This window comes from Paracoccus cavernae (genome assembly GCF_042430175.1).
Taxonomy (GTDB): Bacteria; Pseudomonadota; Alphaproteobacteria; order Rhodobacterales; family Rhodobacteraceae; genus Paracoccus; species Paracoccus cavernae.
Map to the genome: position 1 here is coordinate 1 of NZ_JBHMDZ010000006.1, position 52,188 is coordinate 52,188.

Genomic DNA, 52,188 nt, shown 5'->3' on the forward strand with positions numbered 1-52,188 from the left:
ATCGCCCGCATCACGATCGAGGATCATCCCTACCGGGCCGACGCCCTCTCAAACCTCAGGCTCACGCTGCAATCCGCAACTGCAGAAGCGTTCCCGGCCAAAGCTTAGCGCCATCGCCTGCGCGGCGGATCACCCCTACCGATCGAAAGCTTCGACGAAATTGACGGTGACCTGCGCGCCCCATTTGAGGTTCTCGCGGACACGCCGCCCTTCGTCATCCGTCGCAAAGCGTCCGAAGAACTTGGGCGGGTTGGTCGTGAGCGCGTCATCGACCGCGATCGCACGGCGCAAAGGCGGCTCGAACTGCACCACACTGCCCGCGACCCCGACCGTGCGGTAAAGAAAGCCGCTGCGCGAAAACATGTCGCCGATCCGCAGGTTCGGGCGCACCGGATTGGTCAACCCGACCGAAACCGAGGTCGCGCCGACTGCGGCGGGTGCACTCGCGAGAAGCGGCTGCATCGCACCGGTCGAGCCGTCTGCATAGCCTGTCCCGTCCGAGAACCATGTCCCGTCATTATGAGGCCACTGAAGAGGCGCGACACGCGGGCCATAGCGATAGGGATCGCAGACGCAGAGGGCCGCGACATTCTGGCGCCCGCGCATGCGTGCGACCAGCGCCTCGAACAGACGCAAGCGATCCCCGTTGAAGGTCCGCGCGAAGGTGAGCGAGACCTCCCAGACCGCCGCGTTGACGCCGACGATCTGTTCGTGGCCCGCGAGTGATCTTCCGGCGCTTCGCGTGGTCCACTTCAGGAAGAAGTCGGTATCGCGGACGCCGAGATCACACGGCCAATCAATAATTTCCGGCATGTGGTCTCTCTATGTTGATGGCCTGTATTCAGCCCATCCGCTGACCGTGTTCCTTGTTGAACTGGAGCCACTGGGAGAAGGCTTGCTGATCGCGCTTATTGAGGCGGTCCTCGAGTTCCGCGATACGGTCCCGACTAAGATCGCCCTGCACAACGATACTGGTTTGCGGCGCAAAGGTCGTGCCGCCGCCACCGCGCGCGCCCCGCAGAGCGGCTTGCGCCTGCGGCACGTTGAGGATCGCCCCGCTCATCGACGGCACGAAGACCTCGCTGTTCGCAGTGTTCTCGTTGACCAGATAAGCCTGACCAGCGCGCACGCTGCCGCCGCCAGCGCGCGCGGGAAGGCCTGCGCCGCGCAGTGCGCCGGAAAGCGCGTCACCGCCGCCAAGCAGGCCGCCGAGAAGACCACCCAGTAGCCCTCCGCCTCCGCCGCCGCTCGCCCAAGGCCCCTCGTTGAAGAGGGCCGCCTGCAACGCGGCTTTGGCAAACATCTGGGCAACATTCGCCAGCACGTCGGCAAAGCTTTCGCCAGCGACGATGGAATCGATCAGGCCGGATTTGACCTGAGCCTGTGCATCCGCCATCAGCTTTTGCGCCTCGGCGGCCTTGCCCTCTGCAATCGCACGATCATTGGTTGCGATGATGTCGGCCCGCTTGACCTCTCCCAGCGCCTCGATCGCCTGGCGATAAGTCATGGTGCTGCCGGTCATCAGCGTATCGAGATCGACGTTTCGCCGCTTGGCATCCGCCATCAGCGTCATGACCGTCTTTTGCTTTTCAATCTCGGCCGTGACGTGGGCAATCGCCCGCGCCTCCGCCTCTGGCGAAAGACCCTGCGCCTTGATCTCACTGATCTGATTGGCTTGCTTGGCGGCGAGGCGAGAGGATTCCTGTTCCGTCAGTAAGTTCTGCGCCAGAGTTTCCCCGTATTTCTTGACCTGTTCGGCGAGACGCTCGCGGTCCTTAATCTGCTTGTCCAGTTCCTTCTGGATCTCTGGGTCGACCTGCTCAATCGACTGCTGACCCCATGCGCTCTGGATCACGGGCGCAGGAACATTTTTCAATCCGGCCCACACGCCGCGAATGCCTGCAACATCCCCCGGTTTGATCTGGCGGAGCAACTGCATGGCCAAGCGGTCCTGCATCTCTGGCGAAAACAGCTCGTCACCAGAGAGACCGAGGTCTTTGATCAGACCCTCCAAAGTGCTGCCGACAATCTGGTAGCGACCGAGGGCTGACGACCCTTTTCCGTCGCCGTAAAGGGCGCGGTTCTCTGGCGTGCGCATTGTGGATTGAAGCGCCAGAATCTCTTTCAAGGTCATGTTGACGAGATTGCGCGCGCCGCCAGTCCAGCGACCATTATCGAGCGTCGCATTATAGTCGCCACCACTCTCGCGCTGCGCGATGAGGTCGAGGATCCCCTTCTGCGCAGCCGCGCCGTCCTTGCCCCATTGCGTCAGGCTGCTGCCGGTCACGCTTTCGACCAGGCCGTCGAGGAAGCCGCCCGCACCGGATTTGATGCGCTTTTGCAGGGCGATGAACGCCTCATCGTTGGCGAGGGCAAGCGCTTTGGTCTTGGTGATTTCGTCATCAATCAGGTCGAGGCGCTCGCGCGCGAGGCGTGCAGTCTCGACCGCTTTCGCATTCACCGCCGTCGCGCCGGCGATAATTGCCTCTTTCAGCAAGCCCTCTGCTACCTTGCGGTCGTTGGACAGCTTGGCCATTTTCTCGGTGTCGGTCTGGTATTGGGAAACAACCCGATCCTGTTCGGTGCGCATTGCCTGCACCTGCGCCGTTGCCTGCTTGAAATAGGCGTCGACCTTGCCCCACAAGCCATCTTCGCCCCCGAACTTCGCGCCGACCTTGTCAACGCCTCCGGCGATCTCGATCATCGCAGCGTTCAATTCTTCTGCAGCCGCTACCGCCAAGGTCGCGTCAGTACCAGCGTCCATCGCCTTTTGCATTGCGACAGCCAGCCGCTCGGCATGCGACCTGCCGAGGCGATATGTGTCCATCAGCTCCTGGACTTTGCGGTTGGTGTCGCTGAGCGTTTTAACTTCGACGCCAGAGAATCCGCCAATCAGTGAGGGAAGCCAGCCCGCCTTGCGACTGTTGTCTCCAAGTTGTCCGCCGACACCGCCAATCGATTTCCCGAGATCGGCCAGAGCAGCCGAGGCAACGGCCTGCGAGATTGCTGCCTGCTGCTGATAGAACGCCTGCGCAGCCCCCGCTGCCTCGCCATAGCGCGCGCTGAGCACCGAGATCGGCGTTGCCGCGGCTTCCACGGCCGCCGTCATCAGATCTGTGGCCTCTGTCACCAGCTTGAGCTTGTCGTCGAACTGCGCTGAGACATCGCTGGCTTTCAGCAGCGCCGCACCGAGTGGAATGAGAATCGCGGTGGCAGCGCCAGCCACAGCACCCACCGCGCCAAATGCCCCGAGAAGCTGCGGCAGCTGCTGGCCGGCGGCTTGGGCAATCGACGTGCCCGCGCCAACCTGAACCGCGAAATCACCGATCTGCCAACCGAACTGCTGCATGGAGTTCCCGCCGCCCGCCAGCTTTCGGCCAGCAGTCTCACCGACCTCCCCCGCCTGCTTCAGCTGACGCGCAGCCCGCTCGACAGCAACAACATACTGCTGCTGGGTGATCGCGCCGCCCTTCATTGCACGGCTGAGCTCTTCCACCTGCTTTTCATAGCCTTTGGCGGCGCGATAGGCTGGGTCATATGCCCGAGCGAGCTTGTCCATTTCACGCTTATGCGCGTTCGCGGCTTGAGTGTTCGTGACCTTCCCTTGCGCATCAAGAAACGCCTTCTGAGCCTCTTCGCCGCGCTTCTTGTAGAAGGCGACGACTTTATTCGCTTCCTTGACGAGTTGCGCGTCAGAGAAGCCCGCCGATACGACAAGATCCGGATCTTCAGCCATCAGAAGCCCTCAATACCCATTTCCGCCAGTTCCGACTCGGACAGATCGCCGCCCGCGCCGCGCGTTTTCCAACCATTCGCCCTGCCGTATCCATCGACCCGAGCCGTGAACTCCCAGAGGCTGAGCTGCGCCATGTCGTTATGCGGCATGCCGATAGCCGCCGCTAAGCCGTGGAGGGCGCTGAACTTCCACTGTCCGTTTTTTCGCTGTTCACCGCCGGTGTCGGGGTCACCGGCCCAAGCTCCCCCACCGGATCATCCGGCGGGCCGTAGAGGGCGTGGCCAAGAATAGCCTGCGCGGGAACCTTGAACTCGATCAGGGGGTGGCGGTCGAACGCGCGGCTGACGACATCCTTTGCCCCTGCCGCATCCATGCCACCGCCCATCAGCCCGGCGCGGATGATCTCGAACGGTTCGGTCGCGGCCCATTGGCCGAGGTTGAGCTTATTGAGCAGAAACTCGGGCCCGCATCCGGTTGCACCCTGCAGCAATTCGAGCTGCGCGAGCGGCAGGCGGAAAGCATGCTCCCCGCCCGGCCATGCCAGAACCAGCGCCTCCATCAGGCTTTCGCCACGCGGGTCGGCGTGCCGTCGAACTGGATCTCGATCGCGGCGGTGACCTTCTGGCCCTTGGTACGCTGGTTAGTGAGCGTCGAAAGAAGGGCCGGACCCTGCTCATATTCGGTATCGCCCGCCGCGGCATTCAGGTGACCGACGCGGATCTGCTTCGGCGCGCCGGAATAGAACCAGTCAAGCATTTCGCCATGCGATTGCTGTGCCCAAACACCATCGGCCGAGACATTGACCTCGATTGTACGGATCGAGCGCTCGACATCGAGCGGCAGGCTTTCATCGTCGCAATCGCCCGGCACTTCGGTGCTGTCGAACTGCGCGGTACGGGTGATCGTCACGCCGACAAGGCCGCAAATCCGCGTCCAGGTCGTACCGTTTTCGCTGGTCTCGAGGACCATCTGCTCGAACTTTTCGGTAATCGGTTTTGCCATCTGTGGCGCTCCATGAAAAAGCCGCCCTCAAGGGGCGGCTGACTGGTGGGAAGGGCCTGAAACTCAGTCGCCCGATTTTCGGCCCTTGCCGGCCGTCTTTGCCGCGTTCGGCAAAACTTCTGTCGCGCGACCGGCCGCAACGGCGGCGTCGATCAGCTCGCGCGGGAAATACTGAGGTTCCGGCGAAGGCCGTACCGACCAGCCCGCATTGCGCTTGCGGCTGGTATAATGAAATTCACCGTGAAAAATCGCCTTAGCCATTGCGCCAAGCCTCCCTGATTGCCGCGCGAACGCGGTTGCGGATCTTCTTGCGGAAATCGGCGCGCTTCGCCTTCCATGCGGGGAAGAAGAACGGCCGAGCCGGAAGGCCGGTTTTCGTGCCGAATTCGTGAAAGCGGGCATAGAATGCATCGCGGTTACCGGCGTAGATCTTGATGCGCAGGGTGGCGTACTGGTCGCCCTTGGTTTTTCCGCTGCGGATTTCGTCGATCATGAATGAGCCTGCCGGCACCTCGCCCCATGTCCAGCCGACGGACCTGAGCAGGTCACCATCGCCCGGCTTAAAGTTGGACCGGATCAGGTTGCGCATGTATTCGCAGATCTCTTCGGCGCCTTCTTCCATTGCCAAACGAGCGGCATCAACAGCAACGGCAGGAATTTGCTTGAGTTTTGCGACGATGCGGGGGTTGAGTTCTGCCATTTTAGACTCCCAGAATCGACCGCGCCCCGCCTAGCATCAGGCAAAGAGGGGGATTCCATGTTTTCGTTCATTAAAACGCTGCTTGGGAAACGTGAGCGAGAGCCTTCCGCTCAAGAGATCATTGATGAAGCAAATGCCATTGTCGCCCGTTACCGCGAGAGGGATTTGGCCCTGATGCGGCAAGCAGGCTTCGACCTCACCGGCGAGGAGTTTGACAAGCTAAAAGGCAGCGACGACGAAGACGATGAAGGCCTGTCCGAAGAATTGGCCGAAGCATTCGTGTCGGCGATATTTGATCGGCGCAACGACCCTCTTTCCGCCGTGCCCGTTGGGACATTCGAGTTCATCGCGATCGACGTTGAAACCGCGACCAGAGATTCAGCAACCATCTGTCAGATTGGCATCGCCTGCGTCCAAGGCGACAACATACAAACCTTTGTCACATTGATTGACCCGCAAACCCCGGTCGAAAGTCGCAATTACGCCGTTCATCAGCTCGATGACGACGACCTGGCAGGCATGCCGACCTTCTCTGAGGCCATCACTGCGCTTCGCCCCCTCCTGGATCAACACTTGCTGGTCCAGCACAGCAATTTCGATCGGGTTGCCATTGCAGGCGCCTGCGATCGCAGCAACCTACCCCGACTAACCGCCATTTGGGGCGATAGCATCAATGCAGCCAAGCAGGCTTGGCCAGAGCTCAAATCCTCCGGTGGCTTCGGCCTACGCAACATTGCAGACACATTAGGGATCGAGTTCTCACACCACGACGCCGGAGAGGACGCGAGGGCCTGCGCGCAGACCGTAATTCTGGCGCGTCAAGCAACCGGCCTCACAGTCAAGGCTCTGGTAACCTCACCCCTGCCGAGGAGCCGGGCATCGGTTCCACCAGCGGTGTCCCGCGAGGCAAACCCTCTGGGCCCGCTCGCAGGTAGCTGTGCGGTTTTCACCGGCGCGCTAACGATCAGCCGGACACAAGCGGCCGACCTCGCCGCTGCTGCCGGGATACGCGTTACAACATCAGTCAGTAAGAAGGTCACCCTGCTTGTCGTCGGCGACCAAGATCTTTCCTTGCTGGCAGGGCACGAGAAAAGCTCGAAGCATCGAAAAGCCGAAGAGCTGGCTGCCGAAGGTCACGCCATCAGGATTATCGGCGAAGCAGAGTTTATCGCACTGGTATCTACCGACTAACCCTCAGGGCAGCACTGTTTCCGTGAATCGCGGCGAAGGCCCGGTCCGCAATACCATCTACCCCTCGACCTCGATCTCGACCTGCACCACTCCGTGAACACATCCCGACGGATCATCCATGACGCGAACCAGCGTGACGCGCGCGGGATGCGCCGTCACCGCGTCCTGATCCATCCAGCCGTTGAGCGCGGTCGAGACATCGTCCACGACATCCTCGGCTTCCCCCTTCCCGTCGGTGCACCAAACATCGATCTGAAGCGTGTAGCTGCGGGCCTCGATGCACTCGACGCTTTCATCGTTCCAGAAGCTCGGCCCGAGCGAGACATAGGGATAGACCTCGCTTTCGGTGGCCCTGTCATAGACACCGGTCAGCGCCGGAACCTCGGCCTCGAGGCGCGCGATAACCGCCTGACGGATCGCTCTACCTGCCCGCATTGCCACCACCCTCGACCAGCATCTCGAACAGGGCCCGATCCTGCGTCTCGCGCGGGTCCTCCTTGGCCTCATAAATCCGCCCGTCGATCACCACCCGCCATTCGGAGTTGACTGCGCGCGCCTGCGTCGAGGTGCGGAAGGTCACGATCGCGGGCGCCCGTGATTGCATCCGCGACGCCATGACACTTTCGCCACCTCGGAGCGGCTTGAGATTGACCCAAGCCGTAAATTCTTCGGGGTAGGTATGGATAACCTTACCGTCGGCATCTTTGGCTTTGTGCGGCCGCTGGAAGATGGCGCGCTTCGAGAGCATTCCGGCGGTCATAGTGCATACCATCGGATCGGGGCGATCAGGGCATCGACCGCCATCGGAAGGCTGGCCATAGACCGCTCCGAGACCGCCTCGCGGTTTTCGAACCAATGCCCGATCAGCAGCAGGGCTGCGACGCGCAGGCTCGGCAGCAATTCCTCCGGAAGCGCCGCCTTGAAGCTGACGATGGCCGGACCTGCAATCGTGACGCTGCTGCCGCGCGCATCGTGATGCAGCTCGACCGCGACCGGATCACCCGCGGCATCGCGCGCGCTGGCGGAGATTGCATCGGGCAGCGGCAAGCGATGACGACCCGCGCAAGCCAGGTCGATTTCCCAATCCTGCGCCATGATGCACCGGCCAAGCACGCCGCGATAGCCGTCGAGATAAGCCGTCGCGGCGTCGATATAGCCCTGCATCAGCGCGTTGCTGTCGTCACCATCAACCCGACAATGCGCCTTGGCATCCTCGAGCATGACCAGCTGATCGACCGGCGGGACGATGCGGCGCGGGATCATGCGTCGCTCTTGTTGTCACTGACAGGCGCGGCTTTGTTGTCCGGCTTTGCCGCCGTTTTCTCCTTGGATTTCGCGCCCGGCTTGGCCTGCGAATCATCCGCCGGCGACAAAATACCGGCGCGCACCAAATGCGCTACATCCGACGCCTCGGCCTCGCGCTTGTCACCCTTCCGAAAGAACCGGTCGCCATAATGCTCGCGATGAACATGGTATTTCATAACTTCCCCCTGAATAGAAAAGGGGCGGCCATAGCCACCCCCGGTTCGCTTGCGCAGTCAGCCCTTACGGGGTGACCGGCGGGGCGAGATCGCCGTAGACGAAGGCCTCCGGACGGTAGACCGCAAGCGCGATACGCTCTTCGGCCAGGATCGTCACAAGGTTCTTGGTGAAGTCGTCATTCTCGAAGCCGACCTCGACACGCGAATCCCACAGATCGAAGACCTCGGCACCCATCTGGAACGCACCGGTCAGGAACTTGCCCTGTGCAATCGCCACGGTTTCCACCACCGGCAAGCGCCAAAGGCTGGCAGAAGCATTGCCTTGCGGCTGGCCGATGATGTGGCGACCAACATCGTCCTTGACCAGCTCGATCGCAGCCCAATCGATCGGGTTGAGCACATGGCCCGTTGCGGGAAGCTCGGCGAGCACCGCCTGAAGCGCCGCGATGCGCAACGTGTCGATCACGGTCAGACCGGCCGTATCGATACCAGCGGGGACCGCATAGGCCGTGGCCTGCGGCACGATACCGTGCAGGTTCTGGCCGGTGCCGTCACCATGGAGAAGCTGGCCATCTTCCTTCAGCGCAAGGCCGAAGAGCAAGCGGTTGTCGATATGCGAGCGCAGCTGCGAGACGTCGCTGAGCGCCTGTTTCGACACCTTCATCCAATGCGCCATGACTTTGGCCGAGGTCGAGATCAACTCCAGCTGGATATCCGATTCCGGCTTCTTTGCCCCCTCGGCGACCGGAGCCGCATTGTTGGTGAAGCCCTTCTCGCGGATATATTCCAGCGCAGCCTGATCGATGCGGCCCTGCGTAATCAGATCGCGCACGACGAGACGGCGTTGGGGCAGCCCCTGAATGCCCGGAAGACGGGTGCGTTCGGTCGCGGCCCCCACCGAACCGGCTGCATCGGTCGTCGCGGTTGTGATCGTCGCCTTGATCGCGAGATCGGATTTGCCCTGCCGCGGGCGCCCATCGGCCCATCCCTTGAAGCCTTCGCTGTCGATGAACTGCTGGCCGAGCGAAGTCTCCGCTGCGTTCTCGCCCAGAGGCGCACGGGCCATTTTCTGCGCGATCTCGACGACTTGACCGCTCAGCTCGTTCATCTTGATCATAGCCGCATCGGCGTCAGCCTTGAGCTGTTCGCTCAGCTTCTCGCCGGATTTGGCCTTGCCGAGGGCATCCTCGGCAATGGCCTTGACGGCATCGATGGCGCGATCGTTCGCAGCCTTGAACTCGGCCGCCAATTGGTCGGCCGTTTTATCTCCCGACATGGGGAACCTCCGTAATGATGGAAATCGGGCGTTAGCCCACAAGCGCGCGCAGGAAAGCCTGCCCGCTCGCCGCTTTGTCAGGTTCCCCCTGACCTTTCAGGTGGAGGCGTGCGGCGCGCTCCGCCTGCGAGTTCGAGAAGTCGAAGGCCCCCTTCAACAGATGCTCGAACTCCCGCTCCGTCAGCCGGTCCCCGGCCCGCAGCTTTTCCAATATCTCTTGCGATCGACGCTCCGCTTTGACCCCGTCGACGGTTGCGTGCTCGTTGGCCCCGATGCTCACGATCGAGACCTCGTGCAGATCCAGCTTGGTCAAGGTCCAGATCCCGCGTTCTTCATCGACCTCATAGCCGCGGATCCGGTAGCCGATCGAAAGCCCGTCGATGTCGCCGGCCTTGAGAAGCTCGTAGGCCTCGCGCGCCCGCTGGACGCCCATGTTCAGCTGACCTTTGACCAGAAGGCCCTTTCCGTCCTCGCTGGCGGAGAGCCATTTCCCGATGGGCTCGCGCGCATCATGCTGCCAGAACATCTTGGGCATGGTTCCTTTGCCGGCATGGCCGGAAAGGCTGTCGGCGAAAGCACCTGGCGCGATGATGTCGCCGTAGCTGTCGGGCTCGCCACCAAAGGTGCTGGCATAGCCTTCGAACTGTCCTTTTTCCTCCAGCGCCTTGATGTCGAGCAGCGCCGCACCCTGTTTGACCTTCATGTCATTCCCCATTGATCAGCGCCTCCAGATCGGTGATCGGCACGTTTTGCTTCTGGATGCGGGGGACATCGCCACCAGCAACCGGCGGCAGATTTTCCTTGCCGCGCACCTCGTTGATCGTAAGCCATCCGTCCTTCAGCCCCGAGCCGTAGAACGATGCGCGGCCCGCACTGTCACCGCGCAACAGACCCTCGAGGTTGAACTCGACCTGAAGCCCTGCCTGACGTTCGGCCTCGCTCAGCAACTGTTTCGCCACCGCCTGCTCGATCCGCTTCAGCCGGCGGCGCAGGGTGAACTTCTGGAACAGCAGCACCTGCTGCTCGACCCCGGTCGGCCAGCTGGTCGTTGCCGAGCTGTGCTGGATCATCACGGGCGGCACCCCGAAGAAGCGGCAGATCTCCTCGATCGAGAAGCCCCGCGACTCGAGCATCTGGGCATCCTCGGGCGTGATCGTGATCGGCGCCCACTCGACCCCGCCTTCAGCAATGAACGGACGACCGGCATTGGCCGAACCCGCGAAGCGCTCGACCATTTCCGTTCGCGCAAGTTCGCGATTCTCTTTGGATAGCCAGTCCTTGAACTTGAGCACACCCGAGGGCTTCAGCCCGTTGCGAAACATTCCTGCCGCTGCCTCGTTCGCCGCGAGGGCGAGCGAGAAGGTCTGCCGCGCGAAAGCCAAGGTCGACATGCCGCCGAGCGGATCCCCACCAGGGCCACGAACATGAAACACATCGCCTTCGCCGCGATCAAAGCTTTGCCCCTTCTCGGACCAGCGATAGCCGAGGCTGCCATCGGCACGACGACGCACGGAAACCGCATCCGGCCGGATCGGAACAAGAGCGACAACAGCGCCGCCCAAACGCTCGATCCGCGCATAGGCATTGCCCCAGAGCTCGATGGAGGTCGTGATGAAGTCCCAAAAGTCGAGCGCAGTTTGATCCGCGTTCGGACTGTCATGCAGGACGCGATAGAGTGAATGATCGCGGCGCTTGCTGCGATCACCGCTCTTGGCGACGGCATAGACTTCGAACGGCAGGGACGAAATCGTCCCAGCCAACAAGCCGACGCACCCCCAAACGGCGGAAAGGCTGAGGCTCGAACTGGCGTTGACCGCCACACCTGCGCCGTCGGCGCGATCCATGGTCTGGTTGCGCAGATCCATCGGGCGCGCGCTGTCGCCGAATCTGCCGAACATCTTTCTCAGCACATTCATGCGTTCACCATACTCCGGAAATAATCGTCCTGTCGCTTCTGCTGTTCTTCCTTCGGCGAGCGGCAAAGCGCGACGCCGGTCGCCATGGCCAGCGAGACCATGCCGTCGATGCGGCCATAGGCGTTCGGCTTGTCGAACATCCGGTGTCCTGTCCGGTTCTCGGCGTAGACGACGCTGGCCGCCATGCTGTCGAGGAGCGGGTTGCGGTCGATCAGGAAGCGCTGCTCGTAGAGCCCCGCCTCCAGCTTGTTGATGCTGTCGGGCATCCACAGATAGATCTCCTGCTGGCCCTCCGGCAGCGACGTGTCCTTTTCGAGGATCCGCTTCTGGAAACCCTGAGGATGGATCTCGGCCGGGATCACCGCACCGATGTCGTTCAGGTTCTCCTGCAAGCGTTCGAGGCCGTATTGGTCGCAACCAATGCTGATCGGCGCGAACCTGGCATTGAGCGCGGCAATCGCATCCGCCAGCCAGGCATATTTAAGCCGGTCTCCCGGCACCGCCTCGAGGAAACCCTGCTGCTCCCATTCATCATAGGGCGTCTGGTCCCGTGCCGCGCGGTCGGCAAGCGTATCCTTGGGCGACCAGAACCATGTCTTTGCCACGAAACGCTCTGCATCGCGGGTGCCGTCGATCAGCCAGACCAGCGTCAACGCGGTGAAGTCGCGGGTCTGGCTGAGGTCGAGGCCACCAAAACAGGGATAGCCCCGCGCGATCATCTCGTCTTCATCGACATCCCCGACGCAGGCCACCCATGCCTCACGCCGGATCGCCGCCGTCTGGGCTTGCGTCCATTCGCAAAAGTGCAGCCGTGCGATCCCGTTGCGCTTGCCTGGCATCATCTTGGCCTGATTGACCTGCTCGGCCAGCCATTCCGCCGTGATCGTTGCCCCCAAAAGCGGGTTGGCCTTGATCCAGCAGCCGGGATCATTCTCCCAATCATCGCCCTCGTCGAGAGCGCAGACAAACGCGAAGGTCCGGTCATCGTTCTTGATGCCCGCCGCGACCTGTACCGCGTGCTGATGCTCCTCCCAGCAGATCGACTTGCGGTCTGATCCGCTATTGGTCGCCATGCAGAGCATCGGCTGCTCGCGGAACTTGAAGCCGCGCTCCAACATATCGATGGTGTCGCGGCTCGGGTGCTCGTGGACCTCGTCGCAGAGCGCCGCGTGCGGGCGCGGCCCCGACTGCCCGCCCGATTTGGCCTCGTTGGCGATCGGCTTGAAGAAGCGCTTGCCGCCGTCCTTGCCGCGATAGCTCAGCTGCCAGACCGGATCGATCCCGTGCCGGTCGATCTTGGAAGAGAGCCGCGGCGACTGGTCCACCATCGCGACCGCATCATTGAAGAGGATCCGTGCCTGATCCTTCTTGGCCGCTGCCGAATAGATCTCCGCGCGCGCCTCGCCGTCCCCTACCAGTAGAAAGAGCCCGATCCCTCCGAGCATCGGGCTCTTGCCGTTGCCCTTGCCCTCTTCATCGTAGAAGCGCCGGAAGCGGCGCAGGCCGGTCGCCTTGATCTTCCAACCGAAGAGCGAACCGACACGGAATGCCTGGCTCGGATGCAGCACGAAGGGCTTGCCCTCGAACTGGCCGCCATTCAGCCGCAAGTTGCGGGCGAACCATGCGATCACATGCTTGGCGGCTGCCAGATCCCACAACAACCCGCGCGCCGGCCCTTCGCGCAGATCGCGCAGGTGGCGCGCCGCCGCATTGCGGACATGCGGACCGGCCACGATCTCGCCCGCGACCACATCCTCCGCCCATGCCGTGATCGGATCGCGCTGATAGCGGACCGTGTCGCGGTCAGGTGAAGTCGTCGTCATGGTCCGGGAACCTGAAGCCGAGCTGTCCCGCCCCGCCGAGTGAACGCTCGGCTGCGGGCGTCATGCCGAAGTCGCTGGCCAGGGTGCGGATCTGGCGCCAGGTCTCGTTGAGCTGCGCGACTTCGGGACGCGTTTTGATCTGATCGCCGTTGCGGGTTTTGGCGGTATAAGTCTCTCCCAGTTCCGCGAGCAGCAGCTGATAATCCTCATAGCGCACCACCGACCGGCAGAGCTGGACAAACATGAAGATGCTGACCTCGTTGAGGCGATCCTTCGTCGGATGGCACAGTGGCGGCGCGAGCCGGTCATAGACCCAGCGCTCTTTGTCGAGCAGCCCTTCGGGGCGCAGTTGCGCGGCGCGGGCAATGGCGCGGGCCTGCTGATTGTGGCCGCCGTCCCCGTCTTCCTTCATCGGAACGACAACAGACTCGGCAGGCTTGCGTCCCCTTGCCATAACCTCTTCCTAACCTTGGGCTTTTTGTATCCAATTTCGACTTTGCGCAGAGAAAGGGTGGACGCCGGTCCCCAGCCCGAAAGCCCGGAACTTTGCCCTCCCCCCCCTCTCTATCGGCCAAAATGCGGTGTTTTCGCCTCAAATCGGGCGAAACCACCTATCGGTTCGCCGGATGCTGCGGATCGAGCGGCCAGCCGTCCAACCCGCGCGCATTGGAGAAGCCGCGAACCTCTTCGCGCTGCTTGACGATATCATGATGGTCCGGGCAGAGAGTCTGCCAGTTCGACTGGTCCCAGAAGAGGACCAGATCACCGCGATGCGGAATGACGTGATCAACGGCGAGGAACCGCCGCTTCTTCCGCGGCTGCCATGCACCTGCAACGGTCAGGGATCCGTCATTGAGGATGCCGCGCAGCTGGCACATCCGGCAGAGCGGCTCTTGCCGCAGATGCGCAAGGCGCGCTGCCTTCCACCGCGCGGTCTTGTAAAGACTGTGACGCGACATGGCTGATCCTGAAACGCACGGCGCCCGCGAGGGAGGTTCCCTGCGGGCGCACGTGTAGATGATAGAAAGATTGATAGGGCGGTGTGGGTTAAGCAGTCAAGATCTTTTGTGCGAGGGCTGACAGTCATAGCCTTGCATCCGTGACAGGATGCCCGCCAGTGTGACGACCAACTCCTGTACCCGCCTGCCGTCGCAAGCCCAGCCATGCCGCTCCAGCACGTCACGGAACGAGCGCCCGTGCAGGCAAATATCATCGACCAGCACACGGTCATGAATGATACGCGCGCCCGCGCCGCCTCGCGCGGATGGCCGCACCCGCCGCACCGCCATTGCAACACCACTTCCGATCCGGCGGCGCAGAAGCTCGATTACCCTGCCCTCTTCGATGAAGGCGTCGATGAATTCTCCACCCGCGCTCGGCCCGCAGCCGCGACCGGCCTCGAGGCCGGCGCAACGCATCCCGCCGGCATCATGGCGCTCGACCAGGTCGCGATAGAGCCTGCCGACCTGAACCTGTCCAACCGTGAACGGCGGTGCGGCCTTCCGCTTTGCGGCCCGACGCGCCAGATCGTCGAAGATGTCCGCCGCGCGTACCGCGTTGAACCCGCGCCAGCCCATCTCTTCGACCTTCCAGCCGGTGGCATCCTTGGCATCCGGCACCATGCGCCGCGGCGTCACCACGACCTGCGGCCCGCGCGCCGGCGCGATCGGGATCAACGGGCCGCAACCCTCGATCGGCGTGGCCCGTGCGATCACCGCATCAAGGCGGGCCCGTTCGTCATGCGCCCGCGCCGCAGCCTTGTCCCGATAGGCCCCGTTATCCATGTTGCTGCCTCTTTTCTGCCTGCATTTCCAAAACGGCCGCCAAGTCGCGCTCGCGCGCTGCAAGCCACCGAATATCGCGGTCGCTAGCCTGACCCGCTGCAACCCGCTCGCGCACGCGGATCGCCGTTTCCTCATTCTCAGCTGCTTCTTTGCGCAACAGCTTTTCCTTCCATCCACCGTCCTGAAACGGCGGCGGGCCGTGGTGCAGCACCTCGTGATACATCTCGACCGCCCAACCCTCGGCGACGGCGCGCCGCCCGAGGGCAGACACCATCATGCTGCGCGGATAGGGCGAGACCTCCGGCGGCGGCGGTGCCATGCGCATCGCCACCTGCCGGATATGGAATTCGGTCGGCCATTCGCCCGAGACCGACATCACCACGATCTGGTTGAGCAATCCCGACAGCTGATCGTCATCGAGATAGCCGAGCCAGCTCCGCAGCCGCGCGACCATTTTCTCATGCGCCTCGGCCCCGAGCCGACGCCCGTCTTTGTCCTTGCCCCGCTTCAACCCCGCCAGAGGTTCCAGCAGCAAGGCGTCAACGCGCCCTTCCCGTTCTGATCTGGTCCCCTCCATCACCATCCCCGTTTTCTCAGCCCTTCCGACTTATCCACAGGCGTTCCCGCTGCCGTGTCGCGGGATTGGCCTTTGTCTTTCTCTTTTCATTTTCTTTGTCTCTGTCCCTGTCGTGCCGGACAGTCCGAGAGTGTCCGAGACTGTCTTGAACTGTCCTTCGGACAAAGTTGGACAGTGTCAGACAGAGCGTCCGGCACTCCGGGACAAAGAAAAGCTATGGTTCATCCACGCGCCCATGCCGCGCTCGACCCAAGTCGCCGAACGGTATTCGCAGCCCTCATGGACCATCCATTCGTCGATCCAGCGCACCGCCGCATCATTGGCGCCGATGTCTTTGTTGTAGGCGGTCAGGGTGATGCGCAGGCGCTGGATCCGCTTGGCGACATTGGCGGCGTCGTTCTTGGCACGGTTATCCTCGCGGCGCGCGATAGCCTCTTGCAGCGTGCGCAGCACCATCGGATGCGCGAGGCGGATTTCCTCGCCGCAACGCACCAGATGCCATTTGTGCAGCGGCCCGAACTCGAGGCGGCATAACTGCGAGAAATGACCGGCATCGACCATCAAGAGCTTGGCAAGCAGCTCGTGATCATTTGGCAAGGTGCCCACCGGTGCCTGATCATAGGAGATGTTGATCAGATCGAAGAACAGCGCGCGGCATTCCGGCGTGCCTCGCAGGCGCATATCGGAGTTGAGCCAGCGCCGCCGCTCCCAAGGTACGAAATAATGGCTATCGAGCCGATCCTCGACCGTAAGCGGATAGTCCGGCAGATCGTCGATCGGCACCGGCTGGAGAGTGCGTGTCTGAGCGCTCATGCCGCACCTGCCTTGGCCTTGCGGCCATCGGCCTGAATAACGCGCGCCATGATCCGTTCGACCTCACCGTTTTTGAGCCATGCCCAAGCCGTGCTGCGATGGACCTGCATCACGGCAGCAAATGCTGCTAGGCTGTCCCAACTGCGTGCCCCGAAAGTGATGCGCCGCATGGTGGCCCGTGGGTCCCAATTGCTGATACGTCCGCAGCCGAGTCGGTCGAGGTTACCGTGCCGGTCGAGATGGGCCATTACCGTCGATGCACTCACGCCGGCCGCCCGTGCTACAGCGCGCATGCCGCGATACTCCTTGTCGCGCCAAACATAGACACCAGCTCGCGGGCCGGGAGCAGCGCGCGGCCCTGATGTAGGTCCGGATGTCTGGCATTGAGCCGAGGAAACGGGCGTATTCATCGCCATCACCTGTCCCTTGCGCATTCGCGCTGTTTCTAAAAATGCGGGGCGATCGAGCAGCGACCGCCCCGCAGAGTCACCGCGCCGCCTAGCAGGAGGAGGATGCGGCGGGTGAATGGTTGCCCCGACGGCTTTCAGCCGCCTCTCGGATGGGCAAGCCGCAGGTTCCGGGGACCGCGATGATTTGATCGCCACCAGGGCGGCGCGTCCCCGGCAAGGTTTCAGCCAGGCGTTGCCGCCCCGCATTCTCCCCGCCCGGTGGACCCTGAAAACCGGACATTCATTTGCCCCACATCACTGCGGCATAATTCGGCAAGGACTGCGCCGCGAAATCGACCACATCGCCTGTCGGGGTGCACAGACCATCGAACCAGTTGCATGACGTCTGGAACGTGACGCCGAAGTGAACTGCGCAAAGCTCACGCGACCCGAAGTTCGAGATCAGCAACATGGACCAGCGACGGCGGAAATCTTCGGGCTCGAGTCGGCCAACAGCACCATGATTGCGGCGCCGATCAGTAACCGACCGCCCCCTGCCGTCAAAGGGATTGAGGCGAGACGTTTGAGCCCGAGGGATGCGAAGATGCACAAACTCGCTTTTAAGAAGAGATTGTTTCATGGGGATGCTCTTGGGTTGGGGCCGCAGGTGCGGCGGGGGAAGATAGTGAGGTGACCCAAACCTCGAAGCCGACAGCTCCATCAGTTTCGCGTTTAATTGCAGCCGCGAGCTCGACACTTGGCTTTGCTGCGCCCGTCACCAGTCGCGACACAGTTGCCTGTGTCACACCCAGTCGAGCAGCCAAATCTTTCTGGCGTACATGGTTAGTTTGAATGTAATCGCGGAGGGTCAACATGTCCCATAAATACGTGTCAGGTATATACGGGTCAAGCATAAATATTCACCACCCGTATTCGACTGCGCGGCGGACATGTTGAATGATATGCGGATGAACAATATCGCGCGCATCAGAAAGGCCAGGGGCCTCCGCCAAGGCGATCTGGCTGAGATGGTTGGCATCAGCCAGCCGCATATTTCACGGATAGAAGGGGGTGACGAAGGCCCCCCTCTGTCGCTTTTCCGTACGATTGCAGACGCCCTTAACGTGCCGCTCGCAGCTCTTTTCTCTGACGCAAGGTCGCATATCGAGCAGGCTGTACTAGACGCCTTTCGCAGCCTTCCAGAGAATCGTCAGGCGGGCTGGGTTGAGATGGCGCGCCTTGTACAAGCTGAAGCTCAAGCAGCAAATCAAGCAAGCGATCCAGATCGTCACGCGAAAGAGAAGTAAGAATTTCACTAAACTCACGGTCTGCTTCACTCGACATTACCTTCTCCACCACACTACGCGCCCGCCCATAATGGAAACATTGCATGAACATGCAACCCGCCCGATACGGGCGGGAGGCGGCAGTCAACCCAAGGTCGCGCTGCGCACACAGGGGCAAGACCTCCACAACCGACCCTTTCCACAAAATTCCCTTGATCGCTTAGACCCGATTTGAGGGCGAGAATCGGTGCCGCCCTCTGATTACTTCTACTCCGAACTGGCTCCACCTAGCGCCAAGAATACCCCATCCGCATATTTATGCTTGACCCGTATATACGTGAAGCGCATAAATGCTCCATCCCGACCTTTCCGGATGGAGCCCGCCCATGCACATTCCCACAGTCCTTTCCGTCAAAGACGCGGACGATCGGCGTCCCGCACCGCGCTTTTATGCGCGTGCTGACATCCGCGACCTTTCCCGCGCCGAGACTCTGCGCAGCCCGCAGTCCGGCAGCGATCTGTTCCGCACAAGCGACCGCGCGATGGCCGCAGACTATGCAGAGCTCAACAGCCCGTGGGCCGATCTAGAGGCGCGGGAAGGTCGTGCTCGCTGCCTGCGCCTCATAGTGAGGATTTCCTTGATCGTCGGGACAATTGCGGCCTGCATGATCATCGGTGCGATCATCGCCCTGACGATAGGCGCTATGCAGACAGCAGGCCTTGCCGACAACATTCTCAGTTTTGCCGCACCGACCACGCTGGAAAGCCAGTCACGCTCTATCGAACAGCTGGTCGGGGGCGCGCGGTGAAGTCGGTCCGCTTCCACCTCGTTATTCCGCACGGGTCGAACCGCGCGCTGATGTTGAGCGAAGCGGAGTTCGCGCGGTTTTTTGACAATCGCAATCCGCAGGACTGGTCCAAGCCCGTCACGCTGTTCGCAGCGGATCGCCCAGAGCCTCTGACCGCCGAGGTTCAGGCCATGCTTGACCACCCGCAACGTATCTGCCGCGCTCCCGCGTCAAACTGAGCGCGGCAGAGCCGCCGGAGTGGCAGCCTCCGGCGGCGCAAAGACCCCGCTGCGCGCTCCTCCATCAGTGCAGCGGGCAGCCCCCGAGGATGGGTGGCCTCGGGGGCACCCTCACCCAGATCCGCGTCCGGCGGCACCGGACATTCGCTAGGACAGAACCATGAAGCGCCTGCTTTTGATACCCGCCCTCTGCCTGCCCCTCATGGCTGGCTCCTGTGAAGACGACGCCACTATCGCGGCTCGCAACGTGAGCAAGGCCGCCGACAACTTTGAGATCAGTCGCCGCGTCGTGTTCTTCAACGGCATCACCGACAAATACATCCTGACGGTAGAGGGGTTCTGCTCGATGGACCTGAATGCAGCCGGAAACGCTTTCAACGTGATCTGCAAAACGGGACCGAGCGAATACAAGCGCCACAGTCTGGTCCTGTCCGACAATACCAGCGCATTCGTCGAGCAGCTCGATGCTGCCAAGGTCAGCGCCTACCACTACCGCGTCACCTTCAAGCCGCAAGCAATCATCCCGGACATCGATTTTCGCGGTGATCTTGGCGACCTCACGACCAATAGCAACCAACTGATGCAGTGACGCTCCGGTGACCGGCCCCGCGCGGGCCGGCATCCCTCCACCTTTCACAACCTGAACAGAGGCAACCGCCATGGCGCGCAACGAACTCAACTTCCTCGAATTCATTCAGAGCTTTCGCCGTGGCGAACTTCTGGAGACCGGAGACCACAAGCTCTCCGAGCTGATCGAGGCAATCCGCGAAACCGGTAATGGCGGCAGCCTGACCATGAAGGTCGGCATCAAGGTCAACAAAGCCGGCCAGCTCGAGGTCGTACCCGACATCTCGATCAAGAAGCCGACCCGCAGCATGGGCACCGGCATTTACTTCGCCACCGATGACGGCCGCCTCACCCGTCGCGATCCCAACCAAATGGACTTCGAAGACGAGCTCGAGCGCCGCCGCGCGATCGACGCCTAACCCTTCCTCAACCCGAAAGGACCAACCATGCCTCAAAGCACCGAACAATTCGGCCAAGTCGCCGCCCTTGCCGCGGATCCGCGCAGCACGTTCGAAACCGTTCTCGAGGCCGCGCGCGTCGCATCGCCTACGATCGTCGGCCAGGACGGCCGAGAGTACGCTGCTCTGCCGAACAGCTTCACGCTGCGCGACATTTCCGACCCGAACCGGCTCCCCTCGCGCGTCCAGCAAGCGGTGACGGTCGATGATCGCGCGTCGCTCTCCGCCTATGCCAACCGCTTCAAATCCGACCGTTCGGTCATCATCGCGGATTTCGACGCGCTCACTGTCTCGGCCCGCCTCGACTGGCACGAGCACAACCTCGGCGCGGCCTTTCCCGCCTCTGGCCACAACACCCACGCCGCCACGTTGAAACTGCGCCCCTCGGAAGAGTTCGCCCGGTGGGATGCGATGGAAGGCAAGATCCACCCGCAAGACGAGTTCGCCCGCTTCCTCGAAGAGAACAGCGTCGACATCGGCCATCCCGAAGCGGCAACCATGATCGAGATCAGCCGCGACTTTGAGGCCACGGTCGGACAAACCTACAAATCCGCCCTGCGCCTGGACAACGGTGACCGCAAGCTGGTCTTCGAGACCGATACTAAGGTCCAGAACGGCGTCGTGATCCCCGAGAAGTTCACGCTCTCCATCCCGATCTACAACGGCGAACAGCCGGAAGAGCTGAGCTGCTTGTTCCGCTGGCGCGCCATGGGCGGCGGCGCGGTCGGCCTCGGCTTCCAGTGGCACCGCGTCGAATACCAGCGCCGCGCACACTTCCTTCAGATCGCCGCCACGGCAGCCGAGGAAACCGGCCTTCCGTTCTACATGGGGCGCTTCGCCTGATTCCCAAACGACCCTCTGGTGTCCGGCCCCGCGCGGGCCGGCATCCCGAGCGCCAAGAAAGGACACCTCATGAAAAAGCTTGCCCCGCCTGCGCACATCTTTGGGCCGATGCCAAACGATGCACCTGACGACCTCAAGCTGGAGCGCGCGAAGTGGATCGCAGCGCAAGCTTCCGCTGGCTATTCCACGCGCCAGATCGCGACCGCGCTGAACATCAGCCCCACTACCGTTCGCGGTGCCGGCGCGGTCGGCCGCGAGCTCGCGCCCGCCAAGCAAGCGATCGGCCTGCCTAGAGCAAGCTGGGAGGACCTGCACCCTGCCCCGCGCCACGAAACCGAGCCGCGATTCTCCTTGGTGCGCACACCGCCGACCGAGCACCCGAACCGGACCGATCAGGTGATCGGCTTTATCCGCCAGATCCACGCTGAATTCATGGCTGCAGAGGCCAAGGCATGACCATCAGCACCCATCGCGGCATCACCATCGTGGAAAGCGACCATCCGAGCGGCGCGCGCACCTGGGCACATGAGGAGAGCGGATCGGGCGGCATCGCCCACACCCACGAAGAGGTGATCCGGCAGATCAGCCGCTTCTTGGGGCCGGATCCGGCATGCGCGCTGTGTCGCGGGCATGAAACGGAAGACTGGGCCTGCCTGGGGATCGTACCTTGCTCGGTCTGCTTTCCGGAGGATCCGGTGGACGAGGACAAGAGGAGGGTTGGGTGATGGGAATGCAAAAGGCAGCCACCGTTAGCCCTGAAGATCGCGAGATTATCGATCAGAGCTTTCGCGAGCTGATCATCAAGCTTGCCCGCCGCCGCGCATGGGAGGACCATGTCTCTGCACTCGAGACGCGAAGGAACTAACCCAGTGATCCGCAAAGCCGTCGGCTATAGCCGCTATTCGACCGACCTTCAGAACGAAAGGTCGATCGAGGACCAAGAGGCGCTTATCCGCAAATACGCCTCCATCAATGACTTGGCGCTCGATCGGCTCTACTCTGATGCTGCACAATCAGGGGCATCTATCCTTGGCCGTGACAGCCTGCTTCAGCTCTTGGCCGATGCGAAGACCGGCGCGTTCGACGTGGTGATTGTCGAGGAGCTCGACCGCCTTTCGCGCGACATGGAGGACCTTGCGGGCATCCACAAGCGCCTGTCATTTGCTGGCGTCGAGATCATGGCCGTGCATGAAGGCGTTGCTTCGACCGTCACGGTCGGCCTGCGCGGATTGGTCGGCCAGCTTTTTCGGGAAGACAACGCACGCAAGATCCGCCGCGGCTTAAGCGGTCGCGTGAGCCAAGGCCTTTCGGCCGGTGGCCGCGCGTTCGGTTACCGCCCCCACCCAAGTGAAAAGGGGCGCCTGATCATTCAGGACGACGAGGCCGAGATCATTCGCAGGATCTTCCGAGAGTTTTCCGAGGGCCGATCGCCGATCGACATCGCCATCAACCTGACGCGGGACGGCTGTCCAATGCCCAGATCAGCCAAAGCATGGCAATCGAGCACGATCTACGGCTGGGCCGAGCGCAGGTCGGGCATCCTGCGCAATGACCTCTATGCAGGCAAAATCGTCTGGAACAAGTCCAAGATGGTCAAAGACCCCGAAACCGGCAGAAGGGTTTCGCGACCGAATCCGCCGAGCGACTGGCAAACCAAGGAAGCCCCCGACCTGCGCATCATCGATCAGGATCTATGGGAGCGGGTTCAGGTCATGGTTGAACCACGGCAAGGCGCGACCCAGTCTGATCGCGCGAAGATGCGCCGCCCAGTCAGGCCGCTGTCGGGCCTTCTGCGGTGTGGTTCGTGCGGCGGCGGCATGTCGGCAAAGGGAAAAGACAAAAGCGGGCGCACCCGTATTGAGTGCACCCGCCATTCCCTAAGCCGGAGCTGCCCTGCCCCGCGCACATGGTATCTGGATCTTGTAGAGGAAGCCGTCATCGGCCTGCTGCGCAAGGAGCTGGACAAGCCCGACCTGCTGAAGCTTTACGTCACCGAATACAATCGCGCGCGTGCGGAGTTCGCAGCGGCAAATGGCCAGCGCAGAAGCAAGCTCGAGCGCCGTGTCCAGCAGCTTGATTCCGAAATTTCTCGCCTTGTCCAATTTGTGACCCGCGGGATCGGCGATACCGACAGGATTGCGAAAGAATACGAAGCGCGATGCGCCGAACTAGCTGACGCAAAGCTTGAGCTGTCGCTTGAGCCTTCGCCGCTCAATGCCGTGTCACTGCATCCCATGGCCGTGGACGGCTATCGCAAGGACCTCATGGCACTCGCGCCAATCATGGGCGCAGACCATAGCGGCGGATCAGCAAACTTTGCAGAAACTCTGCGAAAGCTTATCGAATCCGTAACGGTGACCGAAAGAGAGACAGGACAAATGGAAGTCGTTGTAACCGGCCGACTAAGGGCCCTGATCGACGCCCCACGGATGTCCAGAAAGACATCGGGGGGGACGATGGTAGCGGAGGAGGGATTTGAACCCCCGACACAAGGATTATGATTCCTCTGCTCTAACCAACTGAGCTACTCCGCCACAGAGTGAGCGCGGTTTAAAACGAGGAGCGGGGGGCGTCAAGCGGATAATCGAAGAATTTTCGCGATTGCAGAAAACAAACGCCCACATCCTTGTTTTATCAAAGAAAAAGGGGTGCTTCCGCACCCCTTCCGCAACTTATGCCTTGGCTTTGATGACTTGCAGCAGCGGCATGACATCGGACATGTCCGGCCCGTGGGCCTGTCCGGTCAGCGCCTTGCGCAAAGGCATGAACAGCCCCTTGCCCTTGCGGCCCGTCGCCTCCTTGACGGCGCTGGTAAAGCTCGACCAGCTCGTCTCGTCATAGGGCGGCGGCGGCAGGAGCGTCATGGCCTGCGCGATGAATTCGGCATCCTCGGGGTCGATCTCGGGCTCGGCGCCCTCGTGGAAGATCGTCCACCAGCCGCCGAGATCCTCGAGCTTGGTGATGTTTTGCGAGGCGACGCGCCAGAAGCGCTCGGCCAGATCCGCCGGCACACCAAGTGCCGCGATGCGGTCCTGCACCTCGGTGAAGGGACGCGCCTGGTTGGCTTCGCGGGTCAGCGGCAGAAGCTCCTCGGGGTCGAATTTCGTGGGCGAGGCCCCGAATTGCGCCAGATCGAAGCCCTCCGCGATCTCCTCGAGCGACATGCGCAGTTCCATCGGCTTCGACGAGCCCAGACGCGCCATCATCGACAGCAGGGCCTCGGGGGCGATGCCGTTCTCGCGCATTTCGCGGATCGACAGCGCGCCAAGGCGTTTCGACAGTTCTTCGCCATGCGCACCGGTCAGCAGGCTGTGGTGGGCAAAACTGGGAGGCGTGCCGCCGATCGCGCGGATGATCTGGATCTGGGTCGCGGTATTGGTGACGTGGTCGGCACCGCGCACGATATCGGTCACGCCCATATCGACGTCGTCGACGACCGAGGCGAAGGTGTAAAGCACCTGCCCGTCGGCGCGGATCAGCACCGGATCGGACACGCTGGCCGCATCGATCGAGATGTCGCCCAGAATGCCGTCATGCCATTCGATGCGCTCGTGATCGAGCTGGAAGCGCCAGTAACCGTTGCGGCCCTCGGCGCGCAGCTTTTCCTTGTCCTCGGCCGACAAATGCAGACCGGCGCGGTCATAGACCGGCGGCTTGCCCATATTGAGCTGCTTCTTGCGCTTGAGGTCCAGCTCGGTCGGCGATTCGAAGACCTCGTAAAGGCGGTTCGAGGCGCGAAGCTGGTCGGCGACTTCGGCATAGCGGTCGAAGCGGTCGGACTGGCGCTCGAGCCGGTCCCAGGTCAGCCCGAGCCATTCGAGGTCGCGCTTGATGCCGTCGGCATATTCTTCTTTCGACCGCTCGCGGTCGGTGTCATCCAGTCGCAGGATGAAGGTTCCGCCCGACTTGCGCGCGATGAGATAGTTCATCAAAGCGGTGCGCAGGTTGCCGACGTGGATGTGGCCGGTGGGCGAAGGGGCGAAACGGGTGGTTGTCATGGCGGTCTCCTGTCTGCTTCGCTCTTTCACAATGGGGCCATTTTGTCCATATCTAGGGCAAATTGCGGGAGAAAAGCATGACTGATTGGACAACATCGACAGCGCCGGATCTGGCCGCGATCGAAACCCTCGCCCGCGAGGTCATCGCAGGCTTTCCGCCAGAGCTTTCCGGCCATGCCGAGATGGTGGTTCTGCGCGTCGAAGAGCTTGCATCGGACGAATTTCTTGAGGAATTGGAGATCCATGACCCGCTCGAGCTGACCGGCCTTTATGACGGCATCCCGATGACCGAGAAATCGGCCAGCGAGCCGCAGTCCTTCCCCGACCGCGTCTGGCTGTTTCGCCGCGCGATTCTGGACGAATGGGCCAGTCGCGGAGATGTGACACTCGGCGCGCTGGTCTCGAATGTGGTCGTCCACGAATTCGCCCATCACTTCGGCTGGTCGGACGAGGATATTGCGACCATCGACCGCTGGTGGGAATAAGCGTCAGCAAAAGCGGGCAACCGCAATGGAAAAGGGCGCGGAAATCCGCGCCCTTTTCGTTGACCGTAATGCCCGGAGGCCGCGTTTAAGAGCGGCCGTCGAAGCGCACGAAATCCAGAACGCCGCCGGTTTTCGGCTGCACATCGGCCCAGCTGCCGATCTGGAAATCGATGACCAAAGTCGCCGCCGTCGGGTAGCGGCGGAATTCGGGATCGAGCATCGCGCGCGCCGGCAGCATCTCTGCCAGCTCGGCAATGCCCGGATTATGGCCGACCAGCATCACGGTCGGGGCCGAGGCCGTGCGCAAAACGCCAAGCATCTGCTCGGGGCTCGCGTGATAAAGGCCGCGTTCGTGACGCACGTTCGGGCGTACCTCGAGCGGGGCGGCAAAGACGGTATCCCAGGTTTCGCGGGTGCGCATCGCGGTCGAGCAAAGCACCTCTTCGGGCTCGTAGCCGCGGCTTGCCAGCCAATCGCCAAGCTCGCGCGCCGAGCGGCGGCCGCGGTCGTTCAGGGGGCGGTCGTGATCCTCTTGCGCCGGATCGTCCCAGGAAGATTTTGCGTGACGCGTCAGGATCAGCCGACGGTATCCAATGGGAGTCATGATACCCCTTACCCGCTCAAATAATATAAACTGAAGCCTGCCACAGCATTTGGCGCTGCGGCAAGCCCTGTCTCAACTGGATGGAGAATCTTTGCCGGCCTTACAGCCCGCTGTCGCCCTGACGCAAACCGCGCGGTTTGACACGCGGCGTCGAGCTGCGGATCAGGCTGCCCGCCCCATGTTCGGTGAAAAGCTCGAGCAGAGAGGCATTGGGCACGCGGCCGTCAAGAATGACGACGGCGCGCACGCCCTCCTGCAGGGCCTTCAGCGCGGTTTCGGTCTTGGGGATCATCCCGCCCGCGATCGTGCCGTCGGCGATCATGTCGCGGACCTGGTCGGGATGCATCGCCGTCAGAACCTCGCCATTGGCATCCTTGACGCCGGCAACATCGGTCAAAAGCAGCAGGCGGTCGGCGCGCAGGGCGCCCGCGATCGCACCGGCAGCGGTATCGCCGTTGACGTTGAAGGTCTCGTTGTCTGCCATGCCTGTCGCGACCGGCGCGATGACCGGAATGAGATTGGCATTATAGAGATCGCGGATGATCTGGACGTTCATCTCGACCGGCTTGCCGACGAAGCCCAGCTCCGGATCATCGGCCTCGCAGACCAACAGGTCGTCGTCTTTGCCCGAGATCCCGACCGCGCGGCCGCCGGCGTCGTTGATCGCCTGGACGATGCGCTTGTTCACCAGACCCGACAGAACCATTTCGACGACCTGAACCGTCTCCTTGGTGGTGACGCGCTTGCCGCGCACGAAATGCGATTCGATCCCGAGCTTGTCGAGCATCTCGTTGATCATCGGACCGCCGCCGTGAACCACGACCGGATTGATGCCGACCTGCTTCATCAGCACGATGTCGCGCGCGAATTCGGCCATTGCCTCGTCGTCGCCCATCGCATTGCCGCCGAATTTCACCACGACAACCGCACCCGAATAGCGCTGCATATAGGGCAGTGCTTCGGACAAGGTGCGGGCTGTGGCGGACCAGTCTCGGTTCATATCTTGCTTTCTCATTCTCGTGTCCCTGCGCGTCGGGGCAAACCCTAAGACCAGAGTTTCCCCCCGTCCAGACCGGCCCTTAGCTCAGGCCGGCAATGATCGCCCGCAACGTGGCGATGCCGTGGCCTTTGTCCGAGGAGGTCGCGACCAGCTCGGGATAGGCGGCGGGGTGCTTTTGCAAGGCTTCCTCGACCTGCGCGATGACCTGCGTCAGGGCCTGGGAGCTAATCTTGTCGGTCTTGGTCAGCACGACCTGAAACGGCACTGCCGAACGGTCGAGCAGCTTCATGATCTCGTGGTCGACCTCTTTGACGCCGTGGCGCGAATCGATCAGCGCGAAGGCGCGGCGCAAGGTCGGACGACCGGCGAGGTAGTTCTTCAGCAGCGCCTGCCATTTCGCGACGACCGCAACCGGTGCCTTGGCGAAACCATAGCCCGGAAGGTCGACCATATAGGAATGCTCGCCAAGCGCGAAATAGTTGATCTCCTGCGTGCGGCCGGGCGTGTTCGAGGCGCGGGCCAGACCGTTGCGGCCGGTCAGCGCGTTGATCAGGCTCGATTTGCCGACATTCGAGCGGCCGGCAAAGCAGACCTCGGGGCGGTCCGCCGGCGGCAGACCGTTCATCGCGACCACGCCTTTGACGAAATCGACCGGTCCGGCAAAGAGCAAACGCCCCTTTTCGGAGGCTTCGTGTTCGGGTTCGGGAGCCAGGGGGAAGGAGACTTTCACAGCACCACCTCATCGCCAATGCGGACGGTGCCGCCGGTTACAACTTGAGCATAGACCCCGAAATCGCGATGGCCGAACAGCTTTTGCAGCGTCGCGGGCATGTCGAGGTCGAGTTTGCCGGTCTCGGTATTCGCGGAGGTGGCAGGGCAGCGCGTGATCGGCTCGACCACACGCAACTCGGCACCGCCGATGGTCAGGATGCGGCCGATGATGCCGCGCTCGGCCTCGGGCTTCCAACCGTCGATCCACAGGTTGCCGCGCCAGCGGTCGGTGCCGATGGCAAGGCCGGTCTCGCGCTCGACGACATCAAGCGTGGCGCGCGACAGGATCGAGACATAGGGCTGGCTCACATCCGCCCAGGCCGTGGTCGCGCGCACCAGCCGCGTCGGCGCGGGGAAGTTCGCTGGCCAAAGCGGGCGGACCCATTCGGCAAGCGCGTCGCCTTGGGTTTCGGGATCGATGTGCAGATCGGACAGTTCGGGATGGCTCAGCGTGATCATCCGCCCCGGCTCGGGCGTGCCCCAGCCACCGGAAACCGCTTGAAGCGGCGCGGCCTTGGCGCCTTGAAGGAAGCACGATTTGGGCAGCCAACGCGCCGGATCGACGGCGGCGTGACGCTCGCCACCTTCATGAAGAAGCGCCCAAAGCCGGTCTCCCGGCAAAGGGCGCGACGCCTGAAGCGTGACCTCCGCGATCCGCTCGCCCCCGATCGACTTGATCGGGTGGCGGCGGATCAAAGAGAGGGTTGCCGTCATTTTCCCTTGCCTTTGCCCGGCTTGCTCTCGGCTTTGGACGGGCGTTTCGACATGCCTGCCTTGATGTTGCCGAAAATGTCGGGGCGATGGCCGTGCATCGACATGATCGTGTACTGCTGGATGATCGTGATCGTGTTGTTCGCGATCCAGTAGAGCACGAGACCCGAGGCAAAGCCGCCGAGCATCAGCATGAAGATCCACGGCATCCAGGCGAAGATCATCTTCTGCGCCGGATCGGCGGGTGCCGGATTGAGCTTTTGCTGCATCCACATCGAGATCCCGAGCACGATCGCAAGGACCGGCAGCGAGAAGGAATGCAGCATCGAGCCCTGCCCCGGAGCCGCCCAGGGCAGCAGGCCGAAGATGTTCCACAGGCTGGTCGGATCGGGTGCCGAAAGGTCGTGGATCCAGCCGAGCCACGGTGCGTGACGCAGTTCGATCGTGACGAAGATCACCTTGTAGAGCGAGAAGAAGATCGGGATCTGCAACAGAACCGGAAGACAGCCCGCAGCGGGGTTCACCTTCTGGGTCTTGTAAAGCTCCATGATCTCTTTTTGGTATTTCATGCGGTCGTCGCCGGTCCGCGCCTTGATGGCCTCCATCTCCGGCTGCAGTTCCTTCATCTTCGCCATGGAGATGTAGGATTTGCGGGCCAGCGGGAAGACGATCATCTTGAGGATGACGGTCAGCGCGATGATCGACCAGCCCATGTTGCCGATCATGCCGTGCAGCCAATGGAGCAGGCGGAAGATCGGCTTGGTCAGGAAGTAGAACCAACCCCAGTCGATCGAATCGACGAAGCCCTGAATGCCGGGGGTGTCCTGATAGCCGTTGATGGTTTCCCAGACTTTTGCACCGGCAAAGAGATAGCTCGAGCTGCTGGCATTCGCGCCCGGAGCAACGGTAACCATCGGCATGCGGGCTTCGGTCTGGTAGATATCGGCGCCCGGCGCGTATTTCACGACCGCGGTAAAGGCGGTGCCCGGCGCGGGGGCCAGCGTGGTCATCCAGTATTTGTCGGTAAAGCCGATCCAGCCGTTTTCGGTCACATTGATGACCTCGGCCGGACCTTCGCCGTTGATCGGCGACAGCTCGGTGATCTTGTTGTACTTCAGCTCGAGCAGCGAGCCGTCGGTCATGCCGACCGCGCCTTCATGCAGCACGAAGTAGTTCTGGGTATCGGGTTTGCCGTGACGGGCCAGAATGCCGTAGGGCGCGGCAGAGAATGCCGCATCGCCCTTGTTCTCGATCGATTGGGTGACCGTGAACAGGAACTTGTCATCGAGTTCGAAAATGCGGCGGAAGGTCTGGCCTGCGCCGTTGTCCCAAACCAGCGTAACCGGATTGCCCGGCGAAAGCGTCTCGCCGCTTTCGAGCTGCCAGATGGTGGCGGGGCTCGGCACCAGCGCCGGATCGGTACCCGCAGCAGCCATCCAGCCGTAGACGGCGTAATAGGGCTTCTGGATCGTCAGGCCGGAATTGGCACCGGGAGCAGCCGGCGAACCGACAGCCGCGAGATCAAGCCCTGCCGTCGGCGAAAGCAGCCGTACGAAGGGCGAATTCTCGTCGAGCGTCTCGCGGTAGCCGATCAGCTCGAGATCGTCGACGCGACCGCCGGCCAACGAGATCGAGCCCTTGAGTGCGGGCGAGGAAATGCCGACCCGCGCCGCGCTTGCGGAAGGATCGTTCGACGCCTGCGCAGCGCCTGCCGCCAATTCGGGGGCTGCGCCGGCCGTAGCCCCGCCTGCCGCATTCGGCAGCGCCGGAGCGGCCGGCATGCCTTCGGTCTGGCTAACCGCGGCCGGAGTTTCGGGGGCGGGCTGTGATGGGAAAAAGATCGCCCAGCCGATCATGACAAGTGCGGAAAGCACCATCGCCAGGATCATGTTGCGGTTGTTGTCATTCATGCAATCGCGTCCTTCACCGATCAACTTCCGTCGCGTACCGCGCCGCTTCAACAGAACCGACCGGCAAAGGTCAAGGGAATTTGCCCAAATGACGCCCGCGAGCCCGCAATTTCGCGTATAACCGGCGATTGATCGAGGACGACGACAGCGCGACGCGGTACGAAGGATCCGCGCTGCAGGACAGCATTGCCGGCTTCGTGTTCCGCGTGTTGCGGGAGCCTCCGAAAGCCCGTCTGGTCTGCACCTGCTTGCGCCCCCTTTGTTCGTCATGACGAGCGCCGGCCCCGCTCCAGCCCCGCGCACGATCCCGAGGCGCTGATGCGGACACAAGCCAAGGACCAGACACCGTGCCCGCCCTGTGCGCGCTTAGCCCGCGCGGCGCAGCGGGCTTGCGAGGACTGCTTTGCGGTCGCATTCCTCGAGATAACCCGGCATGAGATCGGCCGGCAAAGCGCGCGCAACGGCGCGGCCCTGAACTTCGGCGACACCGATCTGCGCGAGATAGGCGTGCTCGCCCTGTGTCGAGACCTGCTCGGCGACTGCCGACAAGCCAAGATGCTCGGCCAGCGCCATGATCGCCAGAATCATCCGCTGCTGCTCGGGCGAGCGGTCGCAATCGACGACGAAGGCCTCTCCCAAACGGAGTCTCGTCGGGCTGAAGCGGCGCAATCCGGCAAGCGACGGCCCGTCGACTCCCAGATCGATCAGCTCGATCACGCAGCCCGCAGCAGCAAGCCGGTCGAGATTATGGGCCGCATTGCTGGGTCCTGCCGCCAGATCGAGCGCCTTCGCGACGGCGATGACCAGCCGCAGGGGCGGGACATCCTGACGGTCGAGCTCCCACAGCAGGAAATCGGCCAGCTCGCCCTGACGCAAATGCTCGGCCTCGAGGCGGAGCGTCAGGTGATCAACCCCGATCGCGCGCCGGTCCCATTGGCGCAGGGCCGCGAGCCCCTGTGCCAGAGCCGCCTTGACCAGAACCACCCGTTCATCGGGATCGAGGAGGGATGCGAACTCCGCAGCGGTCAGCAGGCCGAGTTCGGGGTGCCGCAGCCTCGGCTCCAGTTCGACCCCGATCACGGTGCCGGTATCGGTGCATAATTGCGGCAAAAACCACGTTTCGACGCGGTCCGGCGTAAAGACCGGTGCCAGAATGGCCGCATGCTCGGCCCCGCTTGCGTGATAGGTTCCGATCACGAGCCCGCCCGCGCCGCTTCCACCGAGTTTGCTTGCGAAAGCGTGGAGCTGCTCGACGGAGGCGCCTTGCGCGGGGTCGCGCACGAGGATCGCCGTGACTGCGGGCACAACACGGCCGCTGCGGATCCGGAGGCCGGAATGCAGCGACGCCTGAAGCCGCAGCACCCTGCGCCGCAAGCGGGGCAGCGAGACGTCGGGCAGGAAAAGGCACAGATCCCCCGCCCCGTCGGCCCTCACATCGGGCGCGGAGCCCGGTTCGCTGCCGAGGATCTGCGAACTCAGCTGCATGATCCGGCCCATCAGCTCGGCCATGCCGGCCATGCCGAGGCTTCGCCGCAATTCGGCCGCATTCTCGATCCGCAGAACCAGAGCCGTTCGCTCCCGTCCGGAACGCAACATTGTCGCCATGATCGCCACGGCAGCCATGACCGCCGCACTGGCGATGAACATCCATTCCATCCCGTCACCCGAATCGTCCCGTACAAGGCGATCCTGCCGCAGACAGGTTGGCGTTCGGTTAATGTTCGCGCAGTTTCGGAACCGAATCCGCCTTTTCTTCGGCAGGCCTCGGATCGAGTGCCGAAAAATCGAAGAGATTGGGGTCGGGCAGATGCGAGGGACGCACATTCATCAGCGCGCGGAACATCACCTGACGGCGCCCCGGCGCGCGGCTCTCCCATTCGTCGAGCAGCTTCTTGACCTGCACGCGCTGGAGCCCCTCCTGACTGCCGCAGAGATCGCAGGGGATCACCGGATAAGCCATGGCGCGGGTGAATTTCTCGCAATCTGCCTCGGCGACGAAGGCCAGCGGACGCAACACGTTCAGATCGCCCTCTTCATTCAGCAGCTTCGGCGGCATGGCCGCAAGGCGACCGCCGTGGAACATGTTCATGAAGAAGGTTTCCAGAATGTCGTCGCGGTGATGGCCCAAAACCACGGCCGAACAGCCCTCTTCGCGCGCGATGCGGTAGAGATTGCCGCGACGCAGGCGCGAGCAGAGCGCGCAATAGGTCCGCCCCGCAGGCACCTTTTCCTTCACGATGGAATAGGTGTCCTGATATTCGATCCGGTGCGGGACGCCGCGCTCCGACAGAAACTTCGGCAGAACCGTCGCGGGGAAGTTCGGCTGGCCCTGATCGAGGTTGCAGGCCAGCAGCTCGACCGGCAGAAGGCCGCGCCACTTCAGCTCGTGGAGCACCGCGAGCATCGTATAGCTGTCCTTGCCGCCCGAAAGGCAGACCAGCCATTTGTCGCCTGGACGCACCATGTCATAGGTTTCGATCGCGGCGCGGACCTCGCGCACAAGGCGTTTGCGTAGCTTGCGGAACTCGGTCGAATGCGGCGCGCCCTCGAAAAGCGGATGGATCTCGCCCTCGCCCTCGGGAAGATCGGGACCGTCAAGCTCGGCCGCTTCCAGCGCCTCGTCGTCGAGGATCTGTGCGGTTTTGATCGGGTCAGGAGCGTTCATGGCAATCCCTCGGAGGTTCGGGCAGCAATCCAGATGGCGGTTCGAATTGGCGGGTCAGGTCGGATCGGAAGGGGCGCGGGCCTCGGGATCGGTGCCCGGCACCGGATCATAGCCCTGCCCGCCCCAAGGATGGCAGCGGCAGATCCGACGCGCCGTCAGCCAGCCGCCACGCAGCCCGCCGTGATGCTCGAGCGCGCCGAGCGCATAGGCCGAACAGGTCGGCTGGAAGCGGCAACCATGGCCGACCCAAGGGCTTGCAACCAGACGATAGGCCCGCACAGGCAGAGCCAGCACACGGGCCAGAGGCGTCATGGCTTTGTGCCCTGCTGCGGTCCGGCGGCCGCTTCGGGTTTGGGCACATCGGACTTGGGCGCGGCAGGCTTGCCCGAGGGCGCTTTGGGAGCATGGACGCGGGCAATCGCCTCGGCCAGATCCTGTTTCAGCGCGGTGAAATCGCGGCTGACCGTCGCATTGGGACGACCGACCAGAACGTAATCCCAGCCCTGACGGCCCAAAGCGGGCATGATCTCGCGGACCAAGGCACGCAGACGGCGCTTGGCACGGTTGCGGACCACCGCATTGCCGATCTTTTTCGAGCAGGTATAGCCGACGCGGATCAAATCGGGCGCGGCCTCGGCCTCGGCACGCCTGCGCGCCTGAAGCAGAAAGCCCGCCGTCCCCTGCCGGCGTGCCGAAGCGGCCCGCAGGAAATCGGGACGGTTGCGCAGCGTTTCGATCTGCGGCTCGCGGCTGGTGCGCGGGGCATCATCCGCAATAGCGAATGCCGCCGCAGCCATAGCCTTCGGCGGAACCTCGCGGTTTGCGTCAGGCGGCAACGACGGCATTGGCATTGGCCTTTCTTACGCCCGAAGGCGCAATCTTATGCCGACAGGCTCTTGCGGCCTTTGGCGCGACGTGCGTTCAGCACGCGACGGCCACCTTTGGTTGCCATGCGCGCGCGGAAGCCGTGACGACGGGCGCGAACCAGGTTCGACGGCTGGAAGGTGCGTTTCGACATCGTTCAAACTCCGGGGGTCGGGGCGCGAGACATAATGGGACTCCCCACGAGCATGCGCCGGTCTATTCGAGGCTCGCTGGATAGTCGGCGGATTTACCCGAGTCAACCCGACTCCGCCCCGAATACCCGACTTTCTCGTGGTATTTCGCGTCAATCCCGACAAAACCGCCCCTCTTTATGGCAAGAGACCGCCTGTCATGGAACCCGAAAGCGCTCACGCTTGTTTGAACTGCACGCGATGAGGGCTTATGTCCTTGGAGCGTCGCCGGAAGTTGCGGCAAAAGAACAATAGGTAGCAATGTCGCTGAACTCCCTCTCGGGTCGATTTGCGCTCCTTACGGGCGTTTTCGTGCTTTTGGCCGAACTGCTCATTATTTTTCCGTCGATTTCGAACTATCGTCTCAATGCACTGGAATCGCGGCTCGAGCGGGCGCAGATCGCCAGCCTCGCCCTGCTCGCGACCGACGATTCGCTGGCGAGCGACCTCGAATCCGAGCTGTTGCAGAACGCGGGCGTCTTCAACGTCGTCTTGCGCCGCAACGATATCCGGCAGCTGGTGCTGTCCTCGCCCATCCCCGGCCCGATCGCCGAGACCTATGACCTGCGCGAGCAGCCCTTCTGGACCGCAATCCATGATGCAGTGGTGCAGGTCGCCACCCCCGAGAATCGCGTCATCCGCGTTATCGGCGCGCCGGTGAAGCAGGCGGGCCAGCTGATCGAGATCACGATGGATACGGCCGGACTTCGCCGCGAGATGATTGATTACGGGCTCAGGATGCTTCTGATCTCGGCCGCTTTCTCGGTCATGACGGCGATTTTGCTCAACCTTGTGGCCCAAAGGATGCTGCTGGTGCCGATCCGCCGCGTGATCCGGCACATGACGGCCTATGCGAGCGCCCCCGAGGATGTCCGCGCCATCATCACCCCCACCGCCCGCCTCAAGGAGCTGAACGAAGCCGAGGTGGCGCTTGCCGCGATGCAGCGCACCGTGACCTCGGCGCTCAAACAAAAGGCGCGGCTGGCGCAGCTTGGCCAGGCCGTGGCGCGAATCAGTCACGATCTGCGCAACATGCTCACCACCGCCCAGCTTTTCGCCGACCGTCTGGAAAGCAGCGCCGATCCCGGCGTGCGCCGCGCCGCGCCCAAGCTGGTGAATTCGATCACCCGCGCGGTGAACCTGTGCGAGACCACTTTGGCCTTCGGCAAATCCGAAGAGCCCGCCCCCATCCTGTCACGCTTCAACCTCGCCTCTCTCGTGGCCGAGGTGATCGAGGCCGAATCGCTGACCCTTGCCCAGATCGACGGCAAACCCTCGGTCGAGTTTCTCGCCGAAGTGCCGGGCAATCTCATGATTCGCGCCGACCGCGACCAGATCTACCGCGTGCTGGGCAATCTGGTGCGCAACGCCCGTCAGGCGCTTGAGGGCACCGGCCGGCCGGGCACGATCGAGATTTCGGGTGGCGAGGACGACCACGACTGGTGGCTCAGGATCGGCGACACCGGCCCCGGTCTGCCGCAAAAGACCCGCGAATTCCTGTTCCAGCCTTTCAGCGGCGCCTCGCGCAAGGGCGGTACGGGACTTGGCCTCGCGATTGCCGCCGATCTTGTGCGCAACCACGGCGGCGCGCTGGTGCTGGTGCGCAGCGACGACGAGGGCACCGAGTTCCGCCTGACCCTGCCCCGCGAACTGGCCGGAATCCGCGCCCCCGAGGCCGAGCTTGCCGATTGATCGTCAAGAAAAAGCCACATAGCGTCGCTTTCACCCTTGCGGGCCCCCGCAACTCTCTCTAGATCACCCCTCACACGGACCCATAGCTCAGCTGGATAGAGCACCAGACTACGAATCTGGGGGTCGGGCGTTCGAATCGCTCTGGGTCCGCCACTTTCCCCTTCATATCGCGTGATGGATGTTTCCGGCTTTTGGTCGGTCCTAGGTCATGAATGCTTTGAGTCGTTAGCGGACAATTCGCGCCAATCGTGCGGTCAGAAGTTCGACCAACTCTAGCTGCATGAACTCAAAGCTGTCCGGTATATCCAGGCAAACCAACCGCTTCGCTTTGAGATGTGTTTTCATTTGGCGTGTGAGGCGCGAAAGATGAGCCTTCTCCATGACCACGATCATGTCGGCCCAGTGCAAATGCTCAGCAGAAATGCGTTCGTCAGCATCAGCACTCAACCCCGCAAAGTCAGTTGAGTGACCAAGAAGCTCTGCCGCGACTGCTGCCGCAGTTGGGCTTCTTTTACGGGCTTTGCCACAAACGAACAGGATGTTGCTCATTATCCCTGTATCGCCCAACAATCGTCATGTTGCTAGTCTCAACGACCGCTTCGTTTGCTTAGCCGCCGTTCCAGCAATAGTATGTAATTGGATGGCCTGCACGTGGATGCAGGCTCTCGCGCTCCAGAGTAAGCCCCTCGCGTTCGTAGAAACGCCGCGCCCGCGCATTCTTGGTGGTGGTGAACAATGTGAACCCGTCCTGCATGACGCTCTTGGCATGGTCCAGCAACCGCTTCCCCAATCCGCACCCCAAATGTGACGGACTGACGAAAAGCTCAGCAAGATAATTTTCCGCGGGCCTCAGGGCAACGAACCCAGCTATTTCGCCTCCGGCAACCGCCACCGTCACCGACCAGCCCGAGGCCAGCTCTTCGTCTACACGCGCTCGGAGGACTTCATAGGACGGCATCTGGGGCGGCCCGACATCGGGCAAGCTAGCGCTTGTATGCCAGATTTTTGCAATCTGGTCGCGTTCCTCTTCTCTGGCGCCGCGCAGTTCAAACAAAGGTTTTGATCCTTGGATAGCCGGTTTCATATAGCGGTAATTCCTCGATCAAGCGACGACAGGGGTGAATGATAACCGGTCATGCCGAAAGTGCTAACGGCAGCTTTGTCCCACAATGCAGACGCTTCACCTGCGGCTCTGTAAAGCAGCTTTGCTCGACGATTGGGGTGGAGGTCACTGCCCCTGCCGTCCGTCAGGCGCAGAAAATCTTCGCTTCGCCTCTCGGAATCTCCGAAATCCGACGCCCCCATCGCCAGCCCGAGAGTGCCGGCTTTTGTCGGCATTTTCTCCCAGCCCCATTGGCATCGGTGGTCATTCCATTGCCGCGCAGATCCGTCGCGATCATTGACCGGACGAACGTCGCAGGTCAGCCTGCTTCCAAAGGAGCCGCGATGCCCATACCTTCCTACTCATACCCGCCGCGCGATGAGGTGCCTTATCTCGACTGGTTCGGCCCGCATTTCCAATCGGTTTTCGTCGCCTTGAACCCTTTCATCAAAATTCATGGCGGGGAACCGTTCCGGAACAGCAATTGGACACCGCCCGAAATCGTGGCTCGGGCCAAAAGAAGCGGGAAAGAATGCGCAGTCACTTGGGCGGAGGTCGCAACGCTGTGCGGGTTCGAAACAATTGCGGTCGTCAATCAGGCGCTCCGCCTAACCGGCTCGAAGCGTATCGCACCCGAATATGCCTCGGTGAAGAGCACCGAGCTGCTGCTGAAACATTGTCGAGAGGGTCATCTGTATCCGCCCGATGAGGGGCGGCCATCCTCCCCGTTCGAGTGCTTTTTCAGCGATTTTGCCACCGCTGCCGGCCAACATACCGTCCTCGCTGGAGACGGCCATCCGGCGAGGCGAGAGCAACTACCGATCCCGAATCTCGCTGATCCCGAACAGATCAACGAATTCTCGGAGTTCGCCGCATTGGACGGTTCCTTCTACGCTGCGATCTACACGGATTACCACTATTGGCTCGTCTGCCAAACTGCTGGATCGCTTTCCAAGGCCCGGCCAGAGGCCTTCTTCGAAGGCTTTTATGCAAATGCCGCGACAAACGACTTCTGGGGTATCGGGAACGACAAGCGGGGGGAATGATAGTTTCGTCCGCCCAGCAATCCGCTCATCAGACTCATCACGCTCAAGGCGCGCGGGCCACGAAGTCTTACCAGCCAGCCCCCGTTGGCCGTTCGGCCCGAGGCGGCTTATCGATGTTTCGAGCGCAGCCTCCATTGCATCGCCCTCCGCCAAGCACGATGCTGGCTTGGGGAGGGCCCATGCGACCGGAGACCATCATCAGATCTTGCGAAATACGCGATTATCCCGCGCTCAAAAGCTTCGACGAGTTCATGGGCGATCGCCGCATCGACATGCAGCAGGGCAGCCTCCTGGTTGCCGCGCTCGACGATGCGGTCATTGGCTATGTCAAAGTAGCGCCCTCAGAATTTATGGGTTGGCCGCTTCTTTCGATCCTGTGCGTGGCCCCCTCGTCACGAAGGCAGGGCGTTGGCCGGGCGCTGGTGGAGGGGGCAAAGTCCTGCCCTCGGTGGCTGCGTCTTTACGCCTCCACCGAAAGCTCCAACCTTGCGATGCGGGCCTTGCTGCAACGCTGCGGCGCCCACGAAATCGGCTTTTCGGACGATCTCAATATTTCGGGAGAGCGCGAAACCCTTTTCAGGCTGAAGTAGCGGGGAAGACTATGCGCAGCACTCCACCGCTCCGACGGCGAGCGCCAAGCCAGGGCCAAGATCCCCTTGGCCATTGCGGGCAGAGGTCTCTTGGCTAAGATCATCTCAGCTTCGGCATCATGAGGTAGCTCCGGTGACGCATATGCATGGCCTCCACAATGCCGCCTGTCATTGCAGGGCCGTGACGTTTACCGTGCGGCTGATCGGAAATCCCGCCGAGGTGAGCCGATGCTCATGCTCGCTTTGCAGCATGAGAGGCGCCGTCACCGCCTCTGCCAAGATCGAGGATCTGACATTCCTGACAGGCGAAGGAAACCTCGGGCTGTACCAATTCCATACGAGAACGGCGAAGCACTATTTCTGCAAAACATGCGGCATCTATACGCATCATCGGCGCCGATCCAATCCGGCACATTACGGGATCAATGTTGCCTGCCTCGAAAACGTCAGCCCGTTTGATTTTCGCGAGGTTCCGGTTTGGGACGGAACGCGGCATTCGGCCGACACCCGCGAAAAGGACGAATTGGCAGGCGTACTGAGATTCTGCCCGACGCAAACGCCATCTGCTTCCTGAACGCGCAACCTCCGTCGCCCTGACGCAGCCCGCTGACGGTCGGTATGGGGCATCTGCTCCCGACAATCGTGGCCAGCCGTTCTGCGAGGCGCCGTTCACGAATCTTCGATCCGGCGCGCAGTCATAACCATCGCTCAACGACCGCAGGCAGACCCCAAGCCGTTCGAGTTGTCCGGCATGCCGCTATCACGGATCTTCGCCGCATCAGCCGCACCCTTTCGCGTCACGCCGCACAATCGGCCTCAAGATTGCAGACCACCCGCCCCCGCGCAAAAACAATCGCGTCGCGATGCGATTCATGGAAAAACGCTCTTGCCCCTCCCGTCAACTCGCACTAAACACCCGCTCACAGTGGACCCATAGCTCAGCTGGATAGAGCACCAGACTACGAATCTGGGGGTCGGGCGTTCGAATCGCTCTGGGTCCGCCACTTCCTCCTTTTCCATCTGTGCCAGATTACTCCCGTTTTCGGGCAGGTTTTCGACGCGTATCGCGCGCCGGTCGAGGGCGGACCAACGGCACGCGTGGCGCAGGCCCATTGCTTCCCGCTATAGTCCGGCCAACCGTCCCCAACACGAGATCACCCCATGCGCATGTATCAGGTCGATGCCTTTGCCGATCAGCTCTTCGCGGGCAATCCGGCTGCCGTTCTCGTGCTCGAGGACTGGCTTCCCGACGCGCTGATGCTGGCGATCACACGCGAAAACAACCTCGCCGAGACGGCCTTTGTCAAACCGCGACCGGATGGCGCGTGGGATCTGCGCTGGTTTGCCCCCGCGTATGAGGTGGACTTCTGCGGGCATGCCACGCTTGCAACGGCGCATATCCTGTTCACCCAAAAAGGGGCCGATTCCGAACTGACCTTCCACACACGCGTCGGAGAACTGCGCGTGTCGAAGGAGGATCGCGGCTACCGGCTCGACATTCCCCGCCTGCCCCCCGAAGCCGTAGAGAGCCTGCCTCGCGAGATCGCGGGTATCTTTCCGTCACCCCCCGTTCGGATCTTTCGCAACTTCGAGAATGTCTTCGCGGACCTCGGCAGCGCCGAAGCCGTTCGCGCCTTCGAGCCCGATCTCGCGGCGATCGCGAAGCTTGGCCATATCGGCCTTGTGGTCACGGGGCGCGATACCGAGGACGCGCGGGCGGATTTCGTGTCGCGCTACTTTGCCCCCGGCGCAGGCATTCCCGAAGATCCGGTCACGGGGTCCATCCACGCGACGCTCGTACCCTATTGGGCCGAAAAGCTGGGGCGCAACCGGCTGATGGCCTTTCAGGCTTCGCCGCGCGGCGGCTGGCTTGACTGCACGCTGACCGAGACGCGCGTGCTGCTGGCCGGCAATGCCGTGACCTTCATGGAGGCGACGGTTTTCCTGCCGGAGACTGCGTAACAGGTCCGGATGACCGGCTCCGCTTTTCCGCCCCTTGCCGGATCGCGCGCGCCTTTGCACCTGCGCCCGCGCCAGCCCGATTCGCGATTGGGCAGCGATCCCTTGCCGCGCGACCTTGCCGCGCAGGCCGCATTTTTTCCGTCGGGAAAAGTGTCTTTCCTGTGGATACATCACCCAGCGTGCATCTCTTAAAAAAAAGCAATTAGCTCCATTACCTCACATCGTTTTTACTCATTTGCCTATTATGAGTGCTAAATACGGTCTGGTACGCCGGTCGCATCCGGCTCGGCGACACGCTCACCGGCAAAGGTTGCCTGGGTTTCCTCGGCATTGCTGAAGCCGGTCAGCTTGCGGCCTTTGAACAGCCAGTTGCCGTCCTTGTCGAAGATCGACAGCAGGCTGGCCGGACCGTGGCAAACCGCCGAGAAGACCTTTTTCGGATTGCTCAGGATCGCATTGGCGAGATTGCCGATATCGGGATCGACCGCGAGATCCTGCATCGGGCCGTGCCCGCCGACGACGAAAACCGCGTCGTAATCGGCAGCATTGACCTTGCCCAGAACCAGCGGTGCCTTGAGCGCGGCAACGCCTGCGATATAGGCGCGCTGGTCGTCGACCGACTTCTGGTCATTGTCGTTATAGCCCAGAGACAGGCTCAGCTCGTCGACGACCGGCTGGCGACCCTGCGGGGTAGCGATATCGACTTGGTAGCCCTCGGCGAGGAAGGCCTGATGTGGGCGCATGAATTCTTCGGCCCAGTACCCCGTGGGGTGCCGCGTGCCGCTTTTCATGGTCCAGGTATCCGCGCCAGTCAGAATCATTAGAACTTTGGTCATTCATCTTCTCCAAAGAAGCACATTGGCGGCGGCTGATGTGCTGACGCGCCCTGGCTGCTCGAGGATCGTCTGCGCCTTGCCGGTGCCGACTATATCGCGCTGGCCCCCTGGACCCCGCATGCGGTGGTGGACGGCAATCTCGTCACCGGCCAGCAGCAGGTCTCGGCCGGCGTGACGGCGGAAGCGGTGATCAAGCTGCTCAAAAGCGCCTGATCTCGCGGGCTTTCCGCCCCGAGCGCTCGCAACGGACATGAAACATTGCACGGGCCGGAGGCATTGCGCCCTCCGGCCTTTGTCGTTCACGCGCCCCTAGAGCAGATACCAAAGCCCCTCGCGCCGCCCGTAGCGCAAAGCGGGGGCGGCCAGATATTCCAGCAGGCCGTCATCGGCGAACCACGGCGTGACGGTCAGCGCGCATTCGTCGAAATCCGTATCCTCGAAATCAAGCGTCGCGAACATATGGCCTGTCTCGCCCGCGCGCCCGCTGAGTGCCGTGCCGAGCTGGAGCTGGAGGATTTTCCGCCCCGCTTCCGCCGAAATCCCCGGCCCCGGATTCCAGTGATGGAGATGCCCCGACACGATCAGATCCAGCCCCGCCGCGCCGAGCTGTTCCAGCGCCTGATCCGCACCGCGGGTCTCGCCTTTGGAAAAGCCCTCGGGCTCGGAAAACGGATGGTGGAAGACCATCAGATTGGTCAGCCCCGCCGGCCCCTCGCGCAGCAAGGCAGCAATCCGCGCGACCTCTTCGGGGCGGGCGACGCCGCGACGCCAGCGCAGGGGGTCGACGCTGTTGGCCCCGAGCAGGCGCAAATCCCCGATGCGGCGCTCGGGCCCGAGATCCGAGGCGACATGGCGGCGAAAGGCGTTGAACGGATGAAAGAGCCGCGCCACCGGATCGAGCAGCGGAATGTCGTGATTGCCCGGAACCGCCATCCACGGCGCATTCAGCCGGTCGAGAAAGGCCAAAGCCGCCTCGAACTGGTCACGCCGCGCGCGCTGGACGAGATCGCCCGCCACGACGACCATATCGGCTCCCGCGCTTTGGATCGCGCGAAACAGGGGTTCGACCAGATCCTTGCGCTCTTGTCCGAAATGCAGATCCGACAGACAGGCCAGCCGCGTCCTCACGATGACCTGCCCTCCGCAGCGCCAACCTTGCGCGGGACGACGACCAGCAGGCTCTCGGGCCGGACGCGCAGATGGAACGGGCCGCGCATCCGCGCCTTTTCCCCGTCATAGGCAACGAGGCGGCGGGAGGGGCGCGGGGCGATCTCGATCTCGTCAGAGATCACCATGTCGAAATCGCGCCCGTGGGCCACCCGCCCCAGGGCCAGCCGCAAGGCCGCGCCGACCAGCGCGAGGGGCTTTTGCGCATGGGCGACAAAGAGCGCGAAGTGACCGGCACGGACCGCCTCGCCCCCGTCGAGGCCAAGCGTCTCAAGCTGGAGCGCATTTTTCGCGACAAAGGCCAAAGCGGTATCGTAGCTGCGGCTTTCGCCATCAACGGTCACCTCGAGATGCATCGGCCGTCGCAGATCCTTGATCGCGACCAGAACCGCCCAATAGGCCCCGATCCGCGAGCGGCCCCAGCGTTTGTAATGGCTCTCGCGCTTTTCGAGGATCTCGGGATAGGCGCCGAAACTGGTGTTGTTGAGAAAAACCCGCCCGTTGACCTCGCCCACCGATACTTTGGCAAGCTCGCCGTCCAGCAAAGCCTCGAGCGCCTCGCCCCAGCTCTCGCCCACGCCGATCTCGCGCGCGAAATAGTTGAACGTGCCGGTCGGCAGGACCGCCATGGCGACATCGGTACCGGCAAGCACGCCCGCCACCGCGGTTTGCGTGCCGTCGCCGCCCAGAACCGCGACGATATCGGCCCCGTCCCGCACGGCGGCTTGGGCGGTGCGGGTGATGTCGCGTCCCTTGTCGATGATGCGCAGATCGAAGGAGCCGACTTTCGGCGCCAGCTTTTCGCGCAGAACCTGCTCGGCAGAGGGGCCGTCACGCTTGCCGGACTTGCGGTTCACAATGACCACAAGCCGCTTGCCTGACAAATCGAGTCGCCTGTCGGATCCGGTCATGACCTCTCCCTCGGATATCTCTGAAAGATAAGGCCGGTCGGGACGGCGACAAGAGGACCATTGCCGCAGGCGGGTCGCCACGGCAAAGCCCCGCTCACGGCAGGCTTATGGCACGCTTACTGGCGCGCGATCCATTCCGTGATCGGTCGGCGCAGATTGGTCACGCCCTGCTCGCAGGCCTCGTCGATGACCTTGCGCAGCTCGGCCAGATTGACGCGCCGGATCAGATGCTTGACCGGCCCGATCGAGGCCGGACGCATCGAGAGCCGGCGAAAGCCCAAGGCCGCGAAAGTCACCGCTTCGATCGGCCGGCCCGCATCCTCGCCACAGAAGGACACAGGCACGCGCGCCTCGTCGCACCGCTGCCGGATCAGGTCCAGAAGCGTGAGATAGGAGGCGCTGAGCGTGTCGTAGCGGCGGCGCACGCGTTCGTTCTCGCGGTCGGCGGCAAAGAAGAACTGTTTGAGGTCGTTGCCTCCGATCGAGATGAAATCGCACATCTCGAAGAACTTCTTGGGCGCATAGGCCATCGAGGGCGTCTCGATCATCGCGCCGACGCGGATGTCGCTCGGCATGGGATGGCCCAGACGCTGCTCGCGCGCGATAGATTCCATCAAGACGCGATGGGCCTCTTCAAATTCCGGCATTTCGGTCACGAAGGGGAACATGACGTAGAGCGGACGGTCGGCAGCAGCGCGGATCAGCGCCTGCAACTGCATCTTGAGCACGCCGCGCTTGTCGAGCCCGACACGGATCGCACGCCAGCCCATCGCTGGGTTGGGCTCGTCATTGGGCTTCATATAGGGAAGCACCTTGTCCGAGCCGATATCGAGCGTGCGGAACATCACCGGCTTGCCCAAAGCGCTGTCGAGGACATGCGAATACAGCGTCGCAAGCTCGCTCCGGCGCGGGAAATGGGTGCGGGTCAGGAACTGCAGCTCGGTGCGGAAAAGGCCGACGCCTTCAGCACCCGAGCTTTGCATGCTCGGCAGGTCCGCCATCAGACCGGCATTCATGTAAAGCTGGATGCGCGCACCGCAGAGCGATTCCGCCGGCAGATCGCGCAGGCCGGCATAGCGCTTCTGCGCCTCGGCCTGCATGGCGATCTTGTCGCGGAAAGCGGCAGCGATGGTTTCCTCGGGGCGCAGATGGACGATGCCCATATCGCCGTCGATCAGGATCGGATCGCCGTTGAGTGCCTCGGAGGTGATGCGTCCGGCATGGATGATCAGCGGAATGGCCAGCGAGCGCGCGACAATCGCGGCATGGCTGCCGACAGAGCCTTCCTCGAGCACCACGCCCTTGAGCTTGCGGCCGTAATCGAGCAGTTCGGCAGGCCCGATATTGCGCGCGATCAGGATCGGATTTTCCGGCATCTCCGCGCCGGTATCGCGCCCCTGCCCCGTCAGAATGCGCAAAAGGCGGTTCGAGAGGTCGTCCAGATCATGGAGCCGCTCGCGCAGATAGGCATCGGCCGCGCTTTCGAGCCGCGCGCGCGCGAGGGATTGCTCTTTCTCCACCGCGGCCTCGGCGGACAGGCCGAGATCGATGTCCTCCTCCATCCGGCGCAGCCAGCTGCGCGAATGGGCGAACATGCGGTAGGCCTCCATGACCTCGGTATATTCCTTGCCCGCCGCATCGGTCGCCGAAAGCATGGCATCGACATTGCTGCGCAGCATGGCCACGGCCTCGATCAGGCGGGCGCGCTCCTTTTGCGGATCATCGCCTACCGGATTGGTGATGACGACGCGCGGCTCGTGCAGCCAGACCCGCCCCTCGGCCGCGCCTTCCTGCCCCGAAGTGCCGCGAATGACGATCGGGAAGCGGTGCTGCATCTGCGGGTTGTCGGATTGCTGGTCGAGGAAGGCGCCCAGCTCGGCCATCTCGGCCAGAACCATCGCGACGACTTCGAGACCGTAGATGTCGTCTTCGGTAAAGGGCTGCGCCTCGCGCGACTGGACGACCAGAACGCCAAGCTTCTCGCCGACGCGCTGGATCGGCACGCCGAGGAAACTGGGGAAAACCTCTTCGCCGGTCTCGGGCATATAGCGGAAACCGGGTTCGGCAGGGGCATTGGCGGTATTGATCGGGCGGGCGTTACGGGCGACACGCCCGACCAGCCCCTCGCCCAGACGCAGGCGGGTCTTGTGGACCGATTCCGGCTTGAGGCCCTCGGTCGCACAAAGCTCCAGCGTTTCGGCATCACGGAAGAGATAGATCGAGCAGACCTCGGTCCCCATCGAATCCGCAATGTGGTGGGTGATGTTGTCAAGACGATCCTGACCACCACCCGGTGCTGCAAGTGTCTCGCGCAACCGCTTGAGCAGTTTGCGCGAGTCGCTGTCATTGCGTCCGGCCATACTACCTCGCCTGTAGATCAGGCCCGCAGATCAGGCCTTGTCGAGTTCGAATGCATCATGCAGCGCCTGCACGGCAAGTTCCATATACTTGCGCTCGATCAGCACCGAAATCTTGATCTCGGATGTCGAGATGACCTTGATGTTGACGTTCTCGTCGGCAAGTGCCTTGAACATGCGCGCGGCAACGCCGGTATGGCTGCGCATCCCGATGCCGACGACCGAAACCTTGGCGACTTCGCTGTCGACGATCAGCTCGTCATAGGCGATATGGCCGGCGGCTTTCGCCTCTTCCATGGCCTGACGGGCGCGCGCGACCTGATTGACCGGGCAGGAGAAGGTCATGTCGGTCACCGAACCGGGGTGATCCTCGTAATCCTTTTCCGAGATGTTCTGGACAATCATGTCGACGTTGACGCCGGCCTCGGCCAGAGGCGCGAAGATCGCGGCCGAAATGCCCGGTTTATCCTCGACGGTGACCAGCGTCAGCTTGGCCTCTTCGCGCGAATAGGCAACACCGTTGATGACTTTCGATTCCATGATTTCATCCTCATCGCAGACCAGCGTGCCCGAATTCTCGTCGGTTTCCTCGAAAGAGGATAGCACGCGCAGGCGAACTTTATTGCGCATGGCCAGTTCGACCGAGCGGGTCTGGAGGACCTTCGCGCCGAGGCTGGCAAGTTCGAGCATTTCCTCGAAGGCGATCTTTTCGAGTTTGCGCGCCTTGGAGGTGATGCGGGGATCGGTCGTATAGATCCCGTCGACATCGGTATAGATATCGCAGCGTTCGGCATCGAATGCGGCGGCAAAAGCCACGGCAGTCGTGTCCGAGCCACCGCGGCCAAGCGTCGTGATGCGGCCCTCGGGCGACAGACCCTGGAAGCCTGCAACCACCGCGACACGCATGCCTTCGGCGAATTTCGCATCCAGATTGGTGCGCGGAATATCGACGAAACGCGCCGACGAATGCTGTGCGGTCGTGTGGATCGGCACCTGCCAGCCTTGCCAGCTGCGCGCGGGGATCCCCATTTCCTGCAAGCGAAGGGCCATCAGCCCCGCCGTCACGTTTTCACCCGAAGCAACGACAGCGTCATATTCGCGCGCATCGAACATAGGCGAAGTCTGTTCGACCCAGCCGACCAACTCGTTGGTCTTGCCCGACATTGCGCTGACGATGACGATGACGTCGTAACCGCGTTCGACTTCACGCTGCACTTTTTGCGCGGCGTTTTTGATGCGGTCCAGATCGGCGACCGAAGTGCCACCGAATTTCATCACCAGAAGCGGCATTCCTTGCCCCCAGTAGCCCATGATTTACGGCCAGCGTTCTAGGGGCCGCATGGCGAAACCGCAAGGGGACATCGACTTGGCCACGAAAGGAACTTGCGCGGCTTGCGGGACCCGTGTCGCAAAGGCCGCGATCAGGCATGTGTCGCGGCCAGAAAAATGCGCCGCGCGCGCCCCCGCCATGCGCAGTCTGCGCCCCGCGCGCATCCCGTCAAAGATGATAACTTTCGCTTGATATCGGATGGTTTATTCGCGTTCCGGCGTTAGGCTCGGGACGTGGCCAAAGAGCGGTCATGCCACAGACCGCCCGTCACACAGACCTGCAACAGAAAGACAGACCACCATGCTTCGACGCCTCGCCTATTCCACGCTCGCGGCGGCTGCCGTTTTCACGCTGGCCGCATGCGAGGATTCCGCGACAAAGGAAAGCGATTTGAAAACGATCAGCGGCACCGTCGCCTATCGCGAAAGGATCGCCCTTCCGCCGAGCGCCAAGGTCAAGGTTTCCCTCGTCGATGTGTCGCTGGCCGACGCCCCCTCGACCACGATCGCCGAAACCGAGTTCACCCCGTCGGGCAGCGTCCCCATCCCCTACACGCTCTCCTACGACCCGTCGAAGATCACCGAGGGCCATAGCTACGCCCTGCAAGCCCGTGTGACCGATCAGGACAAGCTGCTCTTCATCACCGACACGCATATCCGCGCGCTTGGAGAGAATCCGGACAGCACCGATCTCATGATGGTCAAGGTCCAGTAACAGAAGCGCTCGAGCGCCCTTCCCGTCCCCTCTCGCCGCCGCCTGCCCGACACCCCTGCGGAGTTGAGCAGACGGTAACGCAAAGACAGCAGGAAGACAGGCAGGCCGTGTCGTTTCCTCGACCGGCCTGTTCGGACTTGCTTGGACCAATCACGTTCATGCCCGTCACGCCAAGGAAGGGAAACCGGCCTCGCCGCGAAAGTGACGACCGGACCGAGAACCCCCTTGACCCCGCTGCGGGAAACCCCTAGCAAACCGGCAAGGCGGTGGGTTGGCGGAGAGGTTACGCACCGGATTGCAAATCCGTGAAGACCGGTTCGATTCCGGTACCCACCTCCAATTGCTGGCGTAAGTGACTGATTTAGCCAAGAAAATATCAGCTACTTGCAATCAACCCGCCAAACATCCCACCATCTCAAAAGCGCTTGATCGCGACAAAGTGCGACGACATCAAGCCGCCGCCCGCCCCGCACGGCTAAACAATGAGGTGGCGCACCTCCACAAAAGCCCCATCACCTGGCGACATGACCACCCGCCAGCCATCGCGCTGGCCCTGACGGATCACCGAAATGCCGGTGCCATCCAGCTTCTCGGTCAACTCGGCGATGGCTGCTCGGAGCGCGGCATACATTGCCGCCAGCGTCGGCCCACCGTCGATATCGAACCGATAAATCTCATCGAAAATTGCTGCGGCGGTCACAGGACGGCCTGCGCCTGCCCAAGCGGCGCGCAGGACGCTTTCCGCGTTCTCGGACAGCCCTCGCCACTGGATCAAATCCCAAATCATGGTATCCAGCGCCGCCAGATCGGCAGTGCCACCCGAGCAGCAAGGGCAGCGCAGGCCATTGCCTGCATCCAGCATCAGTGATACCGCCGCTTGGCAATTTCCACGGCGCGCTGAATTGCGCGTGGGTCATTTCCCATGCCGGTGTCGATCAGATAGGTAGACACCTTACCGCCCGTCTTGGCGTCGAGATCGCGAACAAGACGCTGGGCCAACCCGATGTCGTCGGGGCTGATCTGGTTTTCGGCAATATAGACCTCAGCGTCGGCGCGCATGTCTGCCAGCCGTTCATCGGATACAGGCACCCCCGGCATGATGATGTTCCCCAGCGCTTCGCGAGCCAGTCCCATGATTTCGCCGGTATCCTCGGGGGACAGGCCGCTTTCCCGGAAATCTGCCGCCAAGGCTTCGGAGACATCACGCATTTCATCGGCGCGTTCGGTTGCGCCTTCGGCTTGCAAGCCGTCCGCCCACGGTGTGAGAATGTCAGCGACGGCGGCAGCGGGGTCGGGTGCGGCTTCGGTGGTGAACCCGTCACGGGCAGCTTCGGGGCGCAGGGTGGGCGCTAGGGCGGGATCGTCGGTCGCGAACAGCAGCGCGGCGGCGTCGGCCTTATCGTCCTGCTGGCCCTGTTGGGCGGGCGGTGCGGGCTTGATTGGGCTTTCCGAAGGGAACAACAGGCTGGCGATATCAGACATTTTCAACGTCCTCCTGAAGCAGTTCGCGCCAGCCAACGGCCACAAACTCAGATGCCGACCGCATCGGATTGGCCTTTATGCCCCCGTGCGCCGTCCGGGTAAGTCGGTCAGACGCATGGGCGACTACCCCGCGTTGCCCAACGCGGGTATCCACAAGGATGCCACCTGCGCGGCGGGCTGCATCACGAGCTTCGGCTTCGGCTTCGGCCATCTCGCGCGCGACCGCCTGCCATTCGGCGGCAAGAGTATCCGCTCGGCGGGCTGCATCAAGAAGGCGCATCACGGCGGCGCTGGCTTCGGCACGGGCCGCGCGGCGGGCTTCAATTTGGTCATCTTCGACAGCATCCGCTTCCAAGATCAGCGCGCGACGGCGGGCCGCTTCAAGTACCTCGCGGTCAGCGACAAGGCCCGCGATTTCTGACTTGATGCGGGCCAGTTCTTCAGCAGCGGCCTTTTTGCCGGTCACGGCGTCCAGTGACAACGCTTCGGCATGGCCGCGCAGGGAATTGAGGTTGAGGTCAACAACGGCAATCTGGCCGTCGATTATCTGGGAGGTTGGTTTCACGTCTTGTCCTTTCAACGGTTAGCCAGAAACCCGAGCGGGTCACGGTCATATGGATCATTTTCAAAACTGCCCCCATCCACGAACGCCTGACGTTCCGGCCAATCATTGTGCGGGGCGGACCAGTCACCCGAAAATTGGCGCGGTTCCGGGCGCGGCAGGATCGGCAGTGCCGGGGCAGCGGGTTCGACCGGTTCGGGCGCAGGCAGGGCGATCGGGCGGCGCGGTGCGGATGGCGCGGGGCGCTTGGCTGCTGCGACTTCCTCGGCGAAACTCGTTCCGGCAGGTGCGACGGTTACCGCAGCCTCGGCTAGAGCGTCGAAGACTTCGGCGACATCCTCAGCCAGCAATCTGGACTTGGCGCGTGCGAGCCTGACCGCTAGGCCATCATCAGCTTTGATCGCCTTTGCGGTTTCTTCGATCTTTGCAGCCATCAACCGGCGTTCCAGATCAACCAGCGCATCGGGTTCCATCTCGACCGGCTTTGGGCGGGAATGAAGGAATGGAGCGGCGGCTTTTGCTGCATCGAGCCGCACCTCGGCTGGCAGCGTCTCATCATTTGCGACGGCGGCAAGATGGAGAACCGGCGACCAGCCGGGAAATGCTTCCTCAACCTCGACAATTGCTTGCGCAGCGCGGCGCAAAGATGGACGGCCCGGCTTTCGCCCAGCGCCTTCTCTCGCCCCACCATGCCCGTTCTCTTGATCGCTCACTTGAATACATCCCGCTAATATTCAAGTTATGTTATACTATAACTAATCTATGTCAACAATTTGATACTGTTGATAAATCGTCAACACGCCCGCTAGTAGCGCAGGGGCGCTGCGCGGCCCGCTGATGGGGATTGGTGGTCGATGAGGTGAATGCTCCGGGAGGCCGATTGCGTGGCTGCGCGGCTAAGTATCAGGGTGTGGTCGCGAGCGGTGCAGTCAGGATAACCGGCAGATCAATCGGGCTGAAGGTTTCCGAAACGGATTGACCCACGCGGCAGGCCGTGAGTGCATCACAGGAGGCTGATTGCCATTCTGCCAGTGAGGGGTTTGATGAAACAGTTTTGCTTTAGATCGATAGCGGCTGCGGTAGCGTTTTCTTTCTTTGCACACCTCCCTGCAACAGCGCAGGAAACCGACTGGCAAGATGTCTTGAGGCAGGTTCGAAACAAACAAGCCGCTGAGGATGCTGCTCGCGATGCATCGAGAGAAAAGCTTCGTCGCGAGATAGAGGCAATCCAAAAGGAAAGGGAGAAGCAGAGTGAAATTATCCCACCCTCACGATTGAGAGAGTGGATGCGCGATCCAAGCCCACCACCAACCCCGGGGCGGTATTGGGTGCCGGTGGCGATGCTTGCTGCATCTGGCGCGATGGTTTGGGCAATATGGCGCGGCAGAGGGAGGATCGGCGGCGCAGCAGAGGAAGCGATTGTTCTCTTCGGGGTGCGAATTGTCAGGATTTTCAGGGCAATCAGGGCGGGCGTCTCCAAGATAAGAAAGAGGATTATCGACCGCGCAGGATGAAACGAGGCTAAACATGATCTACGTCCGCGCACGTCCGCGACCGCGCCAGTGTGTTACCCATCAAATTACCCTCTTCCTGCGTGCGTATATATGAAAGGTCGCGGACTTACGCGGACGTGCGGACGTAATCAGGCATGAAAAAGGGCCGATGCGTAAGCGCCAGCCCCTTTGTCGTCGGCATGTCCACCGCATCACCATTCATCCAGCAACGTGGCTTGCGCGGTTCCCTGCAAGGCAATGCCCTCATAATGCCGGGTTCTGGCGGTTCCGGTTCCGGGCCGCGTGACGGTCAGCCCATTCACGGCAGCCCTCACATCACGCCCGAAACTCTGGGCCGTGCCAGCTTCACGCCGCCCATTGTCTGCGCACCAGCCCTGCCACGCGGCATAGAGGTCATCGCAAGAGACGCGCGCTCCGGCAGCGACAATGCACCGATCCTTGACGAAGGCTGCGACCGGCGACCCGAGGGCTTCCAGTTCCTCAACCGCTTCCTGCGCGCTGGCCGGTGGTACAAAATACCCGCGTTCCCGAAGGCGCAGATAGCCTGCCCGTGCCCAATTCAGGATGCCCGGCAGTTCTGTCATCAGCCGATTGCCAAGGCCGCGATCCTCTTTTCCATAGAACGAATTTGTCATGGTCAGGACAAGGAAGCGCGAAGCCAGCGCACCGGAAGCATCAGAGAGGCGGGGCAACTCGTTCGACATGATGATGAAGCGGACGCCCAGCCGCCCGGTCCACGCGGCCTGAAACTTCCGATCAACGGTTATGCTGTCTTCGCCAGAGATCGAAAGCAGCCGCTCGGCAATGGCGGATTGATCAGCTTTACCCGATAGCCGTGCATCACCGATAATTGCG

General features: G+C 62.4%; 65 protein-coding genes and 4 tRNA genes (1 of these 69 only partly in view). 22 read left to right on the forward strand and 47 right to left on the reverse strand.

Translation table 11 applies throughout. The features are described from left to right. Window positions 1-135: 135 nt before the first annotated feature. From ACFFUC_RS06795 to ACFFUC_RS06825, 7 genes are all read right to left on the reverse strand, one after another. Entirely contained in the window at window positions 136-813 is a 678-nt protein-coding gene (locus ACFFUC_RS06795; RefSeq protein ID WP_377684761.1) for a hypothetical protein, read from the reverse strand. 28 nt (window positions 814-841) lie between these two features. Beyond that, window positions 842-3,736, reverse strand: a complete 2,895-nt coding sequence (locus tag ACFFUC_RS06800) for a hypothetical protein (protein WP_377684763.1) — start codon at window positions 3,734-3,736, stop codon at window positions 842-844. Further along, the gene (locus ACFFUC_RS06805; RefSeq protein ID WP_377684764.1) at window positions 3,736-3,885 is read right to left on the reverse strand and encodes a hypothetical protein; all 150 of its coding nucleotides are present in this window, start codon (window positions 3,883-3,885) and stop codon (window positions 3,736-3,738) included. The genes ACFFUC_RS06800 and ACFFUC_RS06805 overlap by 1 nt, the downstream gene beginning before the upstream one ends. 14 nt (window positions 3,886-3,899) lie before the next feature. Beyond that, window positions 3,900-4,295, reverse strand: a complete 396-nt coding sequence (locus ACFFUC_RS06810) for a gene transfer agent family protein (RefSeq protein WP_377684766.1) — start codon at window positions 4,293-4,295, stop codon at window positions 3,900-3,902. Next, entirely contained in the window at window positions 4,295-4,738 is a 444-nt protein-coding gene (locus ACFFUC_RS06815; protein ID WP_377684767.1) for a phage tail tube protein, read from the reverse strand. The genes ACFFUC_RS06810 and ACFFUC_RS06815 overlap by 1 nt, the downstream gene beginning before the upstream one ends. Window positions 4,739-4,801: 63 nt before the next feature. After that, window positions 4,802-4,999: a hypothetical protein gene (locus ACFFUC_RS06820; protein ID WP_377684769.1), complete on the reverse strand. Its 198-nt coding sequence runs from the start codon at window positions 4,997-4,999 to the stop codon at window positions 4,802-4,804. Next, a complete protein-coding gene (locus ACFFUC_RS06825; protein WP_377684770.1) occupies window positions 4,992-5,438 on the reverse strand; it encodes an HK97-gp10 family putative phage morphogenesis protein in 447 nt (148 codons plus the stop codon). The genes ACFFUC_RS06820 and ACFFUC_RS06825 overlap by 8 nt, the downstream gene beginning before the upstream one ends. 57 nt (window positions 5,439-5,495) lie before the next feature. On the opposite strand from ACFFUC_RS06825, the gene ACFFUC_RS06830 reads away from it, so the two are divergent. Beyond that, complete coding sequence (locus tag ACFFUC_RS06830) at window positions 5,496-6,629, forward strand: exonuclease domain-containing protein (protein ID WP_377684771.1); 1,134 nt, start codon at window positions 5,496-5,498, stop codon at window positions 6,627-6,629. Window positions 6,630-6,686: 57 nt separating this feature from the next. Here the strand turns inward: ACFFUC_RS06830 and ACFFUC_RS06835 are convergent, their stop codons facing one another. The 16 genes from ACFFUC_RS06835 to ACFFUC_RS06910 form a co-directional block, all read right to left on the reverse strand. Next, window positions 6,687-7,064 carry a DUF3168 domain-containing protein gene (locus ACFFUC_RS06835; RefSeq protein ID WP_377684773.1) on the reverse strand — a complete coding sequence of 126 codons (378 nt, stop codon included), beginning with the start codon at window positions 7,062-7,064 and terminating at the stop codon, window positions 6,687-6,689. Further along, entirely contained in the window at window positions 7,051-7,389 is a 339-nt protein-coding gene (locus tag ACFFUC_RS06840; protein WP_377684774.1) for a phage head closure protein, read from the reverse strand. Before ACFFUC_RS06840 ends, ACFFUC_RS06835 begins: the two co-directional genes overlap by 14 nt. Then, the gene (locus tag ACFFUC_RS06845; RefSeq protein WP_377684776.1) at window positions 7,386-7,892 is read right to left on the reverse strand and encodes a head-tail connector protein; all 507 of its coding nucleotides are present in this window, start codon (window positions 7,890-7,892) and stop codon (window positions 7,386-7,388) included. The genes ACFFUC_RS06840 and ACFFUC_RS06845 overlap by 4 nt, the downstream gene beginning before the upstream one ends. Beyond that, window positions 7,889-8,110 (reverse strand): hypothetical protein, encoded by a 222-nt coding sequence (locus ACFFUC_RS06850; RefSeq protein ID WP_377684778.1) that lies wholly within the window; start codon window positions 8,108-8,110, stop codon window positions 7,889-7,891. The genes ACFFUC_RS06845 and ACFFUC_RS06850 overlap by 4 nt, the downstream gene beginning before the upstream one ends. 64 nt (window positions 8,111-8,174) lie before the next feature. After that, window positions 8,175-9,386 (reverse strand): phage major capsid protein, encoded by a 1,212-nt coding sequence (locus tag ACFFUC_RS06855; protein ID WP_377684780.1) that lies wholly within the window; start codon window positions 9,384-9,386, stop codon window positions 8,175-8,177. Window positions 9,387-9,417: 31 nt separating this feature from the next. Beyond that, window positions 9,418-10,089, reverse strand: a complete 672-nt coding sequence (locus ACFFUC_RS06860) for an HK97 family phage prohead protease (protein ID WP_377684781.1) — start codon at window positions 10,087-10,089, stop codon at window positions 9,418-9,420. A 1-nt stretch (window position 10,090) separates the two neighbouring features. Further along, the gene (locus ACFFUC_RS06865) at window positions 10,091-11,368 is read right to left on the reverse strand and encodes a phage portal protein (protein WP_377684783.1); all 1,278 of its coding nucleotides are present in this window, start codon (window positions 11,366-11,368) and stop codon (window positions 10,091-10,093) included. After that, a complete protein-coding gene (locus ACFFUC_RS06870; protein ID WP_377684785.1) occupies window positions 11,299-13,125 on the reverse strand; it encodes a terminase large subunit in 1,827 nt (608 codons plus the stop codon). The genes ACFFUC_RS06865 and ACFFUC_RS06870 overlap by 70 nt, the downstream gene beginning before the upstream one ends. Next, the gene (locus ACFFUC_RS06875) at window positions 13,106-13,579 is read right to left on the reverse strand and encodes a P27 family phage terminase small subunit (protein WP_377684787.1); all 474 of its coding nucleotides are present in this window, start codon (window positions 13,577-13,579) and stop codon (window positions 13,106-13,108) included. Before ACFFUC_RS06875 ends, ACFFUC_RS06870 begins: the two co-directional genes overlap by 20 nt. A gap of 157 nt (window positions 13,580-13,736) precedes the next feature. Next, on the reverse strand, window positions 13,737-14,084 hold the full coding sequence (locus tag ACFFUC_RS06880; protein WP_377684789.1) for a hypothetical protein: 348 nt from the start codon (window positions 14,082-14,084) through the stop codon (window positions 13,737-13,739). Window positions 14,085-14,180: 96 nt separating this feature from the next. Further along, the gene (locus tag ACFFUC_RS06885; RefSeq protein WP_377684790.1) at window positions 14,181-14,909 is read right to left on the reverse strand and encodes a hypothetical protein; all 729 of its coding nucleotides are present in this window, start codon (window positions 14,907-14,909) and stop codon (window positions 14,181-14,183) included. Further along, window positions 14,902-15,486: a hypothetical protein gene (locus tag ACFFUC_RS06890; RefSeq protein ID WP_377684792.1), complete on the reverse strand. Its 585-nt coding sequence runs from the start codon at window positions 15,484-15,486 to the stop codon at window positions 14,902-14,904. Before ACFFUC_RS06890 ends, ACFFUC_RS06885 begins: the two co-directional genes overlap by 8 nt. A gap of 177 nt (window positions 15,487-15,663) precedes the next feature. Next, a complete protein-coding gene (locus ACFFUC_RS06895) occupies window positions 15,664-16,299 on the reverse strand; it encodes a hypothetical protein (RefSeq protein ID WP_377684794.1) in 636 nt (211 codons plus the stop codon). Further along, the gene (locus ACFFUC_RS06900) at window positions 16,296-16,592 is read right to left on the reverse strand and encodes a hypothetical protein (RefSeq protein WP_377684795.1); all 297 of its coding nucleotides are present in this window, start codon (window positions 16,590-16,592) and stop codon (window positions 16,296-16,298) included. Before ACFFUC_RS06900 ends, ACFFUC_RS06895 begins: the two co-directional genes overlap by 4 nt. A gap of 397 nt (window positions 16,593-16,989) precedes the next feature. Further along, complete coding sequence (locus tag ACFFUC_RS06905) at window positions 16,990-17,328, reverse strand: hypothetical protein (protein ID WP_377684796.1); 339 nt, start codon at window positions 17,326-17,328, stop codon at window positions 16,990-16,992. Next, the gene (locus ACFFUC_RS06910; protein WP_377684797.1) at window positions 17,309-17,602 is read right to left on the reverse strand and encodes a helix-turn-helix domain-containing protein; all 294 of its coding nucleotides are present in this window, start codon (window positions 17,600-17,602) and stop codon (window positions 17,309-17,311) included. Before ACFFUC_RS06910 ends, ACFFUC_RS06905 begins: the two co-directional genes overlap by 20 nt. 54 nt (window positions 17,603-17,656) lie before the next feature. On the opposite strand from ACFFUC_RS06910, the gene ACFFUC_RS06915 reads away from it, so the two are divergent. The 10 genes from ACFFUC_RS06915 (at window position 17,657) to ACFFUC_RS06960 (ending at window position 23,370) form a co-directional block, all read left to right on the forward strand. Next, a complete protein-coding gene (locus tag ACFFUC_RS06915; protein WP_377684799.1) occupies window positions 17,657-17,995 on the forward strand; it encodes a helix-turn-helix domain-containing protein in 339 nt (112 codons plus the stop codon). Between the two features lie 365 nt (window positions 17,996-18,360). Beyond that, window positions 18,361-18,783 (forward strand): hypothetical protein, encoded by a 423-nt coding sequence (locus ACFFUC_RS06920; RefSeq protein ID WP_377684801.1) that lies wholly within the window; start codon window positions 18,361-18,363, stop codon window positions 18,781-18,783. Beyond that, window positions 18,780-19,001 (forward strand): hypothetical protein, encoded by a 222-nt coding sequence (locus ACFFUC_RS06925; RefSeq protein WP_377684802.1) that lies wholly within the window; start codon window positions 18,780-18,782, stop codon window positions 18,999-19,001. The genes ACFFUC_RS06920 and ACFFUC_RS06925 overlap by 4 nt, the downstream gene beginning before the upstream one ends. 160 nt (window positions 19,002-19,161) lie before the next feature. Continuing rightward, window positions 19,162-19,590 carry a beta-sandwich lipoprotein gene (locus tag ACFFUC_RS06930; protein ID WP_377684803.1) on the forward strand — a complete coding sequence of 143 codons (429 nt, stop codon included), beginning with the start codon at window positions 19,162-19,164 and terminating at the stop codon, window positions 19,588-19,590. Window positions 19,591-19,660: 70 nt separating this feature from the next. Then, the gene (locus ACFFUC_RS06935) at window positions 19,661-19,987 is read left to right on the forward strand and encodes a YfdP family phage-associated protein (RefSeq protein ID WP_377684805.1); all 327 of its coding nucleotides are present in this window, start codon (window positions 19,661-19,663) and stop codon (window positions 19,985-19,987) included. A gap of 27 nt (window positions 19,988-20,014) precedes the next feature. Beyond that, window positions 20,015-20,869: a YfdQ family protein gene (locus tag ACFFUC_RS06940; RefSeq protein WP_377684806.1), complete on the forward strand. Its 855-nt coding sequence runs from the start codon at window positions 20,015-20,017 to the stop codon at window positions 20,867-20,869. 69 nt (window positions 20,870-20,938) lie between these two features. Beyond that, window positions 20,939-21,325, forward strand: a complete 387-nt coding sequence (locus ACFFUC_RS06945) for a helix-turn-helix domain-containing protein (RefSeq protein WP_377684807.1) — start codon at window positions 20,939-20,941, stop codon at window positions 21,323-21,325. Further along, the gene (locus tag ACFFUC_RS06950) at window positions 21,322-21,594 is read left to right on the forward strand and encodes a hypothetical protein (RefSeq protein ID WP_377684809.1); all 273 of its coding nucleotides are present in this window, start codon (window positions 21,322-21,324) and stop codon (window positions 21,592-21,594) included. Before ACFFUC_RS06945 ends, ACFFUC_RS06950 begins: the two co-directional genes overlap by 4 nt. Continuing rightward, entirely contained in the window at window positions 21,591-21,734 is a 144-nt protein-coding gene (locus ACFFUC_RS06955; RefSeq protein ID WP_377684811.1) for a hypothetical protein, read from the forward strand. The genes ACFFUC_RS06950 and ACFFUC_RS06955 overlap by 4 nt, the downstream gene beginning before the upstream one ends. Continuing rightward, entirely contained in the window at window positions 21,703-23,370 is a 1,668-nt protein-coding gene (locus ACFFUC_RS06960; protein WP_377685282.1) for a recombinase family protein, read from the forward strand. Before ACFFUC_RS06955 ends, ACFFUC_RS06960 begins: the two co-directional genes overlap by 32 nt. Here the strand turns inward: ACFFUC_RS06960 and ACFFUC_RS06965 are convergent. After that, window positions 23,327-23,403 (reverse strand) — tRNA-Met (locus ACFFUC_RS06965). The two genes, ACFFUC_RS06960 and ACFFUC_RS06965, sit on opposite strands and share 44 nt — an antisense overlap. Window positions 23,404-23,541: 138 nt before the next feature. Further along, window positions 23,542-24,867: a glutamate--tRNA ligase gene (gene gltX / locus ACFFUC_RS06970; protein WP_377684813.1), complete on the reverse strand. Its 1,326-nt coding sequence runs from the start codon at window positions 24,865-24,867 to the stop codon at window positions 23,542-23,544. A gap of 77 nt (window positions 24,868-24,944) precedes the next feature. Here gltX and ACFFUC_RS06975 point away from each other — a divergent pair, with 77 nt between their 5' ends. Next, window positions 24,945-25,352: a metallopeptidase family protein gene (locus tag ACFFUC_RS06975; RefSeq protein ID WP_377684815.1), complete on the forward strand. Its 408-nt coding sequence runs from the start codon at window positions 24,945-24,947 to the stop codon at window positions 25,350-25,352. A gap of 85 nt (window positions 25,353-25,437) precedes the next feature. Here ACFFUC_RS06975 and ACFFUC_RS06980 read toward each other — a convergent pair whose 3' ends face one another. The 10 genes from ACFFUC_RS06980 to rpmH form a co-directional block, all read right to left on the reverse strand. Then, on the reverse strand, window positions 25,438-25,956 hold the full coding sequence (locus ACFFUC_RS06980) for a SixA phosphatase family protein (RefSeq protein WP_377684817.1): 519 nt from the start codon (window positions 25,954-25,956) through the stop codon (window positions 25,438-25,440). 100 nt (window positions 25,957-26,056) lie between these two features. Beyond that, window positions 26,057-26,956 carry an acetylglutamate kinase gene (gene argB / locus ACFFUC_RS06985; protein WP_377685283.1) on the reverse strand — a complete coding sequence of 300 codons (900 nt, stop codon included), beginning with the start codon at window positions 26,954-26,956 and terminating at the stop codon, window positions 26,057-26,059. Between the two features lie 79 nt (window positions 26,957-27,035). Further along, window positions 27,036-27,686 (reverse strand): ribosome biogenesis GTP-binding protein YihA/YsxC, encoded by a 651-nt coding sequence (gene yihA, locus ACFFUC_RS06990; RefSeq protein ID WP_377684819.1) that lies wholly within the window; start codon window positions 27,684-27,686, stop codon window positions 27,036-27,038. Beyond that, complete coding sequence (locus ACFFUC_RS06995; RefSeq protein ID WP_377684821.1) at window positions 27,683-28,441, reverse strand: MOSC domain-containing protein; 759 nt, start codon at window positions 28,439-28,441, stop codon at window positions 27,683-27,685. The genes yihA and ACFFUC_RS06995 overlap by 4 nt, the downstream gene beginning before the upstream one ends. Beyond that, a complete protein-coding gene (yidC, locus tag ACFFUC_RS07000; protein WP_377684823.1) occupies window positions 28,438-30,348 on the reverse strand; it encodes a membrane protein insertase YidC in 1,911 nt (636 codons plus the stop codon). Before yidC ends, ACFFUC_RS06995 begins: the two co-directional genes overlap by 4 nt. A gap of 366 nt (window positions 30,349-30,714) precedes the next feature. Continuing rightward, the gene (locus tag ACFFUC_RS07005) at window positions 30,715-31,995 is read right to left on the reverse strand and encodes an EAL domain-containing protein (RefSeq protein ID WP_377684824.1); all 1,281 of its coding nucleotides are present in this window, start codon (window positions 31,993-31,995) and stop codon (window positions 30,715-30,717) included. A gap of 67 nt (window positions 31,996-32,062) precedes the next feature. Further along, window positions 32,063-33,013: a tRNA 2-thiocytidine(32) synthetase TtcA gene (gene ttcA / locus ACFFUC_RS07010; protein WP_377684826.1), complete on the reverse strand. Its 951-nt coding sequence runs from the start codon at window positions 33,011-33,013 to the stop codon at window positions 32,063-32,065. Window positions 33,014-33,067: 54 nt separating this feature from the next. Next, the gene (yidD, locus tag ACFFUC_RS07015; protein ID WP_377684828.1) at window positions 33,068-33,325 is read right to left on the reverse strand and encodes a membrane protein insertion efficiency factor YidD; all 258 of its coding nucleotides are present in this window, start codon (window positions 33,323-33,325) and stop codon (window positions 33,068-33,070) included. After that, on the reverse strand, window positions 33,322-33,858 hold the full coding sequence (gene rnpA, locus ACFFUC_RS07020) for a ribonuclease P protein component (RefSeq protein WP_377685285.1): 537 nt from the start codon (window positions 33,856-33,858) through the stop codon (window positions 33,322-33,324). Before rnpA ends, yidD begins: the two co-directional genes overlap by 4 nt. A gap of 35 nt (window positions 33,859-33,893) precedes the next feature. Then, complete coding sequence (gene rpmH, locus ACFFUC_RS07025; RefSeq protein WP_036742148.1) at window positions 33,894-34,031, reverse strand: 50S ribosomal protein L34; 138 nt, start codon at window positions 34,029-34,031, stop codon at window positions 33,894-33,896. Window positions 34,032-34,329: 298 nt separating this feature from the next. On the opposite strand from rpmH, the gene ACFFUC_RS07030 reads away from it, so the two are divergent. Together ACFFUC_RS07030 and ACFFUC_RS07035 are read left to right on the forward strand one after the other, a co-directional pair. Further along, the gene (locus tag ACFFUC_RS07030) at window positions 34,330-35,760 is read left to right on the forward strand and encodes a sensor histidine kinase (RefSeq protein WP_377684830.1); all 1,431 of its coding nucleotides are present in this window, start codon (window positions 34,330-34,332) and stop codon (window positions 35,758-35,760) included. Window positions 35,761-35,836: 76 nt separating this feature from the next. Beyond that, window positions 35,837-35,913 (forward strand) — tRNA-Arg (locus ACFFUC_RS07035). Window positions 35,914-35,985: 72 nt separating this feature from the next. Here ACFFUC_RS07035 and ACFFUC_RS07040 read toward each other — a convergent pair. Together ACFFUC_RS07040 and ACFFUC_RS07045 are read right to left on the reverse strand one after the other, a co-directional pair. Continuing rightward, window positions 35,986-36,309, reverse strand: coding sequence for a low molecular weight protein tyrosine phosphatase family protein (locus ACFFUC_RS07040; protein ID WP_377684832.1), 324 nt, complete (start codon window positions 36,307-36,309; stop codon window positions 35,986-35,988). 58 nt (window positions 36,310-36,367) lie between these two features. Beyond that, entirely contained in the window at window positions 36,368-36,814 is a 447-nt protein-coding gene (locus ACFFUC_RS07045; RefSeq protein WP_377684834.1) for a GNAT family N-acetyltransferase, read from the reverse strand. A 392-nt stretch (window positions 36,815-37,206) separates the two neighbouring features. Between ACFFUC_RS07045 and ACFFUC_RS07050 the strand changes: the two genes are divergently transcribed. The 5 genes from ACFFUC_RS07050 to ACFFUC_RS07070 all read left to right on the forward strand — a co-directional run bounded on the left by ACFFUC_RS07050 (window position 37,207) and on the right by ACFFUC_RS07070 (window position 40,460). Beyond that, complete coding sequence (locus ACFFUC_RS07050) at window positions 37,207-37,908, forward strand: DUF2711 family protein (RefSeq protein WP_377684836.1); 702 nt, start codon at window positions 37,207-37,209, stop codon at window positions 37,906-37,908. 179 nt (window positions 37,909-38,087) lie between these two features. Next, window positions 38,088-38,498, forward strand: coding sequence for a GNAT family N-acetyltransferase (locus ACFFUC_RS07055; RefSeq protein ID WP_377684838.1), 411 nt, complete (start codon window positions 38,088-38,090; stop codon window positions 38,496-38,498). A 142-nt stretch (window positions 38,499-38,640) separates the two neighbouring features. Then, window positions 38,641-39,072 carry a GFA family protein gene (locus ACFFUC_RS07060; protein ID WP_377685287.1) on the forward strand — a complete coding sequence of 144 codons (432 nt, stop codon included), beginning with the start codon at window positions 38,641-38,643 and terminating at the stop codon, window positions 39,070-39,072. A 353-nt stretch (window positions 39,073-39,425) separates the two neighbouring features. Further along, window positions 39,426-39,502, forward strand: a tRNA-Arg gene (locus tag ACFFUC_RS07065). Window positions 39,503-39,659: 157 nt separating this feature from the next. Further along, window positions 39,660-40,460: a PhzF family protein gene (locus ACFFUC_RS07070; RefSeq protein ID WP_377684839.1), complete on the forward strand. Its 801-nt coding sequence runs from the start codon at window positions 39,660-39,662 to the stop codon at window positions 40,458-40,460. Window positions 40,461-40,711: 251 nt separating this feature from the next. Here the strand turns inward: ACFFUC_RS07070 and ACFFUC_RS07075 are convergent, their stop codons facing one another. The 5 genes from ACFFUC_RS07075 to ACFFUC_RS07095 form a co-directional block, all read right to left on the reverse strand. Further along, window positions 40,712-41,296, reverse strand: a complete 585-nt coding sequence (locus ACFFUC_RS07075) for a type 1 glutamine amidotransferase domain-containing protein (protein WP_377684841.1) — start codon at window positions 41,294-41,296, stop codon at window positions 40,712-40,714. A gap of 309 nt (window positions 41,297-41,605) precedes the next feature. Further along, complete coding sequence (locus ACFFUC_RS07080) at window positions 41,606-42,424, reverse strand: metallophosphoesterase family protein (protein ID WP_377684842.1); 819 nt, start codon at window positions 42,422-42,424, stop codon at window positions 41,606-41,608. Further along, the gene (locus tag ACFFUC_RS07085; protein WP_377684844.1) at window positions 42,421-43,374 is read right to left on the reverse strand and encodes a diacylglycerol/lipid kinase family protein; all 954 of its coding nucleotides are present in this window, start codon (window positions 43,372-43,374) and stop codon (window positions 42,421-42,423) included. The genes ACFFUC_RS07080 and ACFFUC_RS07085 overlap by 4 nt, the downstream gene beginning before the upstream one ends. Window positions 43,375-43,490: 116 nt before the next feature. Further along, on the reverse strand, window positions 43,491-45,734 hold the full coding sequence (ptsP, locus tag ACFFUC_RS07090) for a phosphoenolpyruvate--protein phosphotransferase (protein ID WP_377684846.1): 2,244 nt from the start codon (window positions 45,732-45,734) through the stop codon (window positions 43,491-43,493). 30 nt (window positions 45,735-45,764) lie between these two features. Beyond that, window positions 45,765-47,021 (reverse strand): aspartate kinase, encoded by a 1,257-nt coding sequence (locus tag ACFFUC_RS07095; protein ID WP_377684848.1) that lies wholly within the window; start codon window positions 47,019-47,021, stop codon window positions 45,765-45,767. A gap of 340 nt (window positions 47,022-47,361) precedes the next feature. Here ACFFUC_RS07095 and ACFFUC_RS07100 point away from each other — a divergent pair, with 340 nt between their 5' ends. Beyond that, the gene (locus tag ACFFUC_RS07100) at window positions 47,362-47,775 is read left to right on the forward strand and encodes a YbaY family lipoprotein (RefSeq protein WP_377684850.1); all 414 of its coding nucleotides are present in this window, start codon (window positions 47,362-47,364) and stop codon (window positions 47,773-47,775) included. Window positions 47,776-48,040: 265 nt separating this feature from the next. Beyond that, window positions 48,041-48,114 (forward strand) — tRNA-Cys (locus ACFFUC_RS07105). A 136-nt stretch (window positions 48,115-48,250) separates the two neighbouring features. Here ACFFUC_RS07105 and ACFFUC_RS07110 read toward each other — a convergent pair. Genes ACFFUC_RS07110 through ACFFUC_RS07125 form a run of 4 tightly spaced genes read right to left on the reverse strand, consistent with a single transcriptional unit; the run spans window position 48,251 to window position 50,532 of the window. Beyond that, the gene (locus ACFFUC_RS07110) at window positions 48,251-48,637 is read right to left on the reverse strand and encodes a hypothetical protein (RefSeq protein WP_377684852.1); all 387 of its coding nucleotides are present in this window, start codon (window positions 48,635-48,637) and stop codon (window positions 48,251-48,253) included. Continuing rightward, window positions 48,637-49,257: a hypothetical protein gene (locus tag ACFFUC_RS07115; protein WP_377684854.1), complete on the reverse strand. Its 621-nt coding sequence runs from the start codon at window positions 49,255-49,257 to the stop codon at window positions 48,637-48,639. The genes ACFFUC_RS07110 and ACFFUC_RS07115 overlap by 1 nt, the downstream gene beginning before the upstream one ends. Continuing rightward, window positions 49,250-49,822 (reverse strand): hypothetical protein, encoded by a 573-nt coding sequence (locus ACFFUC_RS07120; protein ID WP_377684855.1) that lies wholly within the window; start codon window positions 49,820-49,822, stop codon window positions 49,250-49,252. Before ACFFUC_RS07120 ends, ACFFUC_RS07115 begins: the two co-directional genes overlap by 8 nt. An 11-nt stretch (window positions 49,823-49,833) precedes the next feature. Next, on the reverse strand, window positions 49,834-50,532 hold the full coding sequence (locus tag ACFFUC_RS07125; protein WP_377684857.1) for a hypothetical protein: 699 nt from the start codon (window positions 50,530-50,532) through the stop codon (window positions 49,834-49,836). 330 nt (window positions 50,533-50,862) lie between these two features. Here ACFFUC_RS07125 and ACFFUC_RS07130 point away from each other — a divergent pair, with 330 nt between their 5' ends. Continuing rightward, window positions 50,863-51,333 (forward strand): GAT domain-containing protein, encoded by a 471-nt coding sequence (locus ACFFUC_RS07130; RefSeq protein ID WP_377684858.1) that lies wholly within the window; start codon window positions 50,863-50,865, stop codon window positions 51,331-51,333. A 191-nt stretch (window positions 51,334-51,524) separates the two neighbouring features. On the opposite strand, the gene ACFFUC_RS07135 is transcribed toward ACFFUC_RS07130, so the two are convergent. Continuing rightward, window positions 51,525-52,188: the 3' portion of a DNA primase family protein gene (locus tag ACFFUC_RS07135; protein ID WP_377684860.1), read on the reverse strand. Its footprint extends 926 nt past the window's final position; only the last 664 of its 1,590 coding nucleotides appear in the window; its start codon lies beyond the right edge, outside the window; the stop codon is at window positions 51,525-51,527.

What these genes read in the sequence shown, in the direction of transcription:
- ACFFUC_RS06795 (WP_377684761.1), bottom strand. Translation starts at nt 813, where the DNA reads ATGCCGGAAATTATTGATTGGCCGTGTGATCTCGGCGTCCGCGATACC.
- ACFFUC_RS06800 (WP_377684763.1), bottom strand. Translation starts at nt 3,736, where the DNA reads ATGGCTGAAGATCCGGATCTTGTCGTATCGGCGGGCTTCTCTGACGCG.
- ACFFUC_RS06805 (WP_377684764.1), bottom strand. Translation starts at nt 3,885, where the DNA reads ATGCCGCATAACGACATGGCGCAGCTCAGCCTCTGGGAGTTCACGGCT.
- ACFFUC_RS06810 (WP_377684766.1), bottom strand. Translation starts at nt 4,295, where the DNA reads ATGGAGGCGCTGGTTCTGGCATGGCCGGGCGGGGAGCATGCTTTCCGC.
- ACFFUC_RS06815 (WP_377684767.1), bottom strand. Translation starts at nt 4,738, where the DNA reads ATGGCAAAACCGATTACCGAAAAGTTCGAGCAGATGGTCCTCGAGACC.
- ACFFUC_RS06820 (WP_377684769.1), bottom strand. Translation starts at nt 4,999, where the DNA reads ATGGCTAAGGCGATTTTTCACGGTGAATTTCATTATACCAGCCGCAAG.
- ACFFUC_RS06825 (WP_377684770.1), bottom strand. Translation starts at nt 5,438, where the DNA reads ATGGCAGAACTCAACCCCCGCATCGTCGCAAAACTCAAGCAAATTCCT.
- ACFFUC_RS06830 (WP_377684771.1), top strand. Translation starts at nt 5,496, where the DNA reads ATGTTTTCGTTCATTAAAACGCTGCTTGGGAAACGTGAGCGAGAGCCT.
- ACFFUC_RS06835 (WP_377684773.1), bottom strand. Translation starts at nt 7,064, where the DNA reads ATGCGGGCAGGTAGAGCGATCCGTCAGGCGGTTATCGCGCGCCTCGAG.
- ACFFUC_RS06840 (WP_377684774.1), bottom strand. Translation starts at nt 7,389, where the DNA reads ATGACCGCCGGAATGCTCTCGAAGCGCGCCATCTTCCAGCGGCCGCAC.
- ACFFUC_RS06845 (WP_377684776.1), bottom strand. Translation starts at nt 7,892, where the DNA reads ATGATCCCGCGCCGCATCGTCCCGCCGGTCGATCAGCTGGTCATGCTC.
- ACFFUC_RS06850 (WP_377684778.1), bottom strand. Translation starts at nt 8,110, where the DNA reads ATGAAATACCATGTTCATCGCGAGCATTATGGCGACCGGTTCTTTCGG.
- ACFFUC_RS06855 (WP_377684780.1), bottom strand. Translation starts at nt 9,386, where the DNA reads ATGTCGGGAGATAAAACGGCCGACCAATTGGCGGCCGAGTTCAAGGCT.
- ACFFUC_RS06860 (WP_377684781.1), bottom strand. Translation starts at nt 10,089, where the DNA reads ATGAAGGTCAAACAGGGTGCGGCGCTGCTCGACATCAAGGCGCTGGAG.
- ACFFUC_RS06870 (WP_377684785.1), bottom strand. Translation starts at nt 13,125, where the DNA reads ATGACGACGACTTCACCTGACCGCGACACGGTCCGCTATCAGCGCGAT.
- ACFFUC_RS06875 (WP_377684787.1), bottom strand. Translation starts at nt 13,579, where the DNA reads ATGGCAAGGGGACGCAAGCCTGCCGAGTCTGTTGTCGTTCCGATGAAG.
- ACFFUC_RS06880 (WP_377684789.1), bottom strand. Translation starts at nt 14,084, where the DNA reads ATGTCGCGTCACAGTCTTTACAAGACCGCGCGGTGGAAGGCAGCGCGC.
- ACFFUC_RS06885 (WP_377684790.1), bottom strand. Translation starts at nt 14,909, where the DNA reads ATGGATAACGGGGCCTATCGGGACAAGGCTGCGGCGCGGGCGCATGAC.
- ACFFUC_RS06890 (WP_377684792.1), bottom strand. Translation starts at nt 15,486, where the DNA reads ATGGAGGGGACCAGATCAGAACGGGAAGGGCGCGTTGACGCCTTGCTG.
- ACFFUC_RS06895 (WP_377684794.1), bottom strand. Translation starts at nt 16,299, where the DNA reads ATGAGCGCTCAGACACGCACTCTCCAGCCGGTGCCGATCGACGATCTG.
- ACFFUC_RS06900 (WP_377684795.1), bottom strand. Translation starts at nt 16,592, where the DNA reads ATGCGCGCTGTAGCACGGGCGGCCGGCGTGAGTGCATCGACGGTAATG.
- ACFFUC_RS06905 (WP_377684796.1), bottom strand. Translation starts at nt 17,328, where the DNA reads ATGAAACAATCTCTTCTTAAAAGCGAGTTTGTGCATCTTCGCATCCCT.
- ACFFUC_RS06910 (WP_377684797.1), bottom strand. Translation starts at nt 17,602, where the DNA reads ATGCTTGACCCGTATATACCTGACACGTATTTATGGGACATGTTGACC.
- ACFFUC_RS06915 (WP_377684799.1), top strand. Translation starts at nt 17,657, where the DNA reads ATGAACAATATCGCGCGCATCAGAAAGGCCAGGGGCCTCCGCCAAGGC.
- ACFFUC_RS06920 (WP_377684801.1), top strand. Translation starts at nt 18,361, where the DNA reads ATGCACATTCCCACAGTCCTTTCCGTCAAAGACGCGGACGATCGGCGT.
- ACFFUC_RS06930 (WP_377684803.1), top strand. Translation starts at nt 19,162, where the DNA reads ATGAAGCGCCTGCTTTTGATACCCGCCCTCTGCCTGCCCCTCATGGCT.
- ACFFUC_RS06935 (WP_377684805.1), top strand. Translation starts at nt 19,661, where the DNA reads ATGGCGCGCAACGAACTCAACTTCCTCGAATTCATTCAGAGCTTTCGC.
- ACFFUC_RS06940 (WP_377684806.1), top strand. Translation starts at nt 20,015, where the DNA reads ATGCCTCAAAGCACCGAACAATTCGGCCAAGTCGCCGCCCTTGCCGCG.
- ACFFUC_RS06945 (WP_377684807.1), top strand. Translation starts at nt 20,939, where the DNA reads ATGAAAAAGCTTGCCCCGCCTGCGCACATCTTTGGGCCGATGCCAAAC.
- ACFFUC_RS06950 (WP_377684809.1), top strand. Translation starts at nt 21,322, where the DNA reads ATGACCATCAGCACCCATCGCGGCATCACCATCGTGGAAAGCGACCAT.
- ACFFUC_RS06960 (WP_377685282.1), top strand. Translation starts at nt 21,703, where the DNA reads ATGTCTCTGCACTCGAGACGCGAAGGAACTAACCCAGTGATCCGCAAA.
- gltX (WP_377684813.1), bottom strand. Translation starts at nt 24,867, where the DNA reads ATGACAACCACCCGTTTCGCCCCTTCGCCCACCGGCCACATCCACGTC.
- ACFFUC_RS06975 (WP_377684815.1), top strand. Translation starts at nt 24,945, where the DNA reads ATGACTGATTGGACAACATCGACAGCGCCGGATCTGGCCGCGATCGAA.
- ACFFUC_RS06980 (WP_377684817.1), bottom strand. Translation starts at nt 25,956, where the DNA reads ATGACTCCCATTGGATACCGTCGGCTGATCCTGACGCGTCACGCAAAA.
- argB (WP_377685283.1), bottom strand. Translation starts at nt 26,956, where the DNA reads ATGAACCGAGACTGGTCCGCCACAGCCCGCACCTTGTCCGAAGCACTG.
- ACFFUC_RS06995 (WP_377684821.1), bottom strand. Translation starts at nt 28,441, where the DNA reads ATGACGGCAACCCTCTCTTTGATCCGCCGCCACCCGATCAAGTCGATC.
- yidC (WP_377684823.1), bottom strand. Translation starts at nt 30,348, where the DNA reads ATGAATGACAACAACCGCAACATGATCCTGGCGATGGTGCTTTCCGCA.
- ACFFUC_RS07005 (WP_377684824.1), bottom strand. Translation starts at nt 31,995, where the DNA reads ATGTTCATCGCCAGTGCGGCGGTCATGGCTGCCGTGGCGATCATGGCG.
- ttcA (WP_377684826.1), bottom strand. Translation starts at nt 33,013, where the DNA reads ATGAACGCTCCTGACCCGATCAAAACCGCACAGATCCTCGACGACGAG.
- yidD (WP_377684828.1), bottom strand. Translation starts at nt 33,325, where the DNA reads ATGACGCCTCTGGCCCGTGTGCTGGCTCTGCCTGTGCGGGCCTATCGT.
- rnpA (WP_377685285.1), bottom strand. Translation starts at nt 33,858, where the DNA reads ATGCCGTCGTTGCCGCCTGACGCAAACCGCGAGGTTCCGCCGAAGGCT.
- rpmH (WP_036742148.1), bottom strand. Translation starts at nt 34,031, where the DNA reads ATGTCGAAACGCACCTTCCAGCCGTCGAACCTGGTTCGCGCCCGTCGT.
- ACFFUC_RS07030 (WP_377684830.1), top strand. Translation starts at nt 34,330, where the DNA reads ATGTCGCTGAACTCCCTCTCGGGTCGATTTGCGCTCCTTACGGGCGTT.
- ACFFUC_RS07040 (WP_377684832.1), bottom strand. Translation starts at nt 36,309, where the DNA reads ATGAGCAACATCCTGTTCGTTTGTGGCAAAGCCCGTAAAAGAAGCCCA.
- ACFFUC_RS07050 (WP_377684836.1), top strand. Translation starts at nt 37,207, where the DNA reads ATGCCCATACCTTCCTACTCATACCCGCCGCGCGATGAGGTGCCTTAT.
- ACFFUC_RS07055 (WP_377684838.1), top strand. Translation starts at nt 38,088, where the DNA reads ATGCGACCGGAGACCATCATCAGATCTTGCGAAATACGCGATTATCCC.
- ACFFUC_RS07060 (WP_377685287.1), top strand. Translation starts at nt 38,641, where the DNA reads ATGCATGGCCTCCACAATGCCGCCTGTCATTGCAGGGCCGTGACGTTT.
- ACFFUC_RS07070 (WP_377684839.1), top strand. Translation starts at nt 39,660, where the DNA reads ATGCGCATGTATCAGGTCGATGCCTTTGCCGATCAGCTCTTCGCGGGC.
- ACFFUC_RS07075 (WP_377684841.1), bottom strand. Translation starts at nt 41,296, where the DNA reads ATGACCAAAGTTCTAATGATTCTGACTGGCGCGGATACCTGGACCATG.
- ACFFUC_RS07085 (WP_377684844.1), bottom strand. Translation starts at nt 43,374, where the DNA reads ATGACCGGATCCGACAGGCGACTCGATTTGTCAGGCAAGCGGCTTGTG.
- ptsP (WP_377684846.1), bottom strand. Translation starts at nt 45,734, where the DNA reads ATGGCCGGACGCAATGACAGCGACTCGCGCAAACTGCTCAAGCGGTTG.
- ACFFUC_RS07095 (WP_377684848.1), bottom strand. Translation starts at nt 47,021, where the DNA reads ATGCCGCTTCTGGTGATGAAATTCGGTGGCACTTCGGTCGCCGATCTG.
- ACFFUC_RS07100 (WP_377684850.1), top strand. Translation starts at nt 47,362, where the DNA reads ATGCTTCGACGCCTCGCCTATTCCACGCTCGCGGCGGCTGCCGTTTTC.
- ACFFUC_RS07110 (WP_377684852.1), bottom strand. Translation starts at nt 48,637, where the DNA reads ATGCTGGATGCAGGCAATGGCCTGCGCTGCCCTTGCTGCTCGGGTGGC.
- ACFFUC_RS07115 (WP_377684854.1), bottom strand. Translation starts at nt 49,257, where the DNA reads ATGTCTGATATCGCCAGCCTGTTGTTCCCTTCGGAAAGCCCAATCAAG.
- ACFFUC_RS07130 (WP_377684858.1), top strand. Translation starts at nt 50,863, where the DNA reads ATGAAACAGTTTTGCTTTAGATCGATAGCGGCTGCGGTAGCGTTTTCT.